We start from the raw sequence: 57,671 nt of genomic DNA, 5'->3' as shown, positions 1-57,671 counted from the left end.
TCGGGTTTGTATAGAACGAGCGACACGCCTTCGGATTCCGATGCGACGACTTGACGCGGCGAGACGAAGTGCTTTGGTTGAAGCGGCTCGTCGATCCCGCCATCGACGTACAAGGCGGCGTCGGCGCCCCACGAGGACACCGGCGACGCGGGGGGGGTCTCCTTCGATGTTCGAACGCATAGGCCGAGCAGTTCACCGTCACCGGACGACCACCATCCGCGCTCGAGCAGCAGCGTCATGGCCGTATGGCGGGTGCTGCTCCCGTTACGCGGATCTCGAGCACGTGTGAACCGGAACGCGGGCAGCACGTCCCGAACGACCGGCACGGCGGGCGGGATGCTCGCCATGACGTCGACAACCGCGCCGACTCCCTCGCGCTGGCGTGTGACCGGATCGATCAACGGCCCGGACTCGGGATCGGGTAGGACACCATGTGCGATAGGCACATAGCGCACACGACGCCGCTTACCGTCGGGCAGCGCGTAGGTGCCCGTTGTCCAACACACGATCTTGCCGGCAGGCAAGGGCGTTGGCTGCGTCGGCAGCCACATCGCCGGACGCAATAGTTGACTGATGCCAACGTCGGACAATGCCTTGTCGATCATGGCGTGCCAGCGATGTGTCAAGGTGACGACACTCGCCTGCGCATAATCGGTGGAACGTGCATAACCGGCGTCGGGCGCGGTGACCTCCCGAGGTTCGCCCAACGCCGGATCGTCGAGCGGATCCTGCCAACGGGCAACGACATCCATGCCGCCCACGCTCCCCGGGCGCGCCTTCACGGCAATCGCATAAGGCTGTTGAAGCGAACCCGCCTGACGAAGTGGCAAGTTGAGGCGATCGTCGTGGACCAATGCCGGCGCTTCGGGAACGGGGGTGATGTGCTCGACCTCGATGACCGATGTCTCGCTTAGCAAGCCGCTTACGCCGTCCATGGGAAAGCGCAAGTCCTCCTGATGATCGGACGCGGAGGACAGCAGCGAACGCCACCCGTCGCCACCAAGCGACCCATAGGCGTGCGCGTCGGTGAGTCGGGTGGGATCGCCTACGGGCCACGCCACGAGCGAAAAGCGTTCGCCTTCGGGAACGGACACCCTCAGCAATGCCTCGTCCGGCTGGGCGAGCAGCCGACGATATTGCAATGCGGGACCTGTGTCGGCCGGTACGCCATTGAACTCGACTCGCAGCGCAAGCGCCTCGGGCCACCGGCGGGACCCAGGATAGAGGCGGTGGACGCAGCACACCGCATGTCCGCCGCGAGCGACCGGCCACCACCGCCCGTCGTCCGTGCGGCGGGCGATGGCGATGACGAGTGCCTCGACAAGCGGATCGGGATGGTAAGGCAGCAGGCCGTCGTTTGGGCCGCGCCGGAATACCGGAAATTGCGAGCCGGCCGGCCGGTCCTTGACGTTCGGATTGACGCGCACGTCGGGTGCGTCGACCACGGGAAAGCCGTCTCGCGTGCGTTGGTAGCCGGAAAACGCGCTGTCGTGCGGCGTGCGCCCGCGGTCGAACGCCCCGTGCCGGTCCAGCTCGAATATGTCCTTGATCTCGCCGGGCAACCAGTAGCGAACGGTCTGACGGCGAGACACCAGCGCGGACGTGCCCCCTGTGCCCAGCACGACGTGGTGCAGTGTCTCGGGAGGAAGCCAATCGCTCGTCTTCGGCGTCCACGCCATCAGCACCGCTGGGGCCTTGAGCGGCTCGTAGCGCTGCAGCCGGCATGCGCGGGTGCTGGTCGAGTCGCTCGTCTGGTGCGGCAGGCAGGTTCCGTCACGCAGCACGAGCCGTACGCGCGCCTTGATGTTGGCGCCGTAGCGGAATACCGGATTACTCCCCGGGATTGGGCTTGCGTGCGCTGACAGAGGGCCTCCCGGCGCGGGCTGCCCCGGCAGAGGAACGGCGGGGTTCCAGCCGCTCCACGCGAACAGTTCGTCGTCGGCGACCCACGAGTCGTCAAGCACACGCGACAGCCTCATGAGGGGCAGATATCCTTCGGTGCGCGCCTCGGCTTCCGGGCCGGTAGGGGATGGCAGGGGCGTTGCGCACTGGAAGTAGCGCAGGCGACGGCTGAGCATCGGCCGCCAGTCGCTCTCGCGCTCTGCAAAGGGTTTGTTCCCGGGAGGTTGAATCGCGACGTCCGGGCGAATCCCGATGAGCAGTGTTTGCAGCGTGAAGACCGTTTCACCGGCGCTGCACGCGGCCTTTTGATTCTGTTCGTACCGCGCCGCCTTGCGCTCTGCCATCGCAGCGAGATGCAACGACAACGGCCCCGTCTTGATCCGGGCGAGAAATTCGACGTCTCGCGCGGCGTTGTCCGGCGCTTGCAGGAGGTAGTCGAGCCTGCTGGCCACCGACTGCACCTCACTGCGGTATTGCTGATAGCTCTGACGCAACTCCACGTTGGTCAGTAGCGCGTGCTCCAACGCCAGGAGGCCGCCACTGACCGGTATGGTATGCGCGTCGTCCGGATCGGGATCATCGGACGGCCATCCGCTTGCATCGGTGCGCGTCCACGCCATTGGCGCCGACTGGACGAAATCGGGTTCCGCGGCGATCTCGAACGACTGCCCTGCGTTAATGGCCGCGTGCGCCTGCGGCAGATCGTTGATGGACAGATCCATCTCGATGAGCATGCCGAGCTGCGTCTGTAATGTGAACGCCTGTCCGACCATTGACAATCGCGACGGGTCGTCCGACGGTTCCCGGCCGGTGTCGCGCCACGGCGCCATGCCCATCACGGCCTCGTCGACGAGCGCCTGGGCCGTGATCTCGTTCGGTGGCGTGACCGGGATCGCGAGAGGCTGCAGAAGACTCCGGGAGATGCGAACCAACGGCTCGTACGCGACGCCGGTTCGGATCAGATTGTCCACGTGCGCCTGCCAGCCCTTCGGCGTGTCCGGGGCCGACTTGTTCTCGCGCTTGCTGTGGTCGGCATAGGCGTTGCACAACTGGTCGAACAGATTCTCGGCGTCGGTTTGCGCGAGAGACGCGGTCGGCCGGGACATCCATCGTTGCATCTCGGCGGCCGACATTTCGTTGGGCAAATAGGTATCGCGCATGGCGCAGGCCATGGCGCCCATGGCGCCGCCACCGGACGTCGCCATGATTTGCCGGTGATGGTATGGCGAGTCTTGCGCGCGGATCCCGGCGTTGTCGCTCAGTACGCTGCGCCCTGAGAGCGCAACGCGCATCGGCACGACGTTTGCCCCCCTCGCCCGGACGCCCATGATGCGCTGATGTGCATCGAGCAACTCGGCCGACATGGCGTGAAAATTGCTGGCCAACGCGATCGTGCGCCATCGTGCCGCAATGGAAGCGCTCTTGGTGCCAGTGTCAGAGACGCATTCGGACGACGTCGCAGCATTAACCTGTGCAGGCGCGGCAAATGCTGCGGCCCACACCTCCCGATCGACCTGCACCGGTGGGGCCGGACGCAAAGGCGCGCTCGGAGGGTACGCCGCACCGGCTGTCGTCACGTGGGCGCTTCCAGACGCTCTCGTGAAGAACCGGAACGCAGTCGATGGTGCTTTCGACGGCCAATCCGATCGCTCCATCGGCGCGTTTTCTGGCGGTGTCCATTGCAGGGTCACCCGAAGCTTGCACTTCGTGTGGTCGTAGCCCTTGGGGATGACGATCCATCGTCCCTGGTGCAGTGAAATGTCGTCCGGCATGCTTACGATTCCGTATTGGCGCGAGCGCGGGTGTCGCCAAGCGCGAACGCGTCGCGGTACTGCGCCCAGAGATTCCCGTCGAGCAGGTTGACCGGCTGAAGATCGTCGGGGGTGCCCGGCGGCGTTGGCGGTGCGTCGCGGTGCTCGCAGCCTGAGGTCGTCGCGAGCACACCGGCGGCCTTCGTGTTGGCGTGGTATTCGACCGAGTAGCGGAACGTCCACGAGAACGGGCCGGCGCCGATCGACACGGAGAACCGGCCGCTCCCATCGACACGCCCTTTGCTCGAGTAGCGCACCTGGATGCGCAGATCGACGCTGATCGAAATAAAGTGCGCAATGGTGGCGTGACCGCCGGCATAGAAGTAGCCTTCGAGCAGGCCGCCGTCGGCGTTCTTGGTGATGTAAAGGCCGATCACGACCCGACCCATGCCTTCGACCACGCCTCGCTTGAAACCGCCCACGAGACCGTACTCGATCGCCGCTTCCAGGGACACGAGGCGAGTGCCTGCCATGTGCATGGCGAAGAACATGCCGCCGCCGTAGGGCGGCACACTGACCAGACACGGATTGGCCTTGCTGCCGACGGCTACGGAGAAGATGGCGGCGCGGTCATCGAAGGGTAGCTCGACGGCTGCCTCGAACGAGTAGTTGATGACCAGAATCGGCCCGAGTGGAATGTTGGCGCCCGACATGCGGTATCCGGCTCGCACGCCGCTGGGCATTGGCAGGACGAAGGGGCCATTCGATCCGTTCATCCACGCTTCCAGCCCCTCCAGGAAGTCCAGCGGCTTGCCGATGGTGACCCCGTCGATCTGCGGCGATTCCAAGTGCATCTTGCCGTTATCGGCCGAAAAGGCGAGACGCGTGATGCCCAGCGTCACCATTTCCAACAACTTGATCTCGAAGTTCGTCAGCGATCCCGTGATGGTGCTGTTGGTCTTTCGCGCGATCAGATCGGTCTCGACATGGGCCTTCAATTCCAGGCAGGATCGGATGTCCCGGTGACTCGCGACGAAAATGTTGTCGTATCCCTCGATCTGGCGCTTGACGTTCAGATCCGCGCTGATGCGTGCGGGCACCACGCTCGCGAGCAAGGTCTGCACCGCGTCGCGCAGCATGTCGAGCGCACGCGCTTCGATCTGCACGGGAAGCCCGTGTATCAGGCGGATCCAGTCGTTGATGGCGTCGGCGAGACCGCCGAGTTTCTGATTGAGCGCGAGCACGTCCTGTGCGGTGAGACCGTTCGGCGCGCCAGCCGCTTTCGCATAGTCTGCAGAACATTGCGCGGCGCGTGTCCTGACGTCGTTCGTTCGGTCGATGAGCTTCGCGCCGATGAGCGGCGTGAGTTCCGCCGGTGGTGCTTTGAGCGCCGACAGCGGCTTGAGGATCGCGTCGATACCGCGCCATGCCGTCTGCGCGATTCTGCGCAGCGTCGCGTCGATGGCAACGATGGACTGTCGGACTTTCTCGACAGGGGGGCTGTAGCCTTGACCCGCGACCGTGGGTGCGGCGGCGGGTGTGCCGTCCAGACGAAGGTCGACGAGACTGCCGATGGCTTCGCAAAGCGCGAGCGCGACATGCAACGTGTCCGACCCTGCGTTGGCCGCCACGCTCAATGTCGCGACCGTCTGGTCGACATACTGCGTGAGCACCGACGACGCAAGTGCGCGCCACGAATTCTGCTTCAGCACTTGATGGAGATGGCGCACCGCCGCCTCGACGCCGACGATGGCCTTCCTCATGGCGTGGGACGCGGCGTCGAGCGCGGCCAATGCCTTGGTGACGGTCTCGTCTTCGAGCAGGTTCAGATCGTCGGGCGCCCTATCGAGCGATGCGAGCACCTCCAGCAGAATCTGATGAGCGCGATTGAACGGTGCGAGCAGCATGTCGTCGGTCACTTCGCCCGCATGGCCCGCAAGTACAAGGTCGTGCAGATGCCGGGACAGCACGGTGAAGGGCGCCGCACACGCTTTGGCCTGCGCCGGGTAGTCCCGCTTTTTTTTGTTCCACGCGTCCTCGACGGCAAGCCCCATGCCGACGGCTGTTTGGCAGAGCTTGCGCCATTCCGTGGTGTGTGTGGTGGCCAGTGTCTGGACCGATGCCCTGACCTGATTGAGCGCGTCGGTGACATCACGGACCGGTGCGCTGTCCTTGAACTGCTGAACGACGTCCGGTATACCGAATCCGCGCTGGTAGTAGTCGTCGTAGCACTGCGCCAGCCAACGCAATTGCGTCAGCACGTCGTCGGCGTCGCGAACCGAATTCGCCAGAGCGATCAACCCCTGCCGGTGCGTAGCGGCATACTCCAGCACCTGCTGGGCGAAGCGGTCGCAAACCGCCGAATAGGCGTCGGAGACCTCGTTCTGCAGTTGCTGCACGAGCGCATCGATTTGCGCGTTGGCCTCCTTGCAGGCTTGATCCAGCGCTTGCCCAACCTGCGCTCGTGCCTGCGTGACGGCGTCGACCAGCGGGGTAACGTAGGTGGTTCGGATTTCCTGGATCGCATTGAGATTGAGCAGCGACTCCGGGTGCGCGGCTATGGCTCTCAGCGCGGCGTCCAGTTGACGGATCCGAGTGGTCAGCGTCACGGTCTTCTGCAATCGCTCTGGCAGATCCGACTGACTTTGCGCCAACAGGGCCGCCGCAGTCTGCATGGACACGAGATCGGCGCGCAACTGCTTGCCTTCGTCGGTCGCGACGAAGGACGTCTGATCATCGAGTTGCCTGATCATCGAGATCGCAGCATCGCGGACTTGCGCGCCGAAGGCGCTCAGCTTGGCGGCGACGTCTCCCGTCTGTTCAGCGATGGCCTCGTCGATTGATTCCACGAAGGCGGGAAGGTCGCTCAGTCCGACGACCTTGAAGACTTCGCGAAGCGGAATGAGGCCGAGCAGCTTGGCGTCGGTGGCGAAGGGGTTGTCGAAGCCGCCTACCTCGACCGAGGTGGAAGTGGTCGTTCGCGTCGAGGCAACCGCCGGGTTCTCGCCCGCCTCGATGCGGCGCAGCGCGCGCAGCACGGGAGCAGACGGCTTTTGCCCCTGGGGCGAAGCCAGATCGACGAAGCCGGAGATGAGCCCCTTGCTGCGCGAAAGCGCATTCGCCGTCATGTTCGGCGTGGCCACGCCGCCGCCGCGCTCGCCGGCCCCCGTGAAGCTCATCGAGGCGGGCGTGGTCAATGTGAGGAACACTTCGGCAGGATTGCCTTGGGCCGTGGTGGCGCCGGCGGGCTTCGGCTGTGTGAAGCCGACGTTCCGGTACAGCTGCGCGTAGCGCACGCGAGAGCGCTGCGGGTTCTTCTGTCCCGAAGTGCGCTGAATGGCATCGAGCTCGACGTCTGCTGTCACGAGCACCGGATAGAACGGCGGCTGGTGCTGAGACTCCAGCAACGCCGAATTGATCACGGTGTCGTTGACCACGGCGTTGATCGTTGCGGCGTGGGTGGTGAAGCGCGTGTCGCCCTGTCGTACCGATGGGGCGAAGGTGATCTTGGCAGCGTCAGTCGTGAGCAGGACACCGTTGCGATTGAACTCGTCGGCGACCTGACGCATTTGTGCGGGATCGTGAATGACGCGATTGCTCACGAACGCCATCGGCACGTTGCCGTGGCCGCTGTTGCCTATGCGAAGCCGGAATGGGAAGGGCGCTTGTCGATCCGACGGTGGCGCGCACACCCAAAAGGCGTCCTGGCCGAATCCGAGGATGTCCTTTGCCGCGGGGTTGTAGATCTGGAGGTCGCCGTCGAGCAGCATCTCGAAGCGCTCGGGCTGAAAGAAGCCGTTGAGGCTCTCCAATGGTTGCCCGACCGCGCATGGAAACACCTTGACGGGATCTTCCGGGTGAATGAAGTAGCGCTGCACCGGAATCGCCAGATAGCCGCGTCCCGGCACGAATTCCACCTCGCGTGTCGTCATCTTGATCAGCGCAACACGGAATCCGAAGGGCATCAGGTAGCCCCGATAGACGACCCGGTCGTGATGCGCACGACCCAGTGTCGACGCGTGGTCCCACGCCTCGATGGACATGGCGACAACGGGGTTGCCCGACGGTGGCACATCGAGCTTGAGCGCGGGTGGGTCCCAGCGGCCGGTGCTGCGCATCGATCCGCCCAGGGCACTCAGGAGCAGACGCTGCGCGCGGATCGGCTGCGGAATGTAGACACCGTTCTCAACGTTGGCCGTGCCGGCGATGGCCGACTCGCGCCATCGGCTTGTGAGCCAGACGAGTTCGTTGCGATCCTGCTCGTCGAGCGCCGTGCGGACGGGATCGACTGGCGGACGTGTTCCTGTCGGCGCTGTCGTCGAACCGAAATGCATCCACGTCCGCCCGTGGTCGGGCGAGGCAATTGCACGCAATGGCAGATCGGCAGACGGCCCGTTCAGGCGCGGCATTCCTTGTGGTGCGTGCGGACGCAGATAGAACAGGGGATTGAACGTGTTTGTGTCGCGCAGGCGCTGCGGTGATGCGCTCAGAAGCGCGTTTTCGTCGGGTGACAAGTGGACGCGCCACGGCAGTTCGATGTCCGTCACGTCGTCGAGCGACGCCTGCCCTGCTGCGTCTGATGTCCGCCGGGCCTGCGGCGCAATGCGGAATTGCCAGCGTCGCGGATCCAGCAGGGCGCTCAGAGAGAGCTCAAAGCTATCGTGCCGTCCGGCGCGCGGCGTGAAGCGCAGCACCGTGTCGCCGGCGACACGCAGCGCTGAACGCGCAGCTTGGGGAATGCTCTCGTCGCTGCCGTCGGGCCGGTCGCGCATCGTGATCGCTGCGTCGATCCTGTCGGCTTGTGTGATGCCCTGGCGCGCGATCTCGTTGCGGTCGGCACCCAAACGCATATTGGCGCCCGCCGGCGGCCATTTTGCATTCCGGTCGGCGGTGGGCGGCGCGCGATAGAACGCCTGCTCGGAGAATGATTGCGGTGGCAGACGCAAGTGCAGCATGGGGGGCTTGACGTTGTCGCCCACGCTGCGCGTGCCGTCGAGCGTCACGACGTAGCGGCCGAACTGGCGGGCTAGCGAATATCCGTCGAGCGATGCGCGCAACCACAGACCGTCCTCCGGTCGCGTGAATTCGATCTCTACGCCGCGCAGCGAGATCCGTTTCCCGGGCAATGGAATCGAGTCCAGCAACTCGGTAATGGCATCGGGATCGGGTGGCGTCGCCCCCTCGCGAAAGTGCAGCTGGACGCTCACGCCGTCATTGTCGCGAAGCACGCCGCGCTGCCAGACCACCGAGCGTGAGAGCGGGGATTGCGAAGACCTTGAGGGGCGCGAACGGGCGCCGCCTTCGCGCATCACGAGCGGCTCACAATCGACACATGCGCCGTGTAGCACGAGGTCGTTTGCGTGCAGTGTGGCATTGGACGTGGCCGCGACCAGCAGCGACGCAGGTTCGTCGGAGATGACCCGCCCGAACGACAGCGACTGCGCGAGAAGGCTCACGCGTGGCGAGTCGACCCAGCCGAGCGAGGCGGAGTGCAACGTGACGGGCGCATCGGCGCTCGCCAGCCACGCGAGTATGGCAGCGCCGTGGGTATGCTCGGAGTACTCGAATCGAAGCTGTGACGCCGTGAACGCTGCGCACTGCAACTGCGTGTCCTTGGGACGGGGGTGCACGCGTGCACCACCCGAAGTCACCGAGCGCAGTGTGAGGTGAGCCACGCGCGGCGCAGCATTGGGCACGAGCCGGGTCTGCATGTCGATGGCCGGTGCGACAAGGCATTCGTCGAACACCCCTGACAGTTCCCGGTCGTGCACGGTGAAGGCGGCGTCGGCGTGCAGGCGGAGACCGAGGTCGGGCGTCAGAAAGCCCATGACAGGGCGGTCGGGCGCTATCGACACCATCGCCGTATGAATGTCGAAGGGCATGGCGATCGGACCGAGCGACAGGTCGGCGTGCCCGTTCAGCCATGAATCGAGATCGACGGCGCCGTTGCCGAGTGCATGTTCGACGCTCAACCGGAGACGGCCGTCAACGCGTGAAAGACGCGCGCTCAGCGTGCAGGGAACGAGGGCGCCGGGCATGGCGGCACGAGGCAGGGACACCTGTGCATGTTCCGGCCCCGATGAGAGGAGGCAGGATGACGGATGCGCGAGCCAGCGCACATCAACGGCCCAGACCACTTGCCCTCGATGAAGGAAGGCGAAGCCATTGGCCGTGCGGCGGGCCGAAAATTCGGCATCTGCGGCGGGCGACGCGTGAGCCAACGCCGGAGCGGCGCCCAACGCGGCCGACTGCCACAGGAAGCGGCGGCGAGATGGACTGTCGGGACTGACGTCGGGAGAGCTGGATGGCTTGTCTTGCGATTGTGCCGAATGCAGACCTCGCATTACGGCAGCCTCGTTAAGGTGCGTCTTACGCATCTTCCCCCCTGTCTGGCGTGCATTGTTTTGCGCAACACCAACCACGGCTTGCCGGTTGCTGAGCCGGGGCGCGTGTCGCCCGCGTGCCATCAGCCTGCGTTGACCGACAGTCCTACTACCTGCAACGTTGGTGTGCTTTGTCGACTGCCTGGGGACGTCATCGCCATTGCCACACGAAGGGGGGATTCGTGCGCCTGACCCCGTGATTGGCGATCATGATACGTGAAATGTGTAATCGATAGGTCACCGAAAAAATTGGTGTGCGCCTAGGGCTTTCCCGGATACACGAAAGAAGCGGCGGCGGCGCAATGTGCTGGCAACCCGGGGTGGCTGGAATGGCCGTTGGGGAGTGATGGGGAGTGATTGTTCGATTATCCAACGAGAGGAAGAGGAAACCATGGCAACCGGTTCCGTCAGTGTTCAGTGCAGTGTCGCAGGGCAAGATGCCGAAATCACTGTCAATTTGAAGAACGACAATTCCTGGAGCACTTCGCCGGGCGCCTGGATGTCAGTGAAGAGCGGCAAATGGATACAGGCAGCCAATGCCGGTGTGCGCCTGCAAGATGCAACGGGCGATACCAAGGTGGCGTATCTGAAGGGGCTGATTTTTGCACAGGCCAAGCCATCCAGCGGTCAGTTTCTCTACGAGGCTGGAGGGGACGCCGGGACCTGGCGAATCCGCTAGTGGACGCACGCAGTCAAAATCCAACCAGGGAGAAATCCATGAAATGCACGGGGAAGGTGGGGAAATGGATGTCAGGCATGCTGCTCGGCATGTTGCTGGCGAGCGGTCTGGCGCACGCTGAGGCAAAGCTTAGTTGTGACTTCAAGGGGAATTACGTCGCTGCGGTGCTGACCAACAGCAATGATAAGTTCAGAACCTGCAAGTTCACATGCAGTTGGCAGATATCGGGCGGTGGGACGCACTCGACAATCGATCAGACCGTCGGTATTGCGAAAGGCCAGACAATCAAGGCCTACCAGAACGATCATCTGCCCGCGGACGTCACCAAGGTGCTCAAGAACACGATGTCTTGCGACCCGGCCTGATTCGTTTCATCGCCGAGTGCGACACCATTTGCTTCCGACGGACTGAAATTACGCTGAAGCGGGGTGGCTAATGGAAAAGGCCCGGAGATCTGAAATCTCCGGGCCTTTCATCCGCTCATCTCGGTGCACTGTCGGATTTGGACTGGAAACACTTCCAGCACAAGTCCCGTGTCGCTACCGTAGTCCTGCGTCAGACGTTGGTCAGACGTTGAACAGGAAGTTCATCACGTCGCCATCGTGCACGACGTATTCCTTGCCTTCGGCGCGCATCTTGCCCGCTTCCTTGGCGCCTTGCTCGCCCTTGTACTGGATGTAGTCGTCGAACGCGATGGTTTGCGCGCGAATGAAGCCGCGCTCGAAATCAGTGTGGATCACGCCGGCGGCTTGCGGCGCGGTGTCGCCCACGTGGATCGTCCAGGCGCGCACTTCCTTCACGCCCGCAGTGAAGTACGTCTGCAAGCCGAGCAGCTTGAAGCCCGCGCGGATCACACGGTCCAGGCCCGGTTCGTCCATGCCCATGTCGGCCAGGAATTCCGCCTTGTCGGCGTCTTCCATGTCCGCGATCTCCGCTTCGATCGCCGCGCACACGGCCACGACCGGCGCGTTCTCGGCTTCGGCGTATTTGCGCACGGCGTCCAGATGCGGGTTGTTCTCGAAGCCGTCATCCTTCACGTTCGCCACGTACATCGTCGGCTTGGCCGTAATCAGGCAGAACGGCTTGATCAGCGCCAGTTCGTCTTCGGAGAGCTTGAGCGAGCGCACCGGACGCGCTTCGTTGAGCACCGGCACCACCTTCTCTAGCACAGCCACCAGCTTCGCCGCTTCCTTGTCGTTGCCCGAGCGCGCTGCCTTCGTGTAGCGCTGCAGCGCCTTTTCGACAGTGCCCAGATCGGCGAGCGCCAGTTCGGTGTTGATGACTTCGATGTCGGAAATCGGATTGACCTTGCCCGCCACGTGAATGACGTTTTCGTCTTCGAAGCAGCGCACGACGTGCGTAATGGCGTCCGTTTCGCGGATGTTGGCGAGGAACTGGTTACCCAGACCTTCGCCCTTCGAGGCACCCGCCACGAGACCGGCGATGTCCACGAACTCGACCGTTGCCGGCAGGATACGCTCAGGCTTGACGATCTCGGCGAGCTTGGCCAGACGCGGGTCCGGCACTTCCACCACGCCGACGTTCGGCTCGATGGTGCAGAACGGGTAGTTCTCGGCAGCGATGCCCGCTTTGGTCAGCGCGTTGAAAAGGGTCGACTTGCCGACGTTGGGCAAACCGACGATGCCGCATTTGAGGCTCATGCTAAATCCTGTCTGGCTTGAAATGTGCGCGCCGACAAAGGCACCGATGGCACCGATGAATGGGCCGGTGAGTCGACCAGTCAGTCGGCCGGTGAGCAGGCCGATGCATGGGCCGATGTGTGGGCCGGTGATTGCGTCGCGGAAAAGTCCGCTATTGTACCCGTTCTGCCTTCAACAGCGCCTTTTGTCACTCCTGTAACGCCCGTCACTCGCCCGTGTCACTCCTGTCAGGCGCGCCACGCCCACCGGCCTGTGTCCGATCGGCAGGCTCGGATCAACTCAGCTGCTTGGCCGAGAAAGTGTCGCACTTGCGCATGTCTCCCGATTGCAACCCCTGACGCAACCAGTACACCCGTTGGGCGCTGGTGCCATGCGTGAACGACTCCGGCACCACGCGTCCCTGAGACTGCTGTTGCAACCGATCGTCGCCGATCGCCGCCGCCGTCCTGAGCCCCTGCTCGACGTCGCCCGGCTCCAGTAATTGCTCGTTCGCCTTGGCCGCATTGCTCGCCCAGACCCCCGCGAAGCAGTCCGCCTGCAACTCCAGGCGCACCGACAGGGCGTTTGCCTGAGCTTCGCTCACGCGGCGTCGCGTCTCGTCGAACTTCTCGGAAATACCCAGGAGATTCTGGATGTGGTGGCCGACTTCGTGAGCGATGACGTAGGCTTGCGCGAAGTCGCCGCCCGCGCCGAAGCGTTGACGCAGTTCGTCGTAGAACTGCAAGTCGATGTAGACCTTGCTGTCGCCCGGGCAGTAGAACGGGCCCATTGCCGTCTGCCCCGTGCCGCATGCGGTCGGCGTCGCTCCGGAGAACAGCACGAGCTTCGGCGGGACATATTGACGATTGAGCTGCTGCGGGAACACCGTCGCCCAGGTGCGCTCGATGTTGCCGAGGACCTTGCGGGTGAAGACCGCCTTCGGATCGTTGGCAGGGGCGGCGTTCGGATTGGACGGGGGCTGCGACTGCGTTTGCCCCTGAATCATCTGCGAGCCCTGGATGATGACGCGCGGGTCGATCCCGAAGAAGTACGAGGCGGCCAGCGCCACGACGATCGTGCCGAGGCCGATGGTCGTGCGTCCCCCGAAACCGCCTCCCCGGCGGTCTTCCACATTCTGGCTTTCCTGTTCGTTGTCGAGGCGCACGGCGTTGGCTCCGCTGGAGAGGTGACTGGACCGGCGCAGGCGGCAAGGCGTCGCCGCGCGTTGGCTTGAAGTATAGCAACGCCCGAGGTGCGATTCCGGGGCAAGCCGGCGAGCGAGCGCCGTGCGACCGACGGTCTCGTCATGCACCCGCCGCCACGACGCGTGCGACAATACCGGCTTCTCGACATGAATACGGATCGCGCGCGCCCGTCGTCGCCGATTGCTTCGCATGCCCCAAACTATGACCCACGACATCGTCGTCGTCGGTGGCGGTCTGGTCGGAAAGGCCGCCGCCTTGCTCCTTTCACAGGCTCGCCTGTCCGTTGCATTGCTCGCCCAGCCGGCCGCTGCCGCGCCGTCCGGCGGTGACCGGTGGGACGCCCGTATTTACTCCCTGTCGTCCAGTTCGCAAGCGCTTTTCGAGCGCATGCGCGTCTGGCAGGCCGTCGATCCTGCACGTGTGAATCCCGTCTACGACATGGAAGTGTTCGGCGACGAGCGCGGCAGCCTGCATTTCTCCGCGTATCAGGCAGCCGTGCCGCAGCTCGCCTGGATCGCGGAATCGTCGAATCTGGAGCGCGCACTCGACGCCGCCCTGCGTTTTTCCCCGCAAGTCCAATGGCTCGACGCCCGCGCCGAAGCGCTCGACGTCGACGCCGCTGCCGCGTGTGTGCGCCTGTCGGATGGCAAGACGCTGCGCGCCTCGCTCGTGGTCGGCGCCGACGGCGCGAACTCCTGGGTGCGCAGCACGGCAGGGCTGGACGGCTCGGTACGTCCCTATGAGCAACTCGGCGTGGTATGCAACTTCCACGCGGAACGCCCGCACCGCGACACTGCGTTCCAGTGGTTTCATGACGGAGAGATCATCGCGTTGCTGCCGCTGCCCGACCAGCATGTCTCGCTGGTGTGGTCCGCCGCCGACGACCACGCCAAACACCTGCTTGCGCTTGATCCCAAAGATCTGGCGGAGCGCATCGGAGCGTTCTCTCATGGTGAACTTGGGCGTCTCACGCCGGTCTCAGCGCGCGCCCAGGGATTCCCGCTCGTGCTTGCGCAGGCCAAGCGCCTGATCGCGCAGCGCGTGGCGCTCGTCGGTGACGCTGCGCATGTCGTGCATCCGCTCGCCGGTCAAGGCATGAACCTCGGTTTGCGGGACGTGGCGGCGCTTGGCGACGCCCTCGCGGGCCGCGAATCGTTCCGCGACTGTGGCGACGCGACGGTGTTGCGTCGTTACGAGCGTGCGCGCAAGGAAGATATCGGCAGCATGGCATTCACGACCGATGGCCTGCACAAGCTGTTCTCGACGAGCAGCCCGCTCGCGAAGTTCGTTCGCAACGCAGGCCTCGACAGCGTGAACATGCTGCCCTTCGTCAAGAAATTCCTGATCGGCCGCGCCCTGGGCTGACCCCTTCGGGCGTCTGAGGTCGGCAGGACCGGTGAAGACCAATGGGACGGTCTTCACCGCCCACGCCGCCCACGCCTCTCGATCGATACACTTCTGGAGATATTCGATGTTGCAACGTTATCGCGCCGCGGCGTTTGCCGGATTCGCACTCGCCGCCGTTTGCGCCGCGACCTTCACGATGTCCGCCGTCGCGCAGAACAAGGCCGACGCATCGCTCGATCGCGTGAAGACCGCCGTGCAAAAGACGCTCGGCGCCGATGCCCCGGTCAAGTCGGTCGCTCGTACGCCGATTCCGGGCCTCTTCGAAGTGTCTGTCGGCGGCGAGATCATGTATGCCGACGAAAAGGCGCAGTACGTGATTCTGGGCGGTAACCTGATCGATACGAAAACGCGTCAGAACCTGACCGAAGCGCGCCAGTCCGAGCTCAACAAGGTCGACTTCTCCAAGCTGCCGCTCGATCGTTCGTTCAAATACGTGAAAGGTAACGGCAGCCGCAAGATTGCCGTCTTCTCCGATCCGAACTGCCCGTACTGCAAGCGCTTCGAAGAGACGTTGAAGTCCTCGAAGATCGACAACATCACCGTCTACACCTTCCTCTATCCGGTGCTCGGCCCGGACTCGGACGCCAAGTCGAAGGCCATCTGGTGCGCGCCCGACCCGCTCAAGGCGTGGCACGACTGGATGCTCGACAAGAAGGCGCCGCCGGTCGCGGGCGCCAAGTGCGACGACAAGCCGGTCAAGGACAACTTCGCGCTGGGCCATCAGCTCAACATTACGGGCACGCCGACGATCATTCTGTCCGACGGCCGTCGTCTGCCGGGGGCCGTGCCCGCCGAAGAGCTCGAAAAGGCGCTGGCCACGGTCAGGTAATCGCTCGGCAGACGCCGTATTTTTCAGACAACAAGACGCCGCCATCCCATGAAAGCCACGTCCGTTCAACCCGCCGTCCGGTACGCGATCGTTCCGAAGTCGCCCGCCGCCCATCTGTTCGAAGTGACCGTCACGGTGTCGAATCCTGCGCCGGAGGGCCAGCGCTTCACGCTACCCGCGTGGATTCCGGGCAGCTACATGGTGCGCGAATTCGCCCGCAATATCGTGACGATCGGCGCGACGTGTCGTGGCCGCAAGGTCGCGCTCGACAAGCTCGACAAGCACACGTGGCAGGCAAGCCCCTGCAAGGGCACGTTGATCGTCACGTATGAGGTGTATGCGTGGGATCTGTCGGTGCGTGCCGCGCACCTGGACGACACGCACGGCTTCTTCAACGGCACCAGTGTCTTCCTGCGTGTCGAGGGGCAGGAGCACGCGCCGTGCGAAGTGGATATCCTGCGCCCGCGCGGCGCGGCGTTCCGGTCGTGGCGCGTGGCCACGGCGCTCGAACCCGCGCAAGGCACGGCGGCGCTCGACTTCGGGCGTTACGTCGCGCTCGATTACGACGAACTGATCGATTCGCCCGTCGAGATGGGAACGTTCGTGCACGGCACGTTCAAGGCGTGCGGTGTCACGCATGAGGTGGCGATCACCGGCCCGGTACCCAACCTCGATCTGGACCGGTTGCTGCGCGACATGAAGAAGATCTGCGAGGCGCAGATCCGTCTGTTCGAACCGGGCGCCAGCTCGCGTTCGCGTGTACCGATGTCGCGCTACGTCTTCCTGCTCATGACGGTCGGCGACGGCTACGGTGGCCTTGAGCACCGCGCGTCGACCGCGTTGCTCGCGAGCCGTAACGACCTGCCGGTGCAGGGGCAGGCGCGCATGAGCGACGCGTATCGCGGTTTTCTCGGGCTGGTGAGCCACGAGTACTTCCACACGTGGAACGTCAAACGCATCAAGCCGGCCGCGTTCGCGCCGTACACGCTCGACCAGGAGAATTACACGCGATTGCTCTGGCTGTTCGAGGGCTTCACGTCTTACTACGACGACCTGATGCTCGTGCGCAGCGGCGTGATTGCACCGGCCGCGTATTACGACCTCGTGGCCAAGACGGTCGCGAATGTCCTGCGCGGCAGCGGTCGCCTGAAGCAGACTGTTGCCGAGAGTTCGTTCGACGCGTGGACGAAGTATTACCGCCAGGACGAGAACGCGCCCAACGCCATCGTCAGCTATTACACGAAGGGCTCGCTCGTTGCGCTCGCGCTGGATCTGACGATTCGTTCGCAAACGCGCGGCCAGAAGTCGCTCGACGATGTCATGCGTGCGCTGTGGCAGCGCTATGGCCGCGACTTTTATCGCGGCACGCCCGTGGGCATTGCGGAAGACGCGGTTCAGCCGCTGTTCGAAGCGGTTTCCGGTCTGGACCTGTCGGATTTCTTCGCGACGGCCATCAATGGCACGCGCGATTTGCCGCTGGCATCGCTGTTGTCGCGCGTGGGCCTGACGCTCGAACCGGTGACGCCGGACAATGCGCGCCCGTCGCTCGGCGTGAAGACCGGAAAGCGGGGCGACGAAGCCACGCTCACCCAGGTGCTCGATGGCGGCGCCGCGCAGGCGGCCGGATTGTCGGCGGGCGATTCGCTTGTCGCCATCGACGGCCTTCGGGTGACGTCAGGCAATCTCGACAAGTTGCTGGAGCGCTACCGCGCGGGCGACAAGGTGACCGTGCATGCATTCCGTCGCGACGAACTGCGCGAGACCGTGCTCACGCTCGACGCGCCCGAAGTCTCGCAATACCGCATTGCCGAGACACGCGATCGCGTTGCGGCGCAGCGCCGCGAGAAGTGGCTGACGGCCAAGTGACGGCCAAATGACGGCCTGAATGTTGGGTTTGCCTCGCGTGCGAGCCGCGTGCGAGGCACCGGGCGCTCAGCCCTGTGCCGGACCCGGCACCGACGGGTCGCGGTTTTCTTCCGGACAGGTGCGCGCGACGGCGAGCATATGTTCGATGAAGGCCTGTGTCTTGCGTGGCAGGAAGCGTCGCGATGGGGTGACCAGATGCACCGGGCTCTCCGGCAGCGACCAGTCGGGCAGCACCTTCACGAGACGCCCGGCGCGCAGCGCGTCTTCCGCCAGAATGTCCGTGAGCGCGGCGATACCGCTGCCCGCGAGCGCCATCTCCTTGACCATCCCCATGCTGTTGACCTGAATCGCGCCGTGCATGGTGACGTCCACGCGCTGGCGACCCTTGTGCAGCGTGTCGGTGTTGAACAGGCGACGCGCGCCCTGCAGGATCACGAAGCGATGTCCCGCCAGTTCGTCGGGCGTTGCGGGCAAGCCCGTCGCGCTCAGGTAGAGCGGGCTCGCATAAAGGCTGCGCGTGAGCTTGAGCAGCGGCCTTGCGACGAGGGTCGAATCGGAGAGTTGGCCGGCGCGGATGGCGACGTCCACCCGCTCGGCGATCAGATCGACGTGACGCGAACTCAGGTCGACGTCGACGGTGATTTCCGGATATGCCGCGCAGAAGGTCGCGAGCGGCACGGCCAGCCATTGCGCGGCGAAGTCGGCGGGCGCCGTAATGCGCAGACGGCCGCGCGGCTTGCTCGACATCTGCGAGGCGAAGTCCCGCGTCTCCTCCACCTCTTCGAGAATCGGCAGGCAGCGCTCGTAATAGGCCTCACCGACCTCCGTGAGCTCCAGCCGCCGGGTCGTCTTGTGCAGCAGCCTGGTGCCCAGACGGGACTCCAGACGCGAGAGCCGTCGGCTGACCGTCGCCTTGGGCAGATCCAGGCGCTCTCCCGCCCGTGTGATGCTGCCCGAGCGCACGACTTCCGCAAAGATCAGCATGTCGTTCAGATCGTCGATCATCGCGTGCGCTCCTCGGTAACGCGGTCATTCAGCCAGATTGCCCTGAAGGGTCATTGTTCCAAAAAGGGAACAAACAATTCGATTTTACCGGCTTGTTTCATTTTTGTGGGTAACTAGAATTCATCCCAAGCCGACGCACAATTCAAGGCGATCCCGAAACGGGGGCCGGGTGCGAACGGATTTTCGAACCTTTCGGGACTACCCCCGGCTCTGGAGCCAGTGACATGACCACCATTCTGCAAATCAATTCCGCCGCCCGTTCGCAAGGTGCCAACTCGACCACGCTCGCCAATGAAGCGGTCGCTCAACTCGTCGCCAAGAATGCCGGCGCCAAGGTCGTCGTGCGCGATCTGCTGACCGATGGCGTGCCGCACCTCGACGAAGCGGTCATTGGCGCGTTCTTCACGCCGGAAGAGCAGCGCACCGACGCGCAGAAGGCCATCATCGCCCGCAGCGACGAACTGATTGCCGAAATTCAGGCTGCCGATTACATCGTGTTCGGTGTGCCGCTGTACAACTTCCAGGTGCCGACGCAACTGAAGTCGTACTTCGACTGGATCGCCCGTGCCCGCGTGACGTTCCGTTACCGTGAAGACGGCAGCGTGGAAGGCCTGATTCAGGGCAAGAAGGTGATCGTGGCGTTCGCGCGCGGCGGCAACTACAAGGACACGCCGGCCGACAGCCAGACGCCGTACATCAAGACGATTCTCGGCTTCCTCGGCATGACGGACGTGACGTTCATCTTCGCCGAAGGTCTGGCACGGGGTCCGGAGTCGGCTGCGGCTGCCTTCGCCGGTGCTCGCGAAGCCATCGCTGCGCTGTAAGCGACCCGACGTCTTCCCGTAACGTCTTCCCGTAACGTCTGAAGCACGCGCAGGAATCCCCCATGGCCAGCTCGACGCCGCTGCATCCGCGTTCGATCAGACGCCCGGCGACACCCGCCGACGCGTTGGCCATCCCGCGCGTGCTTCCCGTGTCCCGTCCCGGCCGTTGTGCGGCTGCGGCGGGCGCGGGTGTTTTCGATCAGGTCGAGTGCACCGACCCGTTCCTGTCGGTCGATATCTTCCGACGTCAGGGCGCGTGCATTCCGCCGCATCCGCATGCCGGGTGTGTCGTGGCGACCTACCTTTTTCCGGATTCGACGACTTCGCTGCGCTGCCGTCACGCGCACGGCGGCGACGATGCGCTGCGTCCCGGCGATCTGCTCTGGCTCGAAACCAACTGCGGCACCGTGCATGAAGAGGCGCCCGGCAGTAGCCGCGCTTCGGTGCGAGGTGTACGCATGGTCGTGAGTCGTGCTGGCCGTCATCCGCACGGCGCGCCTGCGCAGACGGTCGTGCGGGCCGAGTCGATGCCGCGCTGGCGCGAAGGCGACGTCGATTTGACGCTGGTGTGCGGCGACTGGGATGAGCATGGCGTAGTGCGCGCCGAAGGCGGGCGCACCACGTTGTTGCAACTCGACTGGCAGGCAGACACGTTGCGCACGCTCGAGATTCCGTGTGACGGACGCCGCTGGCTCGCGCTGATTGCGCAAGGCGAAGCCGCCGTCGCCGGGCATGCGTTACGCGCGGAAGGGGGCGGCGCGGAAGCGTTGTCGCTGCCACCCGGGGTATGGCAGCTCGCCGGGCGCAAGGGCGCACGGCTGATGCTCGCCGGTGGTGAACCGCTGGGCGAACCCGTGGTGTATCGCGGTAACTTCGCTGCGCGCGACGAAGGCGATCTCGTCGCCCTGACGCGCCGCTACCAGCAGGGCGCAATGGGCGCGCTGGCGCCGGTTTGCGGCGAAACGCAGCCTTAATGTCGTAATGTCGTAACGTCGTAACGGATTGCACCGTTACCGGGACATGCCCGCTGGTGGAGTGCGCCCGGACTACAGCAATAATGCAAAAGGGGATCCGGCCACGATGACCGGATCCCCTTCCTTCCCTTCGTTCGCTTTGTTCACCTCGGGCAGCGGTGTTTACCGACGCCCCCTCACTGATGGAAGTTCAGCGTCAACATGGCGGTACGACCCGGTGCCCACGTGGCATAGATCGGGTAGGCGCTCGAGTAATACTTCTTGTCGAAGATGTTCTGCACGTTCAGTTGCAGATCGACCGAGCGCGATACGCGGTAGGTGGCCATCGCATCGAAGCGGGCATAGCCCGGCGTCCACTTGCGCACCGACGGCGACACCGACGCGTACGTGAGACTCGATAGTGTCATGCCCGCGCCGAGCGTGAGTTTCGGCATGACTTCGTAGTCCGTCCACAACGTCAGGTTGTGCTTGGGCACCATCACCATTGGCAAGCCGTTGGACCCAGGCGCGGCGGCAGGGCCTGCATCGGTCGTCACGGCGTTCAGATACGAATAGCCGCCGAACACGCGCCAATGGCTCGTCAGGCTGCCGGCCCACCCGAGTTCGGCGCCGCGCACGCGTTGGCTTCCCGCGTTGATCGTGCCGCCGAGCCCGTCGGATACACGCGCGTTCGTCTTGTCCGTCTGGAAGAGGGCCGCCGTCAACGACAGACGCTGGTCGATCACGTCCCACTTCGCGCCGATTTCAATGTTGCGGCTGCGCTCGGGCGAGAGGTTGTTGTTGGTCGCCGTGAGCTGGTCGGTGCCGCCACCCAGGCCACTGTTCGCGCCGGGCGGGTTCGCCGACGTGCCATACGATGCATACAGGCTCAGCGACGGCAACACCTTGTAGACGAGACCCAACTGGAAGCTGAACAGGTTCGAGAGGTTCTTCAGGTCGGGTGCGCCGGCCTGCACGGCGTTGACGTCGAAACGGTCGAAGCGCGCGCCGGCATTGAGAAGCCAGCGCTCGGAGAGCTTCACGCTGTCGAACAGATAGGCCGACGCGACGTTGGTCCGCGTGTTGGTCGCTGCGCCCGGGAACCCCTTGTCGCCATTGAGGGCGATGCTGCCCGTCCACGGATTGTCCGGGTTCCAGTTGCCGATCGTCGTGCAGTTGTACCGCACGGCACACAGTGCTGCGGAGTTCGTCGAGCGAATGTTGTTGCCCGCGCTGTCCGTGACGAGATAGCCCTCGTAGCGACTTTGTTCGTTGCTGAATTCGAGGCCCGCAGTGAGCGTGTGCTCGAAGCCGAACAAGGTCGCCTTGCCGGTGAGTTCGGTCTGGTTGGCGATGCTGTTCGTGGCGTATTTACCGCTCTTGGCCTGCAACGCGATGATGTTCGACGTCGCGTTAAGGAACTGCGGGTTCGTTGCGATGTAATCGAGCGTCGAGCGGCCCACCATCGTGGTGTTCTTGATCTTCCACGTGTCGTCGATGCGGTGTTCGACCTTGATCTCGCCGGTATCGGTCTGCCCGCGCCGGTAGTCCCGACTATTCAGGCCGTAGAACTGGTTGCGCTGGAAGCCCCCATCGGGCGTGCCGCCTGCCGCGCGGAACGGCGCGCTGAAGTCCGGCATGTCGTACGAATTCAGGTGGTAGTAGCTCACCGTGACGGTGGTCGGGCTGTTCAGCCCGAATGCCACCGACGGTGCGACACCCCAACGCTTGCTGTACACGTTGTTGCGCCCCGCCTGATCGGCGTCGTGCCCCATGACGTTCAGGCGCACGGCCGTCTGATCGTTGATCTCGCGGTTGACGTCCAGCGTCAGACGCTTGTAGCTGTCGGTGCCCAGACCAAGGCTGGCGTTGGTGAAGTCTTCCAGGCGCGCCGTCTTGGTCGTGATGTCGATGCTGCCGCCCACGGCGCCGCGTCCTGCGTACACCGAGTCCGGTCCCTTGATAACGCTGATGTTCTCGATGGCGAACGTCTCGCGATTCTGCACGCCGGAGTCGCGCATGCCGTCCACGAAGATCGAATTGCGCGATTCGAAGCCGCGAATGACGGGGCGGTCGGCAGACGGGTTTGCAGCAGCGTCGCCGCCGAGGAACGTAATGCCGGGCACGGTCTTGAGGGCTTCGGCAAAGGTCGTGGCGTTCGTCTGCTTGATCAGCTCTTCCGGAATGACGGTGATCGATCGCGGCGTATCGCGCAGCGGCGCGACGAACTTGTACGACGGCAGGGTCTTCGTCTGCATGGGCGACGACACGGCGCTGTCGTTCACCTGCGTGGTCGGCAAGGCGACTGCGGGCGCAGTGCTGCCGCCGGACGGTGCCGTGCCCGAGGTGTCCGGGACTCCCGACGACGTGCCCGACGCACTCTGCGGCGTTGGCTGGGACGTTTGCGCGTGGGCGGGAAGCGCAATGAGGGCGGGGAGCGCGCCGCCCATGACAAGGGCGCAGGCAGAGACGAGCAGACGCTGACGCGTCTGAATAGCGGTAGACATACGTGTGTTTCCGGCGACTGCGCCACCGTCGACGCTTCACAGGCCGGGTAACGCGCGATTTAGTTATTGGTAATGAGATTGATATGAATTCTCATTACGGACCGAAGTTTAATGGCTTTCACATCCCCGTGTAAACGTACGAAACGTATGCAAACGGATATATTCCCGCGAGGCGGTACGTGAGGTGTGGGGCGAAAACGCCCCGGTATTCCTCGTTTTAGTTGACAAAAATCGGGAAATGATCGGTAACTTCAGCTAAAACACGGGGCGCGTTCCGTCTACGCAGGCACACGCCAGTCGATAGGCGATTTACCGTGTTGCGTCACAAACGCGTTGGCGGCGCTGAAGTGGCCGCAGCCGAGAAAGCCGCGATGCGCGGACAGTGGCGACGGATGCGGCGCTTCGAGCAGCAGGTGTCCGTGACCCGAGAGCAGCGGTGCTTTTGCTTGTGCGTGACTGCCCCACAACATGAATACCAGCGGACCCTGTTGCGCCGCGAGGCCGCAGAGCAATGTGTCGGTGCATGCTTGCCACCCCCCCTTTTTGAACGGCTTCGCATGGCTCGCGGCGTTGCCTGCCTCCACTGTGAGCGTCGTGTTGAGCAGCAACACACCTTGCTTGGCCCACGCATCGAGATTGCCATGTGACGGCGGCGCAATGCCAAGATCGCGCTCGATTTCTTTGTAGATGTTGCGCAATGACGGGGGGACTCGCACACCGTGCTGCACCGAGAACGCCATGCCGTGCGCCTGGGCAATGCCATGATCGTCGCCGTGATAGGGATCCTGTCCCAGGATGACGACCTTCACGTCCTCCGGCGAGGTCATGCGTAACGCATGGAAAATGTCCGCCGGATAGACGGTCTTGCCCGCAGCGACTTCGGCGTCGACGTACTGACACAGCGGCGCGTAAGCCTCGCTTTGCATGAACGGCGCAACCAGCGCTTTCCATGCATGGGGCAGTGCCTGGAACTGGTCTTCGACGCGTCCCTTGAGCGGACCGGCAACGCTGTGATCGGTTGCCCTCCTGGCTCCAGCGGCACCAGCGGCATCGTCGACATCGTGGCCGTCGTTCACGATGTCGCTCGCGGCGCTCTCCCGGGCGTCATGTGCGGTGAGAGGTTCCGGTGCGTCGACCGTATCGAACAGGGAGCGCTGACGTTCGCCGTCAGCCGGTGATTGCGGAGTCTTGGTGGTGCGTGGTGAGCGTGATGCCATGCGTAGGATCGGTTGGAGAGGCGAGAGGGCGGATTCGAGGGGGTGAGCAGGCGTGAGGATGCGTGAGCGAGCGTGCTCAGCCCAACACTTGCTGTCGCAGTCGATAGCCGCGCTGCGCTTTGCTCACGTTGTCGGCGTGCAACTCCGGGAGAACGGCGAGCAGATCCTGCGCCAGCGCTTGCAGAATGCGTTCGCCCTGGCCCTGGCGGTCGTCGTCCGGCGCGTCGAGCAACTCCAGCTCCACTTCGACGAGCGGTTCGGTGTGACGTACGCCCTCGGCCTCGACGGCCACTTCGCCGCGATCGAAGGCGATTTCCACGGTCGTGCCGTCGCCAGCGACATAGCGCCACAAGCGTCGTACGAAGTTCGTTTCGAATTGCGCGACAACGTTCTCGCCTTCGTTGCGCAGCAATGCCGCCGTCGTCGGCATATCGCACGCCGCGATCAACGCCGCGAGGTCGAGCGCTTCATCCGGCACGGCCAGCTCCCACTCGTGGCGCACGTGCAATCCGTCACGCGCCTCGCCAACCGACTTGAGCGTTTGCAGCCACTGTTCGGGGTGTCCGTCACGCGCGACAAAGCGCAGACGCAACGCCGCCTTGGCGCGTGCAAGCGCGAGATCCGGCGTGTCGAAATAGCGATTGACGAGATGACGCTGACCCCGGGCGTCCGCCCCGGGTAGTCGGTCGAGATGGGAAATCAGCGCGTCGGCGCGCGCAGTGGGCAGATCGCCCGGCAGGGCAAGTTTGAGTTCGCGTTCGATGGCCATGGGCCGCTCCTGTCTGGGGCACGCCGACCCGCCCGGCGCCGCCATCCGATGCAGGAACGATGCGTCTTGCCGCAAAGCGGGCGGCGCCCGTTCGGGGCGCCGCGCCATCGTTCGTTCAACGCGCATGAGCGCGTTGGCAGATCAGCGGGGCATGTCGAACAGCTCGGCGAGCGCATCGCCCGGCTCGGGCGCGCGCATGAAGGCTTCGCCGACGAGAAAGGCATTGACGTTGGCCGCGCGCAAGCGCGTCACGTCGTCACGCGACAGGATACCCGACTCCGTCACGACAAGACGATCCTGCGGAATGTGTTTCAACAGGCCGAGGGTCGTATCGATGGTGACTTCGAAGCTGTGCAGGTTTCGGTTGTTGATGCCCAGCAGCGGCGTGCGCAATTCGAGACCGGCGTCGAGTTCCTTGCCGTTGTGAACTTCCACGAGCACGGCCATGCCCAGCTCGTGCGCCAGCGCTTCGAGATCGCGCATCTGAGAGAGCTCCAGCGCGGCGGCGATCAGCAGAATGCAGTCGGCCCCCATGTCGCGTGCCTCGTAGACCTGATAGGCATCGATCATGAAGTCCTTGCGCAGCACCGGCAGATCGCACGCCGCACGGGCCGCTTTCAGATATTCGGTCGCGCCCTGAAAGAACTGCACGTCGGTGAGCACCGACAGGCACGCTGCACCGCCTTGCTGGTACGACTCGGCAATTCGCGGCGGCACGAAATGCTCGCGAATCACGCCCTTGGACGGGCTGGCCTTCTTGATTTCGGCGATCACGCCGCACAGGCCGGCGTCGACCTTCGTGCGCAGCGCACCTACGAAATCGCGCGTGCGCAGCGCGCTGTCGCCAACTGTGGCTTCCGCGTCGCGGCGCAGACCGGCCAGGTCGCGCGCCCGCTTGGCGGCGGCGACTTCTTCGGCCTTCACGGCCAGGATCTTGTCGAGAAAGGTAGACATATCGATGACGGATTCGGAGAGAACTTATGCCTTGAAGCGTTGCGTGAACGTGACGAATTCATGGAGCTTTTCGCGTGCCGCTCCGCTGGCGATGGATTCGCGCGCCATCGCGATACCGTCGGCAATCGTCGCCGCGCGGTTCGAAGCATACAGCGCGGTGCCGGCGTTCAGTGTGACGATCTCGCGCGCCGTGCCCGGCGTGTTGTCGAGCGCTTCGATGAGCATCGTCTTCGACTCCTCGGCGCTGCCCACCTTCAGGCTGCGGTTGCTGACCATCTGCAAGCCGAAATCTTCCGGATGAATTTCGTACTCGGTGACCTTGCCGTCCTTCAGTTCGCCGACGAGGGTAGCGGCCCCGAGCGACACTTCGTCCATGCCGTCCTTCCCGTAGACTACGAGCACATGCTCGGCGCCCAGGCGCTCCATCACGCGCACCTGAATCCCGACCAGATCGGGGTGGAAGACCCCCATCAACTGGTTCGGCGCACCGGCCGGATTCGTGAGCGGGCCGAGAATGTTGAAGATCGTGCGCACGCCCATCTCCTTGCGGATGGCGGCGACGTTCTTCATGGCAGGGTGGTGGTTCGGGGCGAACATGAAGCCGATGCCGACTTCGCCAAGACACTCGGCGACCTGCTCGGGGGTGAGCATGATGTTCACGCCGAGGGCTTCGAGCACGTCGGCGCTGCCCGACTTCGAGCTCACGCCACGGTTGCCGTGTTTGGCGACCTTCGCGCCGGCGCCGGCGGCGACGAACATCGAGGCGGTGGAAATATTGAACGTATGCGAAACATCGCCGCCGGTGCCCACGATGTCGACGAAGTGCTCGTCGGAGGGCGCCACGACGTGATTGGCGAACTCGCGCATGACCTGTGCGGCGGCGGCGATCTCGCCGATGGTTTCCTTCTTCACGCGCAGGCCGGTGATGATGGCGGCCGACATGACCGGCGAGATCTCGCCCTTCATGATGAGGCGCATCAGATGCAGCATCTCGTCGTGGAAGATTTCGCGGTGTTCGATGGTGCGCTGAAGCGCTTCTTGCGGGGTAATCATTTTATTGTCCTCTCCTGTGTCGATTGTCCGATGTCTCGATGTGCCGCGATATCAGGCGGCGATGGCCGCGCGCGGCGCCGCTTGCAGGAAGTTGCGCAGCACGGCGTGGCCATGCTCGGACAGGATCGACTCCGGGTGGAATTGCACGCCTTCGACGTCGAGCGTCTTGTGACGCACGCCCATGATTTCGCCATCGTCGGTCCATGCCGTCACTTCCAGACAGTCGGGCAACGAGTCGCGCTCGATGGCGAGTGAGTGATAACGGGTGACGGTAAAGCGCTTGGGCAGATTCGCGAACACGCCCTGTTGCGTGGTTTCGATCTCGCTTACCTTGCCGTGCATGATCTGCCGGGCGCGAACGACGTTGCCGCCAAACGCTTCGCCAATGGCCTGATGGCCGAGGCAGACGCCAAGAATGGGGATTTCGCCGGAGAAGCGCTTGAGCACGTCGAGCGTGATCCCGGCGTTGGCCGGGCAGCTCGGCCCAGGTGAGAGGCAGATTCGCTCGGGGGCGAGTTCGGCGATCGCGTCGAGCGTGATTTCGTCGTTGCGGAAGACCCGGACATCTTCGCCCAGCTCACCGAAGTACTGGACGATGTTGTAGGTAAACGAGTCGTAGTTGTCGATCATCAGCAGCATGATGGTCCCTGTTTGTCTGGTGACAAAGCGTGTCGAACGCGTGGAATTTGCGATGGTCCCCTGAGCGTGCCCCCATATGGAATTCGCGGTCCGCGGGGGAGGGCGCTATGGGGATGAGATAGACGTGGCGGGTTACCGCCACCAGCGCAGGGCAGCGGTCAGGGGCGACCAGAGGAGGGAGGACGACTGATGCGACTTCATAGTGAGGCGATTGTAGCAGCATCTCCGGCACGCCGTGGGCGGGTGTCGCAAAAAGCGGTCATTCGGCAGATTTCGCGCGCGATCTGACCGTTTTTCGCAAGAATGTGCGCCGCAGGGCGTGGGGCGCTCGACGATTCTGCTACGTGATGACCGGGCCGGATTGGACTGGATCGGACCGGACCGCGTGCGGGCGCTCGCATCCGACCGCCCGCGCTCGCCCGCCCCGGCGTGCTCAGCGCATGCCCAGGATGGTCGTCAGCGCGTCCGCCGGCGGCATGCCGTTGGCCCGCTCGACCACGCCCTTGTCGTTTCGGTAGACGATGCCGGGCGTGCCGCGAAAGCCGAACTCGGCCATCAGTTGCTGGTTGGTCTGGAGCTTTTCCGCGACGGCCTTGGTGACGTTGCGCACGGGCTTGATGCCGCCCTGCGCGAACTTCTGCTCGTTCTGCGCGAGTGCGGCAGACGGATTCTGCGCACCGAAAATGGCGGCCGCCTTGGTCACGCTGTCGGCTTTGATGACCGCTACGAGCACATGTCGCAATTGCACCTTGCCGGCGTCGACCCACGGCCGCGCTGCCTCCCAGAAGCGATGGCAGTATGGGCAGTTCGGGTCGCTGAAGGTGTACACGACGCGCGGCGCGTCCTTCTTGCCGTCCTGAATCCAGCTGGAGGCCGCGAGTTTCGACCACATCGCGTCGCTCAGCGGCTTTTCGATGCGCTTGGTCACGCGCTCCACGTCGAGCGGTTTGCCGTCGGTGCCGATTCGCGTGCCGACGATCCCGTTGCCGTCGGGGAGCAGATAGACCGCTATCGGCTGCTGGCCGGCGAGTCCGGCGTAGGCCGACAGGTCCTTCACGCCCGTGTCGAACGGCTGCAATGCCGTCACGCCCTCACGTGCCAGTGCCTGCACGACGGGCGGCATGGCGGTGGGTGGCGTGACGGGGGATGCCGAGGGGGCCGCCAGGGCAGTTGGCGCAGGTGAAGCCATGGGGGCGGCGACGGGGGAGATGGGTGCGATGGGTGGGGCATTCATGGGCGAAGCGGCGTCCGCCGCGACGCCCGACGTCGAGATCGAGAGCGCAGCCAGTGAACCGAAGGTGAAGGCGAGAGTCTTGCGAACCGACATGGGTTACTCCTTTGATGGGGAAGACGTCGGGGAAGGTGGAGGTTGCTTGAGCTTTCGATGAAGTACGTCGCGCAGGCGAGCCGCCGTGAGTTCGCCCAGATGGGCGTCGACGAGACGACCGTTTGCGTCGAAGTACAGCGTGGTGGGAAGCGCGCGTGTGCGAGCGGCCTGCATGGCTTGCGATTGCGGATCGAGCAGCAGATGGTCGAACGTCAGTCGCTGCGACCTCACGAACGCGGCCACCGTGTGCACCGCCTCGCCCTGATTGACCATCAGGAACTGCACCTCCGGATAGTCCGTCTGCGCCTGGGCGAGCACGGGCATCTCACGCCGGCACGGCGGGCACCAGCTGGCCCAGAGATTCATCACGATGGGTTTGCCCAGGTGCGTTTCCAGCGGCACGGGGCGGCCACGAATGTCGGAAAGCGTGAGCGGGGGCAGCGGCGGCGCTTCGCGCAGCATGAACGCCAATCCCGCCTGCATGACACCCCATAGGGCTGCGCCCGCCAGCATGGCGCCGAACAACGGGCGCCGGCGCTGCGGCGAACGCCGCGTGCGCCACCATGCCCACGCGAGCGAGGCGACGGCCCCGCCGGGGACGTCGAAACCACCGTCACCCACGGCGACGATCGATACGGGCGCCGCTACGTAGTGCGGCCACCACCGCAGCACATAGACTGCGCGGGCGACAATCAGACCGATGAAGAGGGCGTCGAGCAATGTGCTGGCGGCGGCGCGACGCGACAGGGCGTCCGTGCCGCGCCGCCAGTATCGCGCGACGAGCCACGCGAGGAGTGTGGCCACCAGGAGGGCCGCTGTCGTTACCGGAAAGGGGCCGACGCCGATCATGGCGCCTCCGGCGCTTCGGCCGCCCTTCCTGATTGCGCCGACTGTGCTGACTGGACTGGTTGTGCAGCCCCGGCGGCCCTCGCCGTCTGTGCGGACTGAGCGGCATCGAGACGGCTCAGGAAGGTCGTCGCGTTCATCTCGCCGACCATACGGTGCTCCCGCACTTCCTTGCCGGTGGCGTCGACCAGAATGAGCGTCGGCGGTCCGAGCACGCCCCAGCGCTTCATCAGCGTCTGGTCGATGGCGTCGTGCTTCGTGACATCCGGTCGCAACACCTGCATCTGCGCCAGACGTGCGGCGACTGTGGGGTCGCCGAACACGTTGCGCTCGATGACATGACAACTTGCGCACCAGTCGGCATAGAAGTCGATGAGCGTCCATTGTCCCTTGTCGACGGCCTGCGCAATGCGCGCATCCAATTCGTCGGCCGATTTGACACTGACGTAATCGACCGGCTTGCCAGCACGCGCGCCTGTCTCGGCGAGGCTCGCGACGACGCCCGCCCGGACGTGCGCGAGCGGTTGCACCAGCGAGTCACCGCCGGACGCCGCCCCGACGAGTACGAGCAACGACCAGAGCGCGGCCAATGCCGACGCGAACACCAGTGCCCAGCAGGCGGTCCGGGCGCGCATGGCCCACGCCCAGGCGCCCAATCCTACGGCCAGTCCGAGTCCGAGGGCGCCCCACAGCGCGAGACTGACGTGAGCCGGCAGGAAGCGGCCCAGCATCATGATCGCCATGCCGACCATGACATAGGCGAACGCGATGCGCACACGCATCATCCATGCGCCCGGGCGAGGCAGAATGCGCGCGCCGAACAGCGCAATGGCAAGCAGCGGCGTGCCCATGCCGAGGCCCATCGCGAAGAGGGCGCCGCCGCCCATCCATGCGTTGCCCGTCTGCCCGATGTAGAGCAAAGCGCCAGCGAGGGGCGCCGTCATGCAAGGGCCGACGAGTAAGGCGGACAGCAGGCCCAGCATCGCCGCGCCGGTGAGACTGCCTCCGGTGCGGTGGCGTCCTGCGGCGTCGAGTCGACTGACAATGAACGAAGGCAAACGAACTTCGAACATGCCGAACAGCGACGCCGCCAGTACCAGAAAGAGCGCGGCGAAGGTGCTCAGCAACCACGGCGATTGCAGCGTCGCTTGCAGGTTCGCCCCCGCCAGCGCTGCGGCAACGCCGATGCTCGCATAGGTGAGCGCCATGGCCAGCACGTAGGCGCACGACAGCGACAGCGCGCGCATGGGCGTGGGTTGATTGCCCACGATCATCGTCGAGACGATGGGCACCATCGGTAGCACGCACGGGGTGAACGCCAGCATCAGGCCGAGGCCGAAGAACAGCAACTTGGCTGCCACGGGATCGAGCGTGGCGAGCTGATTGGCGGCTTCCTGGTCTGCCGCGAGCGCATCCGGGGCCGTGGCCGCAGCGGATCCGTTGGCGGCAGGGGCTGGGGGGATCGCCGTCGCACCGCTTGCGTTTGCGGATGCAGCGGACGCTGCGGACTCAGCAGACGCAGCGGTCTCCGTTGCCTCGCTGGACGACGCGATGGTCGCGAGTGCCGCCGAAGCATCGCCGTACTCCGCCGGCGGGAACGCGTTCGATAGCGCAATCCGGATGGTTTGCGGCGGATAACAGATGCCCGCCTGCGCACATCCCTGCCAATGCAGCACGACGTAGTCCGTGCGCAGCGCGGGCAACTTCAGCCGAAGATCGTCGTCATAGTAGATCTCCGATTTGCCGAAGAACTCGTCGAAATGATGCTTGCCGTCGGAGAGGGTGAAGTCGACCGGGTTTCCCGATGCGTCCTCGATACGCAGTGAATGGCGATAAACGTAGTGATCCTTAGCAATTTTGCTGCCGATCACGATGCTGCCGTCGTCGTGAAGTGGCGCATTCAGTCGCAAGACCTGCGAGGCTTCGAGCACCGGTGAACCGGACTGCCAGGGCAGCGCGGCAACGGCCGGGGTCACGCGAAGCGCACTGAATGCACTGACTGCGCCGAGCAAAATCACAAAGATGAAAACGATTCGACGTAGCAATCTGTCCTCCCTGAGTCAGTCGAAGCAAGACAGAGCGTGGCCGAAGACGATTAATTGAAAGTTAACTTGCGCCGGCGTGTGACGTGCTGCATCTCGCGCACGCGCGTTATACGTAACATGTTGGGGTACCGAATGAGGCTTGAAAGAGGCGTGAATCAATGCGAGTACTGCTGGTAGAGGACGATCGTCTGATCGCGAGCGGCATCGTCGCGGGACTCTCGACTTTGGGAATTCACGTCGAAGCCAGTGCTTGTGGCGACGCGGCGATTGCCGCGCATGCCGAGAACACGTTCGATGCGGTGGTGCTCGATCTCGGCCTGCCCGATGGCGACGGTCTCGATGTGATCGCGAGCGTGCGCGCTGTCGAACCGGACGTGCCGGTGCTCATTCTGACCGCGCGCGACGGCATCGAACATCGTATTGCCGGGCTGAATGCCGGGGCCGACGACTACATGGTCAAACCCTTCGATCTGCGCGAACTGGCGGCACGGTTGCACGCGCTCGTGCGTCGTGCGCATGGGCGCGCCGCACAGATCATCCAGGCCGGTCCGTTGCGGCTCGACCCGGCAAGCGGTCTGGCATGGCTCGATGGCGAACCTGTCGAACTCTCGCGCCGTGAGGTCGATCTGCTCGCCTATCTTGCCAGCAGCCGGGGCCGATGGCTCTCACCCGACATGCTTCACGTGCGCCTGTACGGCATGACGGAGCGCGTCAACAGCAACGTGCTGAACGTTCATATCCACAATGTGCGCCGCAAGCTCGGGTGCGACGCGATTCAGACCGCACGCGGCCTCGGCTATCGGTTGGGATGGAGCTTGTCATGAGCCTTCGATTGCGGGCAGTGCTGATCGCGGGCGTAGCGCTGGTCCTGCTGTGGAGCGCTGCGGCGGGCTGGATGATGCGCGGCGTGCGCGCGAGTCTCGACGACGCGCTGGACGAACGTCTTGCGATGTCGGCCACGATGGTCTCCGGCCTGATGGCGCGCGCGGCGTTCTCGCCGCTTCCGCAGCAACGTGACTGGGACGAGGTGATCCGCACCGGGGCGAGCGACGGTATCGCGTGTGAAATCCGCTCGTTGCAGGGCGCGGTGCTGGCGCATACCGATGGCGGCCCGCAAGCGTCGTCGCTCGCCCTGCCTGCGGGCTTCAGTACCCACGAGATCGATGGCCGACGCTGGCGCATTTACGTATTGCAGGACGCAGGCGGCTATCAGGTGATGACGGCCGATCTTGTCGGGCGTCGCGCAGTGCTTGCGCGCGACATGCTTCGCGCGGCGGGCGTGCCGTTCTTCATTGCCGTCGTCGGCGGTCTGCTCGCGTTATGGATCGGCATCGGACAAGGGCTTATGCCGCTGGAGACGTTGCGTACGCGGTTACGCCACAAGCGCACTGACGACACGACGCCCGTCGACATCGGCCGCGCCCCGACGGAGCTACGACCTGTCGTCGCGGCACTCAACGCGTGGCTCGACCGTCTGGCGTACACGCTCGCGGGCCAGCGCGCGTTCACCGACGGCGCGGCACATGAGTTGCGCACCCCGCTTACCGCCATCGACACACATTTGCAGGTGGCGCAGATGACGCATGGCGAGCCTTCGCAACGAGCGTTGCAACAGGCGAGCGCCGGGGTGAAGCGGATGCGTCACACACTCGATCAGATGATGACGCTGGCCCATGCCGAAGCACCCGTGCACGCACAGGACAAATGCGATTCGATCGGCAGTGTGATCGACGACGTGCTAAGCGAGTGGGGCGAAGCGGACCGCTTCCAGTTCCGCATGACCGGCGCGGACAGCGGCTCCGTGTTGCCGCGTTCGATGCTGGTCACGGCCGTGCGAAACCTCGTGGACAATGCGGTGCGCTACTCGCCGGCGAACAGCGAGATCACGGTCACCGTGCGGGCCGACGACGCTCCCCGTCGCTATTGCATCGAAGTCGGAGACCGGGGGCCGGGACTGGCCCCCGGGCAAACGGAGAGACTGGGGCAGCGATTCTGGCGCGGCGATCTGGGCCGTGAGCGGGTCCCGGGCGCAGGGCTGGGGATTTCCATCGTGCAGGCCATCGCCCGGCGGTTTGACGCGACGCTGGCGTTTGCGCCGCGAGACGGCGGTGGACTGCTGGCGCGATTGACTATCCCGGCGGGCGAATGACGTGACGGGGCAGCGAGTCGTCCGTACTCGCCGCGTCCGTCCCTGAACCTCGCTCACGTCGGAATCACGTCGTCTTCCTGGCCTTCGTGGTCGTTGTTGCCTTGGGGGGCCTCGCGGTCCTCGTCGTGTTCGTGGTGCTCTTGGTTCCCATGGCTTTCGCGGTGGTCGCAGTTTTCTTGGGCCGTGCAGCGCTCGTCGTCTTCGCTGGTGTTGCTACGGCTTGCTTTGCTGCGGGCGCACGCTTGCGCGGCGCGCTCGCAGGCGTTGCCGACCCGGCGCTTGCGCTCGCACGAGGCTTCGCATTACCGCCGACTTCGGCGTCCCGCTTTTGCGCCGCACGCTCGAATACCGCAAGCACGCGTTCAAGATCGTTCTGCTCGCCGTCTTCCAGCGGCACCGCGAAACTCAGATCGCGCACGGCATTGGCCACCAGCCGAATGTGTTCGGGAGATGCCTTTGCCAGCATGCCCGGAATCGCGTCCATTGCTGCATTCGGGGCCATGCGCAGCAGCCCCGCCTGACGACGGATGATCTCGCGAAAGTGCTCGATGGAAATCTCGGCGTCGCCGCGCGGCAACGAGCGCGCGAGGTTGAACTGCCGCTCATCCGCCTCGCCGTGAAGACGATGCACCCAGAGCAGCGCGCGAATCCCGGCTTCGAGCACGCCACCCTGGCGCACCTCATGACGGCGCAACGCCAGTGCCTCCTTGACGAAAGCCACATGCTCGGGGGAGGTGCCGGGGTGCACGCGTACGGCGGCACCGTCGCTGCCATGCAACCCCGCCAGCGCCTGCACCCACGGCTGGCCGTAGATCCATTCGAACGTCTTCTCGTAGCCGTCGTCGCGTACGTCCCGATAGAAGTTCAGCGACTGCTCGATGGCGCTCGATATCGCTGTCTCCAGCGCGAGAAACGGATTGTCGGGGGACACCGGACGCCGGGTCTCGCGCACACGCTCGGCCTTCTCGGCGAACGGCACGGCGAACGGATTCCGATCGGACCACAGTTCGTAGTTCACGCGCAACGGATGCAGCAACCGCATCCAGTAGGCAGAGGTCGGTGTCACCATCGCCCGCACCCACGGCTGCACGAGACTGCGGTACAGGCCCAGATGGATGTCCGACAGATGCGCGACCGCCGCAAACCGTCGGTCGCTCTCAGGGTCGGGCTGCACGATGGCGCGCACATCCTCCACGCTGCGACGCTGAATCGACATCACATAGTCGCCTTCGGCCAGTTCGCCATGCAGCGTATCGTCCGTCTTGTCGGCGATCTGCGCCTGATAGATCCCGGCAGGCAGCACGTCGATCAGATCGATGTTGTTGACGAACTTGCGGTGCTCCTTGCGGCCCGTGCTGCCCGACACGAAGATGCCCAGGTGCCCGATGCTGTCGTGTGTGGCGTACACAATGGTCTGATCGTGGCTCAGCACTTCCTCGTCGTCGCGATACATGTCGGTCACGAAGCCGAGCGCCTGCGGCGGCGGCGTGATGTTGTCGCCGTATGAGCAAAACACCACGATGGGCGAGCGGATGTTGCGCAAGTCGAGACGGATGCCGTCGCTCGTAATCAATTCGGCGCTGGTGAGCCGGTTGCCGACGAACAGGTTGTCGACGATGTACTGCATCTCCTGCGCGTTCAGAAAGACGTGGCCGCCCCAGTACTTCTCGAAGCCGAGATAGCGCGGCGCTTCTGTGTCGACGTTCGCGTACAGGTGATACTTCTTGCGCCAGAGCGTGTTCGCCGGGTCGAGATTCTCGAAGTTCTCCACGAGCCATGCGCCGTCGAAGCGCCCGTCGCCGAGATCGCTCGTGAGCGCGGTGAGCCAGCTCCCGCCGAGCAGTCCGCCCGAATAGCGCATGGGGTTGCGCCCGCGCCAGCCTGCCCAGTACGACACCGGGGCGCCCGCCACGATGATCGGACCGAAGAGTTCCGGGCGCATAGCCGCCGTCATCAGCACTTGCCATCCGGCCTGACAGTTGCCGATCACGGCCGGCTTGCCGGCGCTCTCCGGATGCAGCGAAATGACCTTTTCCAGAAAGGCGGCTTCGGCGCGCATCACGTCTTCCACGGTCTGACCCGGCACCGGGTCGGGCAGGAAGCCCACGAAGTAGCACGGATGTCCGGCGCGCAGCGCCGCGCCGATTTCGCTATCGGGCTTGAAGCCGCCGATGCCCGGGCCGTGGCCCGCACGCGGGTCGACCACGACGAATGGGCGAGCATTGGGCAGTGTGGGCGTGTCCTTCGGGGGGACGATGCGCATCAGGCAGTAGTTGCACGGGCGCGGCAGCGTGTGCGCATCGAGAATCACTTCCGAGGCGAAGTCCAGCACGTTCGGCGCCGACTCCGCCAGGTGCGCCTGATACTGATTGCCGCGCTGACGCATCACGTCGGCAAACAGGACGCTGCGTTGCCAGGCATCGACGGCGTATTCGGCGGCGGCGGCCATCCACGGCAGGCTTGTCATCCACGGGGTGGCCGGGAGCCAGGGGGCGTCGCTGCCCGCGATGGCGGATGTGGCGGCCGTGCTGGAGGAAGGGGCAGCGGCGGTGCGACGCGAAGCGTGACGGGAGGTGCTGCGCTCCAGTGCGGCAGACGACTTGGCAGGCATGGCAATGACCTCACAAATCCGGCATGACAGGATTGGCGGACGTCGCGACGGCGGGCAACAGGGAGGTCGTCGGGCCGCGCGCGTTACGCCATCGAACTGAGCGTGCGGCGAAAGCGCCGCAGCGAGATGGTGAAGAACACGGCGCCAATGACCACGAGCGCCAGGCACTGCACCCACACGACGCCGATCCCGGCGCCGCGAAACAGAATCGCCTGCCCGAGTTCGACGAAGTGCGTGGTCGGGGCGGCAAGCATGACGTCCTGCACAATCTTCGGCATGCTCTCTCGCGGCGTGTTCCCGCCCGAGAGCATTTGCAGCGGCAACAGCACCAGAATCAGCAACATGCCGAACTGCGGCATCGAACGTGCGAGCGTGGCGAGGAAGATCCCCATCGACGTGGTCGCGAACAGATGCAGCGTGGCCCCCAGCAGGAACAACGCCACCGAGCCGCCGATGGGCACGTGCAGCGCGCCGCTCACGATCAGCCACAGCGACATGGCTGCCGCGATGAGCACGACCAGCCCCATCGACCACACTTTGGCCAGCATGATCTCCGTCGGTGTCACCGGCATGACGAGCAAATGTTCGATGGTGCCGTGCTCGCGCTCACGAATGAGCGCGGCACCGGTAAGGATGATCGACAGCATGGTGATGTTGTTGATGATCTGCATGAGCGCGCCGAACCACGCTCGCTCCAGCGTCGGATTGAAGCGAACGCGCAACGCAAGATCGACGGGCAGTTCAGGCGTCGAGCGGTATCGCTGCAGGAACTCGCGCACTTCCGAGGACACGATCTGCTGTACATAACCGCTGCCCGAGAACGCCTGACTCATGCGTGTGGCGTCGACATTGAGCTGAACCTCGGCGGCGCGCCCGGCGAGCACATCGCGCTGAAAGTTCGGCGGAATGTTCAGCGCAAACGTGTACTGGCCTTCGTCCATGCCCCGGTCAACGGCATCCGCCGTGATCATCTTCGGCATGGTGAACTGCGGCGGATAGAACGCGGACACGATGCGCTGCGACAACGGCGAGGCGTCTTCGTCGACGATGGCGATCGGCGCCAGATGCAGGGTGTCGGGCTGCGCGGTCGCCGACGAGTACACCGAGGCCGTGAACGTGTAGATGATGAGCACCAGCATCATCGGATCGCGCACCAGGCTCCACAACTCCTTCACGCCGAGGCGGTAGATGTTCGCGATATGGCGCAGCCACGGGTGCCTGCGGCGCGGGGGCGCCACGCGTGCACCCGGCGTGGCCGGCGCGGGCTCGGGGGAGGCCTGGGGTGTGCTCGGGCTGGCCATCACTTGTCCTGTTTCTTGAGCAGCAGGATCGTGGCGCCCAGAATGATGGGCACGGCAACGAGCATCGGCCAGAAGGCGTTGCCGAGGTCGCCGAAACCGAGCGCCTTGTTGAACACCCCCCGGCTGATGATCAGCATGTAAGTCGCCGGATAGATCTCGCCGATGAACCGCCCCGACCCTTCCATCGACGGCACCGGAGTGATCATGCCGGAGAACTGGATCGCCGGAATCATCGTGCCGATCATCGTGAAGAACAGGGCCGCGATCTGGCTGCGGGTAAAGGTGGACGCGAGCAGGCCGATGCCCGTGGCGACCACGTTGAAAATGAAGACGGCGGTAATGAGCGTGAGAAAGCGTCCCTTGACGGGAACGCCGAACAGCGTCACGGCGATGAGCGTCATGAGCAGGAAGTTGAGCATGGCGAGCGCAACGTACGGAATCTGTTTGCCGATGAGAAATTCGGTGCGCGTCACGGGGGTGACGTACAGATTCAGGATCGAGCCCAACTCCTTTTCACGCACGACGGACAGGGCCGTGAGCATGGCGGGCAGCATGAGCAGGAGCAGCGGAATCACCGCGGGCACCATGGCGGGCAGGCTCTTCACGTCGGGGTTGTAGCGAAACCGTGTCTCGATGTCGAGCGACGATGTCGGACTCACGCCGAGCCGTCGCAACGACTGATCGGCGAGCCAGTTCTGATGCATGCCCTGCACGTAGCCTTGCACCGTTTCCGCGCGCATGGGCATCGCGCCGTCGATCCATGCGCCGATCTGCACGGCCTTGCCGCGCGAGACATCGCGGGCGAAGCCCGGCGGGATTTCGATGGCCAGCGCCAGTTCGCCGTTGCGCAATCGGCGGTCCATGTCGTCGTAATCGGCGAGCGGTGGTTGTTCGATGAAATAGCGCGAGCCCGCAATATTGAGCGCGTAGTTCTGGCTCAGTGTGGTCTGGTCCCGGTCGAGCACGGCGTAGCGCAGGTCCTCCACGTCCATGCTGATGCCGTATCCCATCACGAGCATCAGGACCAGTGAGCCGACGAGCGCCAGCGTGGCGCGTACGGGATCGCGTTGCAACTCCAGCGTTTCGCGCCAGAGGTAACTGATCATGCGGCCCAGTGAGAATCCCTTTTGCTTGGCGTGCGCCGCCGGCTCGGATGCCGTGGGCGCGTCGGACGCCGGTGTCTGCGGGGCTTCAGGCGTGCCGCCGCCCGCCTCCACGAGATATTCGATGAACGCCTGTTCGAGCGTGTCGGCGCCTTTGTCTTGCGTAATTTTCGCGGGCGGATTGGAGATGAGCACCTTGCCCGCATGCATCAGCGAAATGCGATCGCAGCGCTCGGCCTCGTTCATGAAGTGGGTCGAGATGAAGATCGTCACCTGGTCGCGGCGCGACAGTTCCACCAGCAAGCGCCAGAAGTTGTCGCGCGCAACGGGGTCCACGCCCGAGGTCGGTTCATCGAGAATCAGCAACTCGGGCTTGTGCACCATGGCTACCGCGAGCGACAGACGCTGGCGCATGCCGAGCGGAATGCTGTCGGGCAGCGCGTCGACGACGTCCGCCAGATCGAAGCGCTGCACCATCTCGGCAACACGGGTTTCGACGTCCGCTTCGGGCACGTGGAACAGGCGCGCGTGCAGCACGAGGTTCTGGTGCACCGTGAGTTCGGTGTAGAGCGAGAACGCCTGCGACATGTAGCCTACGCGGCGTCGCGTATCGATGTCCTTCGGGTCGACTTCGTGCCCGAACAGCCAGGCTTGTCCGTCGCTGGCCTGCAGCAGGCCGGTGAGCATCTTCATCGTGGTCGACTTGCCGCAGCCGTTGGAGCCGAGGAAGCCGAAGATTTCCCCGCGACGAATGCGGAAGTCCACATGGTCGACGGCGACGAAATCGCCAAAGCGCATCGTCAGACCCTTTGCCTCGATGGCGATCTCGGTGTGTTCGTCGATGTGCAGCGGCGGAATCACGACCGGCTCGTAGCCGCGCTTCTTCTCTTCCGGCAGCAGGTCGATGAACGCCGCTTCCAGGGTCTCCCGCTTGGTGCTGGCGAGCAGTTCGGACGGCGTACCGGTGGCGAGCACCTTGCCAGCGTCCATGGCGACGAGCCAGTCGAAGCCCTGCGCCTCGTCCATGTACGCCGTGGCGACGATCACGCTCATCGTCGGACGCTCGCGACGGATTCGCCCGATCAGATCCCAGAATTGCGCGCGCGCGAGCGGGTCCACGCCGGTGGTCGGCTCATCGAGAATCAGCAGATCGGGATCGTGAATCAGCGCGCAACACAGGCCGAGCTTTTGCTTCATGCCGCCGGAGAGCTTGCCGGCGGGTCGTTCGAGAAACGGGTGCAGGCCGGTGCTGCGGGTGAGGTCATCGATACGGCGGCGGCGTTCGGCGGCGTCGTGGCCGAAAAGGCGCGCGAAAAATTGCAGGTTTTCCTCGACCGAGAGCGTTGGATAGAGGTTCTTGCCCAGCCCCTGCGGCATGTAGGCGATGCGCGGGCAGACGAGATCGCGGTGCGCCTTGCTCGCCATGTCGCCGCCCAGTGCCTCGACCGTGCCCGTCTGCACGGCGCGCGCGCCCGCGATCAGCGAGAGCAACGTCGATTTGCCCACGCCGTCGGGGCCGATCATGCCGACCATGCAATTGGCGGGGATATCGATGGAGACGTTGTCGAGCGCGACGGTCTTGCTGCCGTATTTCAGGGTGACGTCCACCACGTGCACCACGGGGGGCACGCCATGCCCCGGCGGTGACGCCGGGCCGGGGGGCGTGGGGGGCGTGGGTGGAAGGGACGAGTCCGTCATGACGCGCGACTCATTGCGGCAGTTTGGTCTGCAACTGCGCCGGCCATTCGACCTTGCTGTCGGTCTTCACCCATGCCACACCGGGCAGGCCCGTCTTCACAAGTTTCAGATGCTGTTGCAGCAGTTCGGGGGCGATCTGCGCGCGCACACGGAACATGAGTTTCTGACGCTCGCTCTCCGTCTCCACGGTCTTCGGGGTGAATTGCGCAGTGCTCGAGACGAACGAGATGCTGGCGGGAATGACGAACTGCGGTGCGGCGTCGAGCACGATGCGCGCTTCGGCGCCCATGGCAAGACGACCGGCCACGGCTTCGGGCAGGAAGAAGGTCATGTACACGTCGGACAGATCGACGAGGTTGAGGACCTTGCCTCCGGCGCCGAGCACTTCGCCGGGTTGCGCCACCCGGTACTGCACGCGGCCGTCACGCGGCGCCTTGAGTTCGCTGTCGGCAATATCGGCTTCGATCCGGGTGATGGTGGCCTGTGCGGCTTCGACCGTCGACTTCGATCCGGTGACCTGCGCGTTGGCGGCTTCGACGGCGGACTGGGCCGCTGCGACCTGCGCCTTGGCGGCGGTGACGGCCGCGCGGGTGCTGCGCACGCGGGCGCGGTCGTCGTCCAGTTCCTGCACCGACGATGCGCCTTCCTTCGAGAGCGTTTCCGAGCGCGAGAGTCGGCGTTGCGCGGCGTCGAGTTCGGCTTCGCGCGCGGCGACATTGGCTTCTGCCGTCGCCTTGTCCGACAGGCGTGCGGCGGCTTGCGCCTGAATGGCGGCCACGTTCGTCACGGCCTGCTGGTACTGCGCCCGCGCTTCGTCGCGCTGGGCGTTGAGCGTGTCGATCTGCATCTTGGCGAGCACCTGCCCGGCCTTTACGAAGTCGCCTTCGCGCACGTAAATGGCTTCGACACGTCCTGCCATCTTCGTCGCCACGTCGACCTCGGTGGCTTCGATGCGACCGTTGCCGCTGGCGAAGCCTTCACCCGGACCGGTGTTGCTGTAGGTCTTCCATCCGAACCAACCCAGTCCGATGACGACGAGCACGATCAGCGCTGGAACCAGTTTCTTGGCGTTGGGAAGCGTCATTGTTTTGACCTCTTGAATTTATCGGACGGTCTGCGCGGTGTTCGCTGTGCCCGGCACGGCAGTGGCGGTGGCCGACCCCGGCGCGACTGGCGGCACCGCCGACGTTGGCGGCGATGGCGGCGGCGGAGGGGTGGGGGCCACGACGCGGGGCGTGCGCGCAAAGGGGCCGTCAGGCGTGTCGGCCGCAGGCATGAGCCGACTGCCGCCGCCCAGCGCCGTGTAGAGCGAGACGCGCGCGGACAGCAGTGCGCGACGTGTCTGGACCGTTTGTTGTTCGATGGCGAGCAGGTCGCGTTGCGCGTCGAGCACTTCGAGGAAGGCGGCCGCGCCGTGGTCGTAGCGCAGCTTCGCCAGACGTGCGCGCTCGGCCTGCGCGTCCTGCGTGGCTTGCAGGATCGTGACCTGATCGGCCAGCCAGCGGCGCGCGCTCAATGCGTCTGCCACGTCGCGAAAGGCGCCCTGAATCGTCTTCTCGTAATTCGCGACCGATTCGACGCGGCGCGCCTCGGCCAGATCGAGATTGTTGACGAGACGTCCGCCCTGGAAGATCGGAAGATTGATGCTCGGAGTGAAGGCCCATGCGGCACTCCCGGCCTTGAACAGACCGTCGAGCGCGCTGCTCGCGGTGCCCACGGAGCCGGTCAGCGTGATCTGCGGGAAGAACGCGGCGCGCGCCGCGCCGATATTGGCATGAGCGGCGCGCAGCTGATACTCCGCGGCGATGATGTCGGGGCGGTCTTCGAGCAGCGACGAAGGCAGACCGGGCTCGAGGTCGCGCATGAGGCTGGCGTCGTCCGCCATCCGGTCGAGCGCCTGCGGCGAGGTATCGATGGGAATGCCCACGAGCACTTGCAACGCATGCGCCTGTGTGGCGCGCTGCTGCTCGAGCTGGGTGACGAGCGCCCGCGCCTGCTGCCAGAGCGTGGTGACTTCGGTGAGGTCGAGTTTCGAGGTCGAGCCGACCTGCTCGCGTCGCGTGAAGATACGCAGCGACTCAGCCCGGCTGTCGACGGTTTGTTGCGCGAGGGCGATGCGCTCGTCGTATTCGCGAAGACTGAGCCATGTTTGCGCCACTTGCGAAATCAGACTCAGTTGCAGGGCCCGGCGTGACGCATCCGACGCCAGATAATCGTCGAGCGCGGCGTCTTTCAGGTTGCGAATGCGGCCCCAGAAGTCGAGCTCCCACGTCGATAATCCCAACCCGACCTGATATTGACTGCTGATATAGGGGTTGCCGGTGAGGCTCAGATCGCCGGGCAGGCGCTGGCGGGTGCCGCTCGCGCCGAGGCCCGCCGACGGGAAGAGGTCGGCACGTTGAATGCCGTACACGGCGCGGGCCTGTTCGACACGGGCAAGCGCCACGCGCAAGTCACGGTTGTTGGCGAGCGCGGTTTCGATGAGGCTGCGAAGCTGCGGATCGGCGAAATACTCGCGCCAGTCGAGTGCGGACGCCGGCTGTGCGGCGGCGGTGGCGGGCGCCGCGCTGACATCCGCCGTCCATACATCGGCGACAGGGGCCGCAGGGCGCTCGTAAGTGGGCGCCATCGAAATGCAGCCACCAAGCACGACGGAAGTCGCGACAGTAATCGCCGCGGCCGTGATGGACCGGACTGACGCCAGGGAGGCCGCATGAAAACGTGCGACGCCGCGACGCATACGTGGATTGCATGGTTTCGCCATAGAAGCTTCGACCTCCCGACGGACACCTAACTATATCCCGGGTGACGTCAATCGGCGTATACCGGAGGAGACGAAAAAAGCGAACGGTTGTGCTAAATCAACAAAGGCCCCGAATCGACTAGTGCATCGATTCGAGGCCTTCGGAGGATCCTGTCACTGGCATGCAATATATGTGAGCCCGCCGCGTATCAAACGGCAACGCGCTTCACGTTGGTGCAGCCATGCGGCGACGCGCTCGGACGCGCGTTCGCCCGGGGTCGGTCAGTACTCGGCGTCGAGTCCGTCCTGAACCTGCTCGGCAGCACGCAGTACCGCGCGGGCCTTGTTTTCCGTCTCTTGCCATTCGGACTCGGGGACCGAGTCGGCGACGATGCCGGCGGCGGCCTGCACATACAGATTGCCGTCCTTGATGACGCCGGTGCGAATGGCGATCGCCACGTCCATTTCGCCGCCGAACGACAGATAACCCACGGCGCCGCCGTACAGGCCGCGCTTGACCGGTTCGAGTTCGTCGATCAGCTCCATGGCGCGCACTTTGGGGGCGCCGGTGAGCGTGCCCGCCGGGAAGGTGGCGCGCAGCACGTCGATGTTCGACAGACCGGGTTGCAGACGCCCCTCCACCGAACTCACGATGTGCTGCACGTGCGAGTACTTCTCGATGATCATCTTGTCGGTCACTTCGACCGTGCCCGTCTGCGCAATGCGGCCGACGTCGTTACGTGCCAGATCGATGAGCATGACATGCTCGGCGATTTCTTTCGGATCGCCAAGCAATTCTCTGGCCAGCTCGGCGTCGCGTTCGGGCGTGGCGCCACGCGGGCGTGTGCCTGCCAGCGGACGAATCGTCACGATTTCCTGCTCGCCGTCCGGTGTCTGGCGACGCTCCTGACGCACCAGAATTTCCGGCGACGCGCCGACCACCTGGAAGTCGCCGAAGTTGTAGAAGTACATGTACGGCGACGGATTTAGCGAGCGCAGCGCGCGATACAGCGAGAGCGGGGCGTCGCGATACGGCTTGATGAGACGCTGGCCGACCTGCACCTGCATCAGTTCACCGGCGGCAATGGCTTCCTTGGCCTTGGCGACGGCCGCCAGATAGTCCGGCTTGGCGAATTCGCGGAAGGTCTCGGTGCGAACGCTGCCCGAGGTGACCGGTGCGTCGACAGGGGCCTTGAGGCGAGCGCGCAATTCGCGCAGACGCAGGCGTGCCTTCGAGTATGCCTCCGGCTGGGTCGGGTCGGCGTAAATGATGAGGTACAGCTTGCCGGTCAGGTTGTCGATCACGGCGAGTTCTTCCGTGAGCAGCAGTTGGATGTCCGGCAGATTCAGATCGTCGCGCGGCGTGCTGTGCGCGAGTTTCTTCTCGATGTAGCGCACGGCGTCGTAGCCGAAGTAGCCGGCCAGCCCACCGCAGAAGCGCGGCATGCCCGGGCGCAGCGCCACTTTGAAGCGGGCCTGGAACTGGGTGATGAATTCGAGCGGATCGCCTTCATGCGTTTCCACGACCGTACCGTCGCGCACGACTTCGGTTTTGGGGCCGAAGCTTCGCAGCAACGTGTGGGCCGAGAGGCCGATGAACGAATACCGGCCGAAGCGCTCGCCTCCGACCACGGATTCCAGCAAGAAAGTGTTGGCCCCGCGGCGGTCGCCCAGCGCCAGCTTCAGATAGAGCGAGAGCGGCGTGTCGAGATCGGCAAAGGCTTCGGCGATCAGCGGGATGCGGTTGAAGCCCTGGTTGGCCAGCGATTTGAATTCGAGTTCGGTCATGTTGCACTCTGCCTGCAAGTTTGTTGCCGGCGGGCGGTCCCGCAGATTCGGCGTGGATTGGCGTTGAGAATACCTGAGTCGTGTCGGGGAGGCAGGTGTGCTGACCCACGTCGAGGCGCTGCGAGCGCGCGTGCACCGGCGATGCCAGCCATGCGAACGTCGCAATGCGTCTGAACGAATCCGCGCGCCATGCAAACCGTTCGAAACGGTGTAGACGACGCGCCGATCAATGACTTCTTGGGAACAACAACGATGCAAGAAACGGGTTGCCGGAGACGAACTCCGACGGTCCCGGCCACCCCTTGGAAGGGTTCAGCAGGACCAGCGTCGCCAGGGCCAGGCCCCCCGGTCGATCACGCTAAGACTCCGTTTCTTGTTCAGGAACATGCGCTTGAATGCAGTGTGGAAGACGGCGAATTCAGTTCGCCAGTGTGGACGTTGCGTTGGGCAGAATCGCCCGGGCAGCGCCCAGAATTGAGGCGACTATACCATCCGTGTCGATCGTTTGTATAGATTCGCCATGGTTGTAGCCATACGGCACCGTGAGCGAGCGGCAGCCTGCTGCGCGCGCCGCCTGGGCGTCGTTGCCGGAGTCGCCGACAAGCACCGTTTGGGCAGGCGAGACGCCGAACGCTTCGCAGGCTTTGATGAGCGGCATCGGGTCCGGTTTGCGCTTGGGCCACGAGTCGCCGCCGTACACCAGATCGAACTGATCCGACAGGCCGTAGTGTTCGAGCAGCGCAAGCGCGAAGCGATGCTGCTTGTTGGTGATGCACGCCACGGGCAGACCGGCTTCACGCAAGGCGGCGAGGCCTTCGCGCACTTCCGGGTACAGCACCGTGTTCTCGCCGTTGATGGACGTGTAGACGGCTTCGTACTTTTCCTGTGCGCGCTCGAACAGTGCATCGATATCGGTGGCCGGGAAGCGTTCGGCAAGCGTCTTGCGCACCAGATTGGCGGTGCCCTTGCCCACGAACGTCATCAGGCGCTCGACCGGCACCGGCGCGGCGCCGAGGTCGGCCAGCATGGCGTTGAGCGCGACGCCGAAGTCGCCTGCGGTGTCGACGAGCGTGCCATCGAGGTCGATCAGCACCGCGCGGATGCCGTCGAGACGGAGGTGCGGATTCTGGATCATGCGACGCTCGCGAGCTGGGCGCGCATCTGGTCGATTACCGCCTTGTAGTCGGGTTTGCCGAAGATCGCCGAGCCGGCCACGAAGGTGTCGGCGCCGGCGGCGGCGATTTCCGCAATGTTGTCGACCTTCACTCCGCCGTCGATTTCGAGACGGATCTCGCGACCGGTCTCGGCCGTATAAGCGTCGATGCGTGCGCGTACGGCGCGCAGCTTGTTGAGCGCTTCCGGAATGAACGACTGGCCGCCGAAGCCCGGATTGACCGACATGATGAGCACCATGTCCAGACGGTCCATCACGTGATCGAGGTAATGCAGCGGGGTGCCCGGGTTGAAGACGAGGCCGGCCTTGCAGCCGTTGTCGCGAATCAGGCCCAGCGTGCGGTCCACGTGTTCCGACGCTTCCGGGTGGAAGGTAATCAGGTTGGCGCCCGCCTTGGCGAAGTCGGGCACGATGCGATCGACCGGGCGCACCATCAGGTGCACGTCGATGGGCACGTCCACGTGGGGGCGGATCGCTTCGCAGACCATCGGGCCGATCGTCAGATTGGGAACGTAATGGTTGTCCATCACGTCGAAGTGGATCCAGTCGGCGCCTGCTGCCACGACGTTACGGACTTCTTCGCCCAGCCGGGCAAAGTCGGCGGACAGGATGCTGGGGGCGATACAGAATTGCGTCATGGCGGGGCAGGGGGAAAGCGTCAAAAGCGCTATTTTAAAGCTTTCACATGACGCTTGCCCGCAGTGTGTCGGATTGACCGGTTGGGAAGCCTTGCCGCGCGCCGGGGGCAAGGCGCCGCCCGCCGGGTCTCGGAGGAGGCGATGGCGGGGCAATTCAGGGGCAATTCAGGCGCGTTTGCCGGTTGCGACCCGCGACGACTTGCCGCAGAATGCCTTGCAAAACGGGACAGCGCTTGCGATTTGCGCCTGTCACGATGCATGAACCGATCGTCGTCCTGCAAGTCATCGAGGACATAGACGACGCAGACGATACAGACAACATAGACCAGAACGACATCAGAGAGCACGCATGCGCTACAGGAACACCCGATGAGCCAGTACGAATTTACCGTCACCGTGCGCCCGCAATACCTCCCGGAACAATCGGAACCGGACCGGCGGCAGTTTGCCTTCGCCTACACGATCACCATCCGCAATAGCGGCGAAGTGCCGGCGCAGTTGATTTCGCGCCACTGGGTGATCACCGACGGCGACAACAAGGTGCAGGAAGTGAATGGCCTGGGCGTTGTCGGCCATCAGCCGTTCCTCCAGCCGGGCGAGCAGTTCGAGTACACGAGCTGGGCGATGGTGGCCACGCCCGTGGGCACCATGCGCGGCGAGTACTTCTGTGTGGCGGAGGACGGCACGCGCTTCGAGGCGCCCATCGCCGAATTCGCCCTGACCATGCCGCGCACGTTGCACTGAAGCGGGCATGCGCGCAACGAGTGGGCGTCATCGACGGTCGTCGGACCAGTCCTCGCGTTTGAGCGGATCGTCCGCCGGGTCAGGGTTGCGCGAATCGGCCGGACCGCTGGAACCGAGGGGACCAATGGGATCCACGGTATCGCTCGGCATGGGCCGTGTCGCATGCGTGCGGCGAACCCGGCGTCCGGGCGGCGGCTTGCGTCGCAACACCACGATAGCGGCAACGATCACGATTGCCAGCAACACCTCCGGCAACACCAGCAACGCCGGATACTCATCGAACAGATTACTCATGACGCTTTTCCTGAATGTGTTCGGGCGGTGGCGCGTCGGCCGGGGCCTGGCGCTCGCCGCGTTTGCCGTCTTGCTCTATGGTTGTTCGAGTGTGCCCCCGTCGACCCCGTCACGTCCAGGCGTGCCGCCGTCGAATGTGGCCACGCCGCCTTCCGGCGCGGGACGCATGCAGGCCGTGACGTGGGGCGACGTCGACGGCTGGCAGGACGATTCGCTCATCGGCGCACGTCTCGCGCTTGCCCAGACGTGTGTGAAGCTGGGGCGCCAGACGAAATGGCAGCCGGCCTGCCGGGCGTCCGAACAACTCGACGATCTCGACGCCGCCGCCGTTCGTCAGTTCTTCGAACAGTACTTTACGCCGTTCCGGATCGCGAACGCCGACGGCACGCAGACCGGCCTGATCACGGGCTACTACGAGCCGCTGCTGCACGGCTCGCGCGTGAGGGGCGGCGCTTACCAGACGCCCCTCTACAAGTGGCCCGCCGGGCGCAAGGCCGGCACGCTGCCCGCACGTGCCGAGCTGATGCGCAGCGGCATATTGCGCGGCAACGAGCTGGTCTATGTCGACGACCCGATCGAGGCTTTTTTTCTGCAAGTGCAGGGCTCGGGGCAGATCCTGCTCGATGACGGGACGGTCATGCGGGTGGGCTACGCCGGCAACAACGACCAGCCGTACAAGTCGATTGGACGGTGGTTGATCGACCGTGGCGAAATTACGGCGGCGCAGGCGACGATGCAGGGCATTCGCGCGTGGGCGCGCGCCAATCCGTCGCGGGTCGACGCGCTGCTCGACGTGAATCCGCGCTTCGTCTTCTTCCGCGAGATGCCGAATCATGGTGTGGGCGGCATCGAAGGACCGATCGGCGCGTTGGGCGTGCCGCTCACGGCGGAGCGTTCGATTGCCGTCGACCCGGCCTCGATTCCGTTGGGCAGCCCGGTGTTCCTGTCGACGACGCGTCCGCCGTTTGGCCCGCAGGCCAATTTGCCGATCAATCGACTGATGTTCGCGCAGGACACGGGCAGCGCCATCAAAGGCGGTGTGCGCGCCGACTTCTTCTGGGGACTCGGCGACGATGCGGGCGATCTGGCCGGTCGCATGCGTCAGAGCGGCAGGATGTGGGTGTTTCTGCCGAACCAGTAAAGGCAGTGGTTCCATTCGATCGACGATGGAATGCCAACGAAAAAGCCCGCGAATTCGCGGGCTTTTTCATGTCGGTCTGATGTGTCGACCTGATGTGTCGACCTGATGTGTCGACCTGACGTGCTGACCTGACGTGCTGACCTGACGTCTGTCGTGTTCTGTCGTGACGCCTCAGCGCGGACGCTTGTCCACCACGCGACGCGCCTTGCCCACCGAGCGCTCGATACCGCCGACCGGCTTCACGCGCACCGCGCACGACACGCCGATGAGCGTCTTGATGTCGCGCTTGAGTTCGCTGCCCGCCGCTTGCAGGGCGGTGGCGTCGTCGCAACCGACAGCAGCCTCGACATCCACGGCCATCGTGTCCATCGGGCCTTCCTTGTCCAGAATGATCTGGTAGTGCGGGGAGAGCACCGGCTGACGCAGCAGCAGTTCTTCGATTTGCGAGGGGAAAACGTTCACGCCGCGAATGATCATCATGTCGTCGGAGCGCCCGGTGATCTTCTCCATGCGCCGCATCGTGCGCGCCGTACCCGGCAACAGACGTGTCAGGTCGCGGGTGCGGTAGCGGATGATCGGCAGTGCTTCCTTCGTGAGCGAGGTGAAGACCAGTTCACCGAACTCGCCATCGGGCAGCACTTCACCGGTCTCCGGATCGATGATTTCGGGATAGAAGTGATCCTCCCAGATGGTCGGGCCGTCCTTCGTCTCGGCGCATTCGCAAGCGACACCCGGGCCCATCACTTCGGACAGGCCGTAGATGTCGACGGCGTCGATGCCCATGCGCTTCTCGATGGCGCTGCGCATGTCGTTCGTCCAAGGCTCCGCGCCGAAAATGCCGATGCGCAGCGACGACTCGGCGGCCACGATGCCCTGACGCTCGAGTTCGTCGGCAATCGCGAGCATATAGCTCGGCGTGACCATGATGATGTCCGGCTTGAAGTCCTGAATCAGTTGCACCTGCTTCTCGGTCTGGCCGCCGCCAAACGGAATCACGGTCAGGCCCGCACGCTCGGCGCCGTAATGTGCGCCCAGACCGCCGGTAAACAAGCCATAGCCGTAACTGATATGCACCTTGTCGCCGCGACGCGCACCGGAAGCGCGGATCGAGCGCGCGACCAGATCGGCCCACGTGCTGATGTCGTTCGCCGTGTAGCCCACGACCGTCGGCTTGCCCGTCGTGCCCGAGGACGCATGCACGCGCGAGACCTGTTCCATCGGCACCGCGAACATGCCGAACGGATAGCTGTCGCGCAGGTCCTTCTTCGTCGTGAACGGGAATTTGGCCAGATCGGCCAGCGAGGTCAGATCGTCCGGGTGGACGCCGGCCTCCTCGAACTTGCGGCGATATACCGGCGAGTTCTCATAGGCATGCCGCAGCGTCGTCTTCAGACGGTCGAGCTGAAGGGCGCGCAGTTCGTCGAGGCTCGCTTTCTCGATCGGCTCGAGCGGCAGGGCGGTGGTCATGACTGTCTCCTTGGGACTTGCTTCTAACGCTTGTTACGCTTCTGTCTCGCGCGGCCGTGCCCGGTCGCGCGTATTGCCGGGGCGCGTCAGACGACGTTGCCCTTGATCTGTGCGGATTTGCCGCGGAACATCGCCACGACTTCCCCCGCGCTGTTCGTCAAACGAATGTCGTAGATGCCGTGACGGCCGGAAAGCACCTGTTCCTGCGCCTCGGCAGTGAGCGTATCGCCACCGGAGACCGGTTTCAGGAATTCGATGCTGCAACCCGCCGCGACCGTCACCACGTTGTAGCTGTTGCAGGCGAACGCAAAGGTGGAATCCGCCAGGGTGAACATCAGACCGCCATGACAGATGGCGTGACCGTTGAGGAACTCGTCGCGAATGCGCATCGTCATGCGCGCATAACCGGGACGCACTTCCTGCAACTCCATGCCGAGCCATTGGCTCGCACGGTCCGTGCTGTACATGGCCACGCCGGTAGCGTGCGCGAGTTCGTCCGGCGTCATCTCGCTGACGGCCTTGGGCGTGCCGGCAGCGGCGGCGGCGGTGGAGGTCTGGCTCATCGGGGGCTCCTCGGTGTCTCTTGTCTAGTTATGTCGTCGGTCTCTCGCGCGGCGCGTGGTTTTGGCGTTGGCGTTGGCGTTGGCGGTGCGTCGCGGCGTTGTTTTGCTTTTTTGCTTTGGGGTTACCGTCCTTCAGCGACCCTCAAACGTCGGCGCGCGCTTCTCCAGAAACGCATTTACGCCTTCGGCATAGTCATACGACGCGCCCAGCGAGCGCTGACCGTCACGTTCAAGGTCGAGTTGCTGATCGAGCGTGTTGGTCGTCGAGGCGTAGAGCGCGTGCTTGATGGTCGCGAGCGCTTTGGTCGGCTGCGTCGCCAGTTGTGCGGCAAGCTTCTGCGCTTCGGGCAGCAGCGCGGCGTCGTCGACGCAACGCCAGATCAGCCCCCATTGCTCGGCCCGCTCGGCCGACAGCTTGTCGCCGAGCATGGCCAGCCCCATCGCGCGGGCCATGCCGACGCGTTGCGGCAGGAACCACGTACCGCCCGTATCGGGCACCAGACCGATTTTCACGAAGGCCTGGACGAAATTGACCGATGCGCCGGCGAGCACGATGTCGCAGGCCAGCGCCAGATTGGCGCCTGCGCCGGCGGCGATGCCGTTCACGGCAGCGATCACCGGCAGCGGCATTGCGCGCAGCTTGCGTACGAGCGGGTTGAAGTTTTCGTCGATCAGCGCGCCAAGATCCGTCGAGGCGCCCGGCGTGAAGTCGAGATCCGCCAGATCCTGACCGGCGCAGAAACCGCGTCCGGCGCCGGTCAGCACGATGGCGCGTGCACCTTGCGCTTGCGCGGCATCCAGGGCGTCGCGCAGTTCCGCATGCATTTGCCGCGTGAAGCTGTTGAGCTTCTCCGGGCGGTTGAGCGTGATCGTCGCGACGTTGTCCGTCAGCGTCAGTTGAACCGTGGCGGTCATCGGGGCTTCCTCCGAGGGGTAATGTGCGTCAGACGCGTTCGATGGCGATGGCGATACCCTGACCCACGCCGATGCACATCGTGCACAGCGCGAAGCGGCCGCCCGTGCGATGCAACTGATACATCGCGGTGGTGACCAGACGGGCGCCCGAGGCACCCAGCGGGTGACCGAGTGCGATCGCGCCGCCGTTCGGGTTGACGCGGGCGTCGTCGTCGGCCACGCCGAGTTGACGCAACACCGCCAGACCCTGACTGGCGAAGGCCTCGTTGAGTTCGATGACGTCGAACTGGTCGAGCGTCATGTTCAGTTGCTTGAGCAGCTTGAGCGTCGCCGGTGCCGGGCCGATGCCCATGATCCGCGGGGCGACGCCGGCCGTGGCCATGCCGAGCACGCGCGCACGTGGCGTGAGGCCATGCAGCTTCGCCGCGCTCTCGCTGGCGAGCAGCAGGGCGCACGAGCCGTCGTTCACGCCCGACGCATTGCCGGCGGTGACGGTGCCGTCCGCACGGACCACGCCCTTGAGCTTGCCCAGCGCTTCCATGCTCGTGGCGCGCGGGTGTTCGTCATGTTCGACCACGATCGGGTCGCCCTTCTTCTGGGCGATCGACACCGGGGTGATTTCCTGCGCGAGCGTGCCGTCGGCCTGCGCGCGGGCAGCCTTCTCCTGGCTGCGCAGCGCAAATCGATCCTGATCTCCGCGGTTGATCTTGAAGTCGTCGGCAACGTTCTCTGCCGTCTCCGGCATCGAGTCCACGCCGTATTGGGCCTTCATCAGCGGGTTGATGAAGCGCCAGCCGATGGTCGTATCGAAGATGGCGGCCTGACGTGAGAATGCGCTGTCGGCCTTGCCCATCACAAACGGTGCGCGAGTCATCGATTCGACGCCGCCCGCGATCATCAGCGCGGCTTCGCCCGCCTTGATGGCGCGAGCGGCGGTGCCGATGGCGTCCATGCCCGAACCGCACAGGCGGTTGAGCGTTGCTCCCGGCACGTCGATGGGCAGCTCGGCGAGCAGCGAAGCCATGCGAGCGACGTTGCGGTTGTCTTCCCCCGCCTGGTTGGCGCAACCGTAGATGACGTCATCGATCAGCGTCCAGTCGACGTTGGGGTTGCGCGCCATGAGCGCCTTGAGGGGAATCGCGCCGAGGTTGTCGGCGCGAACGTCCTTCAGTGCGCCGCCGTAACGGCCGATGGGGGTGCGAATCGCGTCGCAGATGAAGGCTTCGGTCATGGTGTCTCGTTCCTGTCTTGGCGTTGAGGCGGGAGGTGTGCGCGTAACGATGGCCAAACGATGGCGCAACTGTCGCGCAACGGTCGCACAGGGATCCGGCGACCGTCGTGCGACGGTGAGTGACTATGGTAGTGACTTACCGTCGTATTCGCGTGAGGAGTTTCCCGTCCTTCTCTCTATATATGGATGTGACTCAGTAGCCGTGCGTCAGGCGGCGCCCGCTTCGGACTTGGCCGACACATGGTGGCGGCTCTGCACGACGCGGAAGCGATTCGCCACGAAGGCGGCGTCGGCCAGGCTGGCGTTCGCCGCCGGATTGCCCCCGGTGCCGTGGTAATCCGAATAGGCTGCCGACTGGTTCACGAACACGCCGCCGGTCAGATTGAGCGACAGGGCGACACGGCCTTCGATAGCGGCGTCGAGCGCTTGTGCTTCGCCTTCGGCGGACGTCGTGTAGGCAGACAACGTGAGCGCGCCGTGTTCGGCGGCAGTCCGTCCGGCCAGCGCGAACGCCTGCGCGGCGCTGTCGACGGCGATCACGAACGCGATCGGGCCGAACCATTCGCGGGTGTAAGTGGCTTCGTCGGCAACGTCGAGCGCAACGATCAGCGGCGTGCGCACACGGGCATCGGCGAAAGCCGGGTGCTGGAGCGTCTCGCTGTCGAGCACCACGCGACCGACCTTGCGCGCCTCGTCGATACGGGCGAGCACCCCTTCGTTCTGAATTGCGCCGAGCAGTTCGACGGCCTTGGCCGGGTCGCTGCACGTTTTCTGAACGCTGCCGGCGATGGCGGCGACGACGTCGTCGAACGACACCTTGCCGTCCGGCGTTTGAATGCCGTCACGCGGAATGTAGATGTTCTGCGGCGCCGTGCACATCTGGCCGGAATAGAGCGCCAGCGAGAAGCCGATGTTGCGGGCCATGCCCTTCAGGTCGTCCGTCGAGTCGATCACGATCTGATTCACGCCGGCCTTCTCGGTGTAGACCTGCGCCTGACGGGCGTTAGTTTCCAGCCAGTCGCCGTTGGCAGTGCTGCCGGTGAAGTCGATCACGCGCACTTCGCCGCGCTTGGCCAGTTGCTGGACGATGGCGCCGTCGTTCGGGTTCGTGGCGGCGAGGGTGACGACGTCCGGATCGAAACCGGCCTCCTTGAGCACCTCACGCGCAATCTTTACGGTGATGGCGAGCGGCAGAATGGCGCCCGGATGCGGCTTGACGATGACGGCGTTGCCGGTGGCGAGGCTGGCGAACAGGCCCGGGTAGCCGTTCCACGTCGGGAACGTGCAGCAGCCGAGCACGAGCGCCACGCCGCGCGGCACGATGGTGTAACGCTTCTCCATCGCGAGCGGCGGGTTCTTGCCTTGCGGCTTTTCCCAGTAGGCATCGGCGGGGATGCGGCGCAGTTCGTCCCACGCATACGCCACGGCTTCGAGGCCGCGATCCTGCGCGTGCGGGCCACCGGCCTGGAAGGCCATCATGAACGCCTGACCCGTCGTGTGCATCACGGCGTTGGCCATCTCGAAGCTACGGGCGTTCAGGCGTTTGAGGATTTCGAGCGAGACGCCGACCCAGGCGTCCGGCGTGGCGGCGCGCCACGATTTGTGAGCGTCACTCACGCGGGCGAGCAGGGCGTCGATCTCGAAACCGGGGTACGTCGTGCCCAGCGCGAAGCCGAACGGCGAGGTTTCCTGGCCGACGGTGCCCGTGCTGCCACGCTGCTCCAGCGGGAACGCGGCGTTCAGATACTGTTTGAAAGCGGCTTCGCCATCGGCGGCGGCCGTCTCGCCATAAGCGCGCGGGCTCGGCATTTCCGTGAACGGGCTCCAGTACCCACGCGTGGCGATGGCCTGAAGGGCGCGCTCGAGAGTCTCTTGGTGTTTGGCGAAGAGGGGATGAGTCATGGTTGTGGATCTGTCCGTGTCGGGATGCGGCTGGCGGATTCGCTGTCTGTGCCTGCGGGCAAGTTTGTGGCTCGCGCGGCAAGACGCAGGAACGGCACCGGATCGTCCCAATCGAGTTTGTCGTGAACATTAATTGACCGACCGGTTGGTTTGTTAATATAGCACCAAATCTTCTGGGCGTGGCGTGCGATGACGCCGGGTTTTCCCCGACGGATGTTGACGCGGCGCGTCGGCGCGTCGGCACACGACGAAGTGTGCCGGACGTTCCTCTCTATATAAGAATGTTCAGCACGTTTCGGGGGTGAGTCCCGTGCGCTGCGTTGGACGATCTGCTTGGCGGAACGAAAGGTGCGTGCCTTGAGGATCGATGGCATCATGCCTAACCACTACAGTCGACGCCCGGCAGGCCACGTACCCGTGCTGCCATGTGCGCCGCAGCGCCGTTGCGAACCAGCGGCACGCCCATCGCCTTATCTGTTCCCGGCGTTCGCGCGGTGGTGATGTTTTCGAAGACGTCACGTTCGCGCGAAGGCCTGCCCCCGAATCACAAGACGAGACTTTGACTGGAGGAAAAAGAGGATGACGTACGAGAACATTCTGGTGGAGACGCGTGGTCGCGTCGGTCTGATCACGCTGAATCGTCCGAAAGCGCTCAATGCGCTCAACGATGCGCTGATGGACGAGTTGGGCGCAGCGCTCACCGCCTTCGATGCGGACGAAGCCATCGGTTGCATGGTGATCACCGGAAGCGAGAAGGCGTTCGCTGCGGGGGCGGACATCGGCATGATGTCGAAGTACACCTTCGCCGACGTGTTCAAGGGCGACTACATCACGCGCAATTGGGAGACGGTACGTCGTATCCGTAAGCCGGTAATCGCCGCTGTGTCGGGTTTTGCCCTGGGCGGCGGGTGTGAGCTGGCGATGATGTGCGACTTCATCATTGCTGCCGACAACGCGAAATTCGGTCAACCCGAAATCAAGCTCGGCGTGATTCCCGGTGCGGGCGGCACGCAGCGTCTGACGCGCGCGGTATCGAAAGCCAAGGCGATGGACATGTGCCTGACGGCACGTTTCATGGACGCCACGGAGGCCGAGCGCGCCGGCCTCGTGTCGCGCATCGTGCCGTTCGATAAACTGCTCGATGAGGCGATTGGCGCCGCGAACACCATCTGCGAATTTTCATTGCCGGTGGTCATGGCCGCGAAGGAATCCGTCAACCGGGCTTTCGAATCGACGCTGGACGAGGGCGTTCAATTCGAGCGTCGCATGTTCCATTCGCTCTTCGCGCTGGAAGATCAGAAGGAAGGCATGGCTGCGTTCGTCGAGAAGCGCAAGCCGGTTTTCAAGCATCGCTGAGCTGTTGTGAAAAACCCGGGACGGCCTCTTGAGCGGAGGTCGTCCTATGATAGTCTGCCGGTTTTTTCAGCAAGGGACGAAACGATGTCGATGAAACGACGTGCATTTGCGCTGGCCATGGTCGTGGCTTCGGGGCTGCTGTTGAGTGCCTGCGGGAAGAAGGAGGATACGGCTGCGGGGCGCTCGGTCGGGCCTGATGGCTCGCAGCCGGTGTACGTCGTCGGCTCGGACGCTGCCTATGCGCCGTTCGAGTTTGAAACCGATAACCGACAGATCGCGGGTTTCGATATCGACGTGATGAAGGCCGTCGCCGACAAGGCGGGCATTTCCATCCGCTTCATCAATACGCCTTTCGAGGGCATCTTCAATTCCCTCGTGCAGGGCGATCGCGACATACTGATCTCCGCAATCACGATCACCGACGAGCGAAGCAAGCAGATGGACTTCTCGACGCCTTACTTCGAGGCATCGCAACTGATTGCTGTGCCGGCGAATTCGACAGTGCAGAAATTCGCCGATCTGAAATCGATGAAGGTGGGCGTGCAAACGGCAACGACGGGCGACGAGGTCGTTCAGAAGCTGATGGGCAAGAACAATCCGGCCGTCAAACGCTTCGAAGGTACGCCGCTCGCAATGAAGGAACTTGAGGCTGGCGGCGTGGATGCGGTGGTCGCAGATAACGGCGTGGTAGTGAACTTCATTGCGAATAATCCGAATGCCAAGCTCCGTACGGTGGCGGACGACAGCTTCCCGAAGGAGTTTTACGGCATCGCGGTGCGCAAGGGCGACGCAGCGTTGCTCGCCAAGATCAACAAGGGCATCGATGCGATCAAGGCGGATGGCACGTATGACGCGATCTATGAGCGCTACTTCGGCAAGAAGAAGTCGTGAGCGGGAAGTAGGAAAGCGGCGTCTCCTGACGCCGTGTGAAATGAAAAAGCCCCGTCGCGACGGGGCTTTTTCATGGGTTTTCAGATTATTTTCACAAAGTGCTTGCCAGGGTCTCGGGTTTTCACTAATATCTCGTCTCTCGCAACGACAGCGACGCAGCG

41 protein-coding genes (1 of these 41 running past the window's edge) are annotated in these 57,671 nt (G+C 64.4%); 13 read left to right on the top strand and 28 right to left on the bottom strand.

The annotated features are described in order from the left end of the window. Nucleotides 1-3,674: the 5' portion of a hypothetical protein gene (locus PCA31118_RS22390; RefSeq protein ID WP_150627196.1), read on the bottom strand. It extends 565 nt beyond the left edge of the window; the window shows 3,674 of its 4,239 coding nt (coding positions 1-3,674); the start codon lies at nt 3,672-3,674; its stop codon lies off the left edge, out of view. A gap of 2 nt (nt 3,675-3,676) precedes the next feature. Next, complete coding sequence (locus tag PCA31118_RS22385; protein ID WP_150627195.1) at nt 3,677-9,997, bottom strand: GumC domain-containing protein; 6,321 nt, start codon at nt 9,995-9,997, stop codon at nt 3,677-3,679. Between the two features lie 430 nt (nt 9,998-10,427). Here PCA31118_RS22385 and PCA31118_RS22380 point away from each other — a divergent pair, with 430 nt between their 5' ends. Both PCA31118_RS22380 and PCA31118_RS22375 read left to right on the top strand, forming a co-directional pair. After that, a complete protein-coding gene (locus PCA31118_RS22380; protein ID WP_150627194.1) occupies nt 10,428-10,715 on the top strand; it encodes a hypothetical protein in 288 nt (95 codons plus the stop codon). Nucleotides 10,716-10,792: 77 nt separating this feature from the next. After that, nucleotides 10,793-11,080 carry a hypothetical protein gene (locus PCA31118_RS22375; RefSeq protein ID WP_150627193.1) on the top strand — a complete coding sequence of 96 codons (288 nt, stop codon included), beginning with the start codon at nt 10,793-10,795 and terminating at the stop codon, nt 11,078-11,080. A gap of 201 nt (nt 11,081-11,281) precedes the next feature. Here PCA31118_RS22375 and ychF read toward each other — a convergent pair whose 3' ends face one another. Together ychF and ypfJ are read right to left on the bottom strand one after the other, a co-directional pair. Beyond that, nucleotides 11,282-12,376 carry a redox-regulated ATPase YchF gene (gene ychF / locus PCA31118_RS22370; RefSeq protein WP_150627192.1) on the bottom strand — a complete coding sequence of 365 codons (1,095 nt, stop codon included), beginning with the start codon at nt 12,374-12,376 and terminating at the stop codon, nt 11,282-11,284. A 274-nt stretch (nt 12,377-12,650) separates the two neighbouring features. Then, nucleotides 12,651-13,520 carry a KPN_02809 family neutral zinc metallopeptidase gene (ypfJ, locus tag PCA31118_RS22365; protein ID WP_150627191.1) on the bottom strand — a complete coding sequence of 290 codons (870 nt, stop codon included), beginning with the start codon at nt 13,518-13,520 and terminating at the stop codon, nt 12,651-12,653. A gap of 229 nt (nt 13,521-13,749) precedes the next feature. Between ypfJ and PCA31118_RS22360 the strand changes: the two genes are divergently transcribed. The 3 genes from PCA31118_RS22360 to PCA31118_RS22350 all read left to right on the top strand — a co-directional run bounded on the left by PCA31118_RS22360 (nt 13,750) and on the right by PCA31118_RS22350 (nt 17,662). After that, complete coding sequence (locus tag PCA31118_RS22360; RefSeq protein WP_150627190.1) at nt 13,750-14,925, top strand: UbiH/UbiF family hydroxylase; 1,176 nt, start codon at nt 13,750-13,752, stop codon at nt 14,923-14,925. 106 nt (nt 14,926-15,031) lie between these two features. After that, nucleotides 15,032-15,796 carry a DsbC family protein gene (locus PCA31118_RS22355; protein ID WP_150627189.1) on the top strand — a complete coding sequence of 255 codons (765 nt, stop codon included), beginning with the start codon at nt 15,032-15,034 and terminating at the stop codon, nt 15,794-15,796. A gap of 48 nt (nt 15,797-15,844) precedes the next feature. Then, nucleotides 15,845-17,662, top strand: coding sequence for a M61 family metallopeptidase (locus PCA31118_RS22350; RefSeq protein ID WP_150627188.1), 1,818 nt, complete (start codon nt 15,845-15,847; stop codon nt 17,660-17,662). Between the two features lie 66 nt (nt 17,663-17,728). On the opposite strand, the gene PCA31118_RS22345 is transcribed toward PCA31118_RS22350, so the two are convergent. Then, a complete protein-coding gene (locus tag PCA31118_RS22345) occupies nt 17,729-18,667 on the bottom strand; it encodes a LysR family transcriptional regulator (protein WP_150627187.1) in 939 nt (312 codons plus the stop codon). A gap of 224 nt (nt 18,668-18,891) precedes the next feature. Here PCA31118_RS22345 and PCA31118_RS22340 point away from each other — a divergent pair, with 224 nt between their 5' ends. Together PCA31118_RS22340 and PCA31118_RS22335 are read left to right on the top strand one after the other, a co-directional pair. Next, the gene (locus PCA31118_RS22340) at nt 18,892-19,491 is read left to right on the top strand and encodes an FMN-dependent NADH-azoreductase (protein ID WP_044457196.1); all 600 of its coding nucleotides are present in this window, start codon (nt 18,892-18,894) and stop codon (nt 19,489-19,491) included. A gap of 62 nt (nt 19,492-19,553) precedes the next feature. Continuing rightward, entirely contained in the window at nt 19,554-20,465 is a 912-nt protein-coding gene (locus PCA31118_RS22335; protein ID WP_150627186.1) for a pirin-like C-terminal cupin domain-containing protein, read from the top strand. Nucleotides 20,466-20,641: 176 nt separating this feature from the next. Here the strand turns inward: PCA31118_RS22335 and PCA31118_RS22330 are convergent, their stop codons facing one another. From PCA31118_RS22330 to dsbD, 9 genes are all read right to left on the bottom strand, one after another. Continuing rightward, nucleotides 20,642-22,951: a TonB-dependent receptor gene (locus PCA31118_RS22330; protein ID WP_150627185.1), complete on the bottom strand. Its 2,310-nt coding sequence runs from the start codon at nt 22,949-22,951 to the stop codon at nt 20,642-20,644. A gap of 278 nt (nt 22,952-23,229) precedes the next feature. Then, on the bottom strand, nt 23,230-24,168 hold the full coding sequence (locus PCA31118_RS22325) for a uracil-DNA glycosylase (protein WP_150627184.1): 939 nt from the start codon (nt 24,166-24,168) through the stop codon (nt 23,230-23,232). A 76-nt stretch (nt 24,169-24,244) separates the two neighbouring features. Then, nucleotides 24,245-24,937: a CYTH domain-containing protein gene (locus PCA31118_RS22320; protein ID WP_150627183.1), complete on the bottom strand. Its 693-nt coding sequence runs from the start codon at nt 24,935-24,937 to the stop codon at nt 24,245-24,247. Between the two features lie 141 nt (nt 24,938-25,078). Next, nucleotides 25,079-25,891 (bottom strand): indole-3-glycerol phosphate synthase TrpC, encoded by an 813-nt coding sequence (trpC, locus tag PCA31118_RS22315; protein WP_150627182.1) that lies wholly within the window; start codon nt 25,889-25,891, stop codon nt 25,079-25,081. Between the two features lie 24 nt (nt 25,892-25,915). Next, nucleotides 25,916-26,944: an anthranilate phosphoribosyltransferase gene (gene trpD / locus PCA31118_RS22310; protein WP_150627181.1), complete on the bottom strand. Its 1,029-nt coding sequence runs from the start codon at nt 26,942-26,944 to the stop codon at nt 25,916-25,918. Between the two features lie 51 nt (nt 26,945-26,995). Then, a complete protein-coding gene (locus PCA31118_RS22305) occupies nt 26,996-27,583 on the bottom strand; it encodes an anthranilate synthase component II (RefSeq protein WP_150627180.1) in 588 nt (195 codons plus the stop codon). Nucleotides 27,584-28,016: 433 nt separating this feature from the next. Further along, a complete protein-coding gene (dsbG, locus tag PCA31118_RS22300; protein WP_246190378.1) occupies nt 28,017-28,910 on the bottom strand; it encodes a thiol:disulfide interchange protein DsbG in 894 nt (297 codons plus the stop codon). A gap of 3 nt (nt 28,911-28,913) precedes the next feature. After that, on the bottom strand, nt 28,914-29,759 hold the full coding sequence (locus PCA31118_RS22295; protein ID WP_150627179.1) for a TlpA disulfide reductase family protein: 846 nt from the start codon (nt 29,757-29,759) through the stop codon (nt 28,914-28,916). Beyond that, entirely contained in the window at nt 29,756-31,801 is a 2,046-nt protein-coding gene (dsbD, locus tag PCA31118_RS22290; RefSeq protein WP_246190377.1) for a protein-disulfide reductase DsbD, read from the bottom strand. Before dsbD ends, PCA31118_RS22295 begins: the two co-directional genes overlap by 4 nt. A gap of 158 nt (nt 31,802-31,959) precedes the next feature. On the opposite strand from dsbD, the gene PCA31118_RS22285 reads away from it, so the two are divergent. Both PCA31118_RS22285 and PCA31118_RS22280 read left to right on the top strand, forming a co-directional pair. After that, nucleotides 31,960-32,625 carry a response regulator transcription factor gene (locus tag PCA31118_RS22285; protein WP_150627178.1) on the top strand — a complete coding sequence of 222 codons (666 nt, stop codon included), beginning with the start codon at nt 31,960-31,962 and terminating at the stop codon, nt 32,623-32,625. Next, nucleotides 32,622-33,950, top strand: coding sequence for an ATP-binding protein (locus tag PCA31118_RS22280; RefSeq protein WP_150627177.1), 1,329 nt, complete (start codon nt 32,622-32,624; stop codon nt 33,948-33,950). Before PCA31118_RS22285 ends, PCA31118_RS22280 begins: the two co-directional genes overlap by 4 nt. A gap of 64 nt (nt 33,951-34,014) precedes the next feature. Here PCA31118_RS22280 and PCA31118_RS22275 read toward each other — a convergent pair whose 3' ends face one another. From PCA31118_RS22275 to rpe, 8 genes are all read right to left on the bottom strand, one after another. Next, complete coding sequence (locus PCA31118_RS22275) at nt 34,015-36,417, bottom strand: DUF3141 domain-containing protein (RefSeq protein WP_150627254.1); 2,403 nt, start codon at nt 36,415-36,417, stop codon at nt 34,015-34,017. Nucleotides 36,418-36,644: 227 nt separating this feature from the next. After that, nucleotides 36,645-37,769, bottom strand: coding sequence for an ABC transporter permease (locus PCA31118_RS22270; RefSeq protein WP_246190388.1), 1,125 nt, complete (start codon nt 37,767-37,769; stop codon nt 36,645-36,647). A 92-nt stretch (nt 37,770-37,861) separates the two neighbouring features. Then, entirely contained in the window at nt 37,862-40,663 is a 2,802-nt protein-coding gene (rbbA, locus tag PCA31118_RS22265) for a ribosome-associated ATPase/putative transporter RbbA (RefSeq protein WP_150627175.1), read from the bottom strand. Between the two features lie 10 nt (nt 40,664-40,673). Beyond that, nucleotides 40,674-41,747 (bottom strand): HlyD family secretion protein, encoded by a 1,074-nt coding sequence (locus tag PCA31118_RS22260; protein WP_150627174.1) that lies wholly within the window; start codon nt 41,745-41,747, stop codon nt 40,674-40,676. A gap of 18 nt (nt 41,748-41,765) precedes the next feature. Continuing rightward, nucleotides 41,766-43,403, bottom strand: coding sequence for an efflux transporter outer membrane subunit (locus tag PCA31118_RS22255; RefSeq protein WP_150627173.1), 1,638 nt, complete (start codon nt 43,401-43,403; stop codon nt 41,766-41,768). 285 nt (nt 43,404-43,688) lie between these two features. Beyond that, complete coding sequence (gene trpE / locus PCA31118_RS22250) at nt 43,689-45,194, bottom strand: anthranilate synthase component I (protein ID WP_044457188.1); 1,506 nt, start codon at nt 45,192-45,194, stop codon at nt 43,689-43,691. Between the two features lie 418 nt (nt 45,195-45,612). Further along, nucleotides 45,613-46,329, bottom strand: a complete 717-nt coding sequence (locus PCA31118_RS22245) for a phosphoglycolate phosphatase (RefSeq protein ID WP_150627172.1) — start codon at nt 46,327-46,329, stop codon at nt 45,613-45,615. Next, nucleotides 46,326-47,006: a ribulose-phosphate 3-epimerase gene (rpe, locus tag PCA31118_RS22240; protein WP_039406078.1), complete on the bottom strand. Its 681-nt coding sequence runs from the start codon at nt 47,004-47,006 to the stop codon at nt 46,326-46,328. The genes PCA31118_RS22245 and rpe overlap by 4 nt, the downstream gene beginning before the upstream one ends. Before the next feature lie 369 nt (nt 47,007-47,375). Here rpe and apaG point away from each other — a divergent pair, with 369 nt between their 5' ends. Then, nucleotides 47,376-47,750, top strand: coding sequence for a Co2+/Mg2+ efflux protein ApaG (gene apaG / locus PCA31118_RS22235; RefSeq protein WP_039393382.1), 375 nt, complete (start codon nt 47,376-47,378; stop codon nt 47,748-47,750). Between the two features lie 27 nt (nt 47,751-47,777). Here the strand turns inward: apaG and PCA31118_RS27105 are convergent, their stop codons facing one another. Continuing rightward, nucleotides 47,778-48,044, bottom strand: a complete 267-nt coding sequence (locus PCA31118_RS27105) for a hypothetical protein (protein WP_174990566.1) — start codon at nt 48,042-48,044, stop codon at nt 47,778-47,780. On the opposite strand from PCA31118_RS27105, the gene mltA reads away from it, so the two are divergent. Then, the gene (gene mltA, locus PCA31118_RS22230) at nt 48,043-49,185 is read left to right on the top strand and encodes a murein transglycosylase A (protein WP_246190376.1); all 1,143 of its coding nucleotides are present in this window, start codon (nt 48,043-48,045) and stop codon (nt 49,183-49,185) included. The two genes, PCA31118_RS27105 and mltA, sit on opposite strands and share 2 nt — an antisense overlap. A 171-nt stretch (nt 49,186-49,356) precedes the next feature. Here mltA and paaK read toward each other — a convergent pair whose 3' ends face one another. The 5 genes from paaK to paaN form a co-directional block, all read right to left on the bottom strand. Further along, on the bottom strand, nt 49,357-50,652 hold the full coding sequence (gene paaK / locus PCA31118_RS22225) for a phenylacetate--CoA ligase PaaK (RefSeq protein WP_150627171.1): 1,296 nt from the start codon (nt 50,650-50,652) through the stop codon (nt 49,357-49,359). A gap of 86 nt (nt 50,653-50,738) precedes the next feature. After that, a complete protein-coding gene (paaI, locus tag PCA31118_RS22220; protein WP_044458541.1) occupies nt 50,739-51,158 on the bottom strand; it encodes a hydroxyphenylacetyl-CoA thioesterase PaaI in 420 nt (139 codons plus the stop codon). Between the two features lie 189 nt (nt 51,159-51,347). Continuing rightward, the gene (paaG, locus tag PCA31118_RS22215; protein ID WP_150627170.1) at nt 51,348-52,130 is read right to left on the bottom strand and encodes a 2-(1,2-epoxy-1,2-dihydrophenyl)acetyl-CoA isomerase PaaG; all 783 of its coding nucleotides are present in this window, start codon (nt 52,128-52,130) and stop codon (nt 51,348-51,350) included. A gap of 28 nt (nt 52,131-52,158) precedes the next feature. Next, a complete protein-coding gene (pcaF, locus tag PCA31118_RS22210; RefSeq protein ID WP_150627169.1) occupies nt 52,159-53,361 on the bottom strand; it encodes a 3-oxoadipyl-CoA thiolase in 1,203 nt (400 codons plus the stop codon). 207 nt (nt 53,362-53,568) lie between these two features. After that, nucleotides 53,569-55,263, bottom strand: a complete 1,695-nt coding sequence (gene paaN / locus PCA31118_RS22205; protein WP_150627168.1) for a phenylacetic acid degradation protein PaaN — start codon at nt 55,261-55,263, stop codon at nt 53,569-53,571. A gap of 579 nt (nt 55,264-55,842) precedes the next feature. On the opposite strand from paaN, the gene PCA31118_RS22200 reads away from it, so the two are divergent. Together PCA31118_RS22200 and PCA31118_RS22195 are read left to right on the top strand one after the other, a co-directional pair. Continuing rightward, nucleotides 55,843-56,619, top strand: coding sequence for an enoyl-CoA hydratase (locus PCA31118_RS22200; protein ID WP_044457179.1), 777 nt, complete (start codon nt 55,843-55,845; stop codon nt 56,617-56,619). Nucleotides 56,620-56,703: 84 nt separating this feature from the next. Further along, nucleotides 56,704-57,510 carry a basic amino acid ABC transporter substrate-binding protein gene (locus PCA31118_RS22195; RefSeq protein ID WP_150627167.1) on the top strand — a complete coding sequence of 269 codons (807 nt, stop codon included), beginning with the start codon at nt 56,704-56,706 and terminating at the stop codon, nt 57,508-57,510. Nucleotides 57,511-57,671: the final 161 nt, after the last annotated feature.

The organism is Pandoraea captiosa, from assembly GCF_902459775.1.
In the GTDB taxonomy this organism is placed as follows: domain Bacteria; phylum Pseudomonadota; class Gammaproteobacteria; order Burkholderiales; family Burkholderiaceae; genus Pandoraea; species Pandoraea captiosa.
Note: the sequence above shows the minus strand (reverse complement) of the source record. Positions and strands in the feature narration are given on the sequence as shown.

What these genes read in the sequence shown, in the direction of transcription:
- PCA31118_RS22385 (WP_150627195.1), bottom strand. Translation starts at nt 9,997, where the DNA reads ATGCGAGGTCTGCATTCGGCACAATCGCAAGACAAGCCATCCAGCTCT.
- PCA31118_RS22380 (WP_150627194.1), top strand. Translation starts at nt 10,428, where the DNA reads ATGGCAACCGGTTCCGTCAGTGTTCAGTGCAGTGTCGCAGGGCAAGAT.
- PCA31118_RS22375 (WP_150627193.1), top strand. Translation starts at nt 10,793, where the DNA reads ATGCTGCTCGGCATGTTGCTGGCGAGCGGTCTGGCGCACGCTGAGGCA.
- ychF (WP_150627192.1), bottom strand. Translation starts at nt 12,376, where the DNA reads ATGAGCCTCAAATGCGGCATCGTCGGTTTGCCCAACGTCGGCAAGTCG.
- PCA31118_RS22360 (WP_150627190.1), top strand. Translation starts at nt 13,750, where the DNA reads ATGCCCCAAACTATGACCCACGACATCGTCGTCGTCGGTGGCGGTCTG.
- PCA31118_RS22355 (WP_150627189.1), top strand. Translation starts at nt 15,032, where the DNA reads ATGTTGCAACGTTATCGCGCCGCGGCGTTTGCCGGATTCGCACTCGCC.
- PCA31118_RS22350 (WP_150627188.1), top strand. Translation starts at nt 15,845, where the DNA reads ATGAAAGCCACGTCCGTTCAACCCGCCGTCCGGTACGCGATCGTTCCG.
- PCA31118_RS22345 (WP_150627187.1), bottom strand. Translation starts at nt 18,667, where the DNA reads ATGATCGACGATCTGAACGACATGCTGATCTTTGCGGAAGTCGTGCGC.
- PCA31118_RS22340 (WP_044457196.1), top strand. Translation starts at nt 18,892, where the DNA reads ATGACCACCATTCTGCAAATCAATTCCGCCGCCCGTTCGCAAGGTGCC.
- PCA31118_RS22335 (WP_150627186.1), top strand. Translation starts at nt 19,554, where the DNA reads ATGGCCAGCTCGACGCCGCTGCATCCGCGTTCGATCAGACGCCCGGCG.
- PCA31118_RS22330 (WP_150627185.1), bottom strand. Translation starts at nt 22,951, where the DNA reads ATGTCTACCGCTATTCAGACGCGTCAGCGTCTGCTCGTCTCTGCCTGC.
- PCA31118_RS22325 (WP_150627184.1), bottom strand. Translation starts at nt 24,168, where the DNA reads ATGGCATCACGCTCACCACGCACCACCAAGACTCCGCAATCACCGGCT.
- PCA31118_RS22320 (WP_150627183.1), bottom strand. Translation starts at nt 24,937, where the DNA reads ATGGCCATCGAACGCGAACTCAAACTTGCCCTGCCGGGCGATCTGCCC.
- trpC (WP_150627182.1), bottom strand. Translation starts at nt 25,891, where the DNA reads ATGTCTACCTTTCTCGACAAGATCCTGGCCGTGAAGGCCGAAGAAGTC.
- trpD (WP_150627181.1), bottom strand. Translation starts at nt 26,944, where the DNA reads ATGATTACCCCGCAAGAAGCGCTTCAGCGCACCATCGAACACCGCGAA.
- PCA31118_RS22305 (WP_150627180.1), bottom strand. Translation starts at nt 27,583, where the DNA reads ATGCTGCTGATGATCGACAACTACGACTCGTTTACCTACAACATCGTC.
- dsbG (WP_246190378.1), bottom strand. Translation starts at nt 28,910, where the DNA reads ATGTCGGTTCGCAAGACTCTCGCCTTCACCTTCGGTTCACTGGCTGCG.
- PCA31118_RS22295 (WP_150627179.1), bottom strand. Translation starts at nt 29,759, where the DNA reads ATGATCGGCGTCGGCCCCTTTCCGGTAACGACAGCGGCCCTCCTGGTG.
- PCA31118_RS22285 (WP_150627178.1), top strand. Translation starts at nt 31,960, where the DNA reads ATGCGAGTACTGCTGGTAGAGGACGATCGTCTGATCGCGAGCGGCATC.
- PCA31118_RS22280 (WP_150627177.1), top strand. Translation starts at nt 32,622, where the DNA reads ATGAGCCTTCGATTGCGGGCAGTGCTGATCGCGGGCGTAGCGCTGGTC.
- PCA31118_RS22275 (WP_150627254.1), bottom strand. Translation starts at nt 36,417, where the DNA reads ATGACAAGCCTGCCGTGGATGGCCGCCGCCGCCGAATACGCCGTCGAT.
- rbbA (WP_150627175.1), bottom strand. Translation starts at nt 40,663, where the DNA reads ATGACGGACTCGTCCCTTCCACCCACGCCCCCCACGCCCCCCGGCCCG.
- PCA31118_RS22260 (WP_150627174.1), bottom strand. Translation starts at nt 41,747, where the DNA reads ATGACGCTTCCCAACGCCAAGAAACTGGTTCCAGCGCTGATCGTGCTC.
- PCA31118_RS22255 (WP_150627173.1), bottom strand. Translation starts at nt 43,403, where the DNA reads ATGCGTCGCGGCGTCGCACGTTTTCATGCGGCCTCCCTGGCGTCAGTC.
- trpE (WP_044457188.1), bottom strand. Translation starts at nt 45,194, where the DNA reads ATGACCGAACTCGAATTCAAATCGCTGGCCAACCAGGGCTTCAACCGC.
- PCA31118_RS22245 (WP_150627172.1), bottom strand. Translation starts at nt 46,329, where the DNA reads ATGATCCAGAATCCGCACCTCCGTCTCGACGGCATCCGCGCGGTGCTG.
- rpe (WP_039406078.1), bottom strand. Translation starts at nt 47,006, where the DNA reads ATGACGCAATTCTGTATCGCCCCCAGCATCCTGTCCGCCGACTTTGCC.
- apaG (WP_039393382.1), top strand. Translation starts at nt 47,376, where the DNA reads ATGAGCCAGTACGAATTTACCGTCACCGTGCGCCCGCAATACCTCCCG.
- mltA (WP_246190376.1), top strand. Translation starts at nt 48,043, where the DNA reads ATGACGCTTTTCCTGAATGTGTTCGGGCGGTGGCGCGTCGGCCGGGGC.
- PCA31118_RS27105 (WP_174990566.1), bottom strand. Translation starts at nt 48,044, where the DNA reads ATGAGTAATCTGTTCGATGAGTATCCGGCGTTGCTGGTGTTGCCGGAG.
- paaK (WP_150627171.1), bottom strand. Translation starts at nt 50,652, where the DNA reads ATGACCACCGCCCTGCCGCTCGAGCCGATCGAGAAAGCGAGCCTCGAC.
- paaI (WP_044458541.1), bottom strand. Translation starts at nt 51,158, where the DNA reads ATGACGCCGGACGAACTCGCGCACGCTACCGGCGTGGCCATGTACAGC.
- paaG (WP_150627170.1), bottom strand. Translation starts at nt 52,130, where the DNA reads ATGACCGCCACGGTTCAACTGACGCTGACGGACAACGTCGCGACGATC.
- pcaF (WP_150627169.1), bottom strand. Translation starts at nt 53,361, where the DNA reads ATGACCGAAGCCTTCATCTGCGACGCGATTCGCACCCCCATCGGCCGT.
- paaN (WP_150627168.1), bottom strand. Translation starts at nt 55,263, where the DNA reads ATGACTCATCCCCTCTTCGCCAAACACCAAGAGACTCTCGAGCGCGCC.
- PCA31118_RS22200 (WP_044457179.1), top strand. Translation starts at nt 55,843, where the DNA reads ATGACGTACGAGAACATTCTGGTGGAGACGCGTGGTCGCGTCGGTCTG.
- PCA31118_RS22195 (WP_150627167.1), top strand. Translation starts at nt 56,704, where the DNA reads ATGTCGATGAAACGACGTGCATTTGCGCTGGCCATGGTCGTGGCTTCG.